Origin of the sequence: Micromonospora sp. NPDC047074, assembly GCF_040643815.1 — a bacterium.
GTDB lineage: Bacteria > Actinomycetota > Actinomycetes > Mycobacteriales > Micromonosporaceae > Micromonospora.
The window spans coordinates 1-57,671 of record NZ_JBEYVB010000019.1; the positions used below are offsets into that span (position 1 = coordinate 1).

Genomic DNA, 57,671 nt, shown 5'->3' on the forward strand with positions numbered 1-57,671 from the left:
TGAGCTGGCTGGTCATCTTCTTCGTCGCGGTGGTCGCCCCCGAGCTGGTCTCGCGGGACCTGCACAGCGGGGTTGGCCGGGGCCGCGCCCCACGGGGCGGGCTGGGCCGGCTGCGCCGGCGGTGTCCAGGCGGGTCGCGGCGTCGGGGCGGCCGGAGGCTGCCGGGGGACGCCCGGCGGCGGGTATGCGGCGGCGGCCGGCTCGATCCGGGGCGGTAGTGGCCCGGGACGCGCCGTCCCCGGCGGGAACCCACCGTCGCCCGGCGCCGCCGGGCCCGTGTCCGCCGACCCGTAGCCAGCAGTCATGATCGCCTTGCCCTCCCCGTAGAAGCCCCGCTCCGCTCCGGGCCCCGATGATGCCGCACCCGCGCAACGGCTCGATGGACCGTACCTGCGCCAACGGGGTTTGTCTTCCCCTATGTCCGGCCCCGCCGGAGACACCCGGCGGCCGGTGGGCCGACACACACCGGACGGGCTTCACCCACCACGTCGCGTCGCGCACTAGGGTTGTCAGGTGACCGACGAACCACCCCAGCGCCGTCGGGCCGCCGAAAGCCGTACGGGAATCGATGCGCCCCACCCGCCGTCGGCCCGGCCGGAGCCGGTGGCCGAGGGGGCCGAACCGACCGCCGACGGGCCCGTCCCGCTGACCGCCCCGCGCGAGGGCACACCCCAACCGGCGGCCACGTCCGGCGAGTTGGACGAGGTCGTGGCCCGCTTCGCCGCCGGCACCGGCCCGGTCGCCCTGGACGCCGAGCGCGCCTCGGGCTACCGCTACAGCCAGCGCGCCTATCTGGTGCAGCTGCGTCGGGCCGGCTCCGGCACAGCCCTGATCGACCCGCTGCCGCTGCCCGACCTGACCCCTCTCGACCTGGTGATCGGCGAGGCCGAGTGGGTGCTGCACGCCGCCAGCCAGGACCTGCCGTGCCTGGCCGAGCTGGGCCTGCGTCCGCGCCGGCTGTTCGACACCGAACTGGCCGCCCGGCTGGCGGGATTCGAACGGGTCGGCCTGGCCGCGCTGACCGAGCAGCTACTCGGCTTCAGCCTCGAGAAGCACCACTCGGCGGCCGACTGGTCGAGCCGCCCGCTGCCGGAGTCCTGGCTGACGTACGCCGCACTCGACGTGGAGATGCTTGTCGACCTGCGCGACGCGCTCGACGAGGAGCTGGCCCGGCAGGGCAAGTCCGGATGGGCGGCGGAGGAGTTCGCCGCGCTGGTGCGCACCGGCGCCCGGCCGCCGAAGGTCCGGGCCGAGCCGTGGCGCCGCACGTCCGGCATCCACCGGGTGCGCGGGGCGCGCGCCCAGGCCCGCGTCCGTTCCCTCTGGTACGCCAGGGACCAGATCGCGGCCCGGCGGGACGCCGCGCCGGGTCGGGTGCTGCCGGACTCGGCCATCGTCGCGGCGGCGGAGTTGGATCCGAAGGACGAGAAGACCCTGCTCACCCTGCCCGGCTTCGGCGGCCGCTCGGTGCGCCGGCTGGCCCGCACCTGGCTGGCCGCGCTGGACGACGCGCGGCAGTTGGCCGACGACGCGCTGCCGGTCGCGCCAACGGTCGAGGGACCCCCGCCGCCGCACCGGTGGGCCGAGCGGGATCCGGTGGCCGCGGCCCGCCTGGCCCGGTGCCGGGAGGTCGTGGTCCGGATCGCCGCCACGCACAACCTGCCGCCGGAGAACCTGATCGCCCCCGACTCGATCCGCCGGGTGGCCTGGGTCCCTCCGGAGGAGGTCACCGACGTGACCGTCGCGGAGACCCTCCGGGGCTTCAACGCCCGCGAGTGGCAGATCTCCCTGCTGCTGCCGGCCCTCACGGAGTCCCTAACCGACCCACCCCCAACCCCCTGACCCCCTGCGGCCCACGGCCGCCCACGGCCGCCCCGTTGATCATGGAGTTACTGTTGCCACGCCCGGCGTGTCGGCACGGCAACTCCATGATCAACGAGCCGAACGCCGGGCGGGTGGTGTGGGGTGGGCCACACGGGGGCGGGTGCCAGCCATGGTTACTGGCGAGTAGCATCCGGAGGAACACGCCCGTGCCGGCGACCTTCGGTCGGTCCGCGGCGCCGCCCCGTCGGCGCGGCGGCCGAACTGTGGTCGAAGAGGAGGCTCAAGTGCCCCGTGAAGTTCGGGATGTCGTCTTCGTCGACGGCGTCCGCACCCCGTTCGGCAAGGCGGGTGGCATGTACGCCAACACCCGCGCCGACGACCTGGTGATCCGCTGCATCCGCGAGCTGCTGCGGCGCAACCCGCAGTTGCCGCCGGAGCGGGTCGAGGAGGTCGCCATCGCCGCCACCACCCAGATCGGCGACCAGGGCCTCACCATCGGCCGGACCGCCGCCCTGTTGGCGGGCCTGCCCAAGACCGTCCCCGGCTTCTCGATCGACCGGATGTGCGCCGGTGCCATGACCGCGGTGACCACCGTCGCCAGCGGCATCGCCATGGGCGCGTACGACGTCGCGATCGCCGGTGGCGTCGAGCACATGGGCCGCCACCCGATGGGCGAGGGCGTCGACCCCAACCCGCGGATCATCGCCGAGAAGCTGGTCGACCCGTCCGCGCTGGTCATGGGCGCGACCGCGGAGAACCTGCACGACCGGGTCCCGCACATCACCAAGGCGCGCACCGACGCGTTCGCGCTCGCCTCGCAGCAGAAGACCGCCAAGGCGTACGCCAACGGCAAGCTCCAGGACGACCTGGTGCCGGTCGCGATCCGGGACGAGGAGAACGCCTGGGGCCTGGCCACTGTGGACGAGGCTCCCCGGGACACCTCGCTGGAGAAGCTCGCCACCCTGAAGACCCCGTTCCGGCCGCACGGCAAGGTCACCGCGGGCAACGCGGCCGGGCTGAACGACGGCGCGACCGCCAGCCTGCTCGCCTCCGAGGACGTCGCCCGCGAGCTGGGCCTGCCGGTCGCCATGCGGCTGGTGTCGTTCGGCTTCGTCGGCGTCGAGCCGGAGGTGATGGGCGTCGGGCCCATCCCGTCGACCGAGAAGGCGCTGCGCCTCGCCGGCCTGACCATCGACGACATCGGCCTGTTCGAGCTGAACGAGGCGTTCGCCGTGCAGGTGCTCGCCTTCCTCGACCACTTCGGCATCGCCGACGACGACCCGCGGGTCAACCCGTGGGGCGGCGCGATCGCCATCGGCCACCCGCTCGCCTCCTCGGGCGTCCGGCTGATGACCCAGCTGTCCCGGCAGTTCGCCGAGCACCCCGAGGTCCGCTACGGCCTCACCGCCATGTGCATCGGCATCGGCATGGGCGGCACCGTGATCTGGGAGAACCCCCACTGGGAGGGCAACAAGTGAGCGCGAGGAAAGAGCCGGGCCTGCGAGTCCCGCAGTCGCGAACGGAGATGGCACAGTGAGCGCGCTCGCCGCACCGAACGAGGTCGTCACCAAGGCGCTGCTGCGCCAGGTGAACGTACCGGGGCTGGACCGGCCGGCCGCCCTGATCACCCTGGACAACGGCTTCGACCACACCAAGCCGAACAGCTTCGGCCCGGGTGGGCTGACCAGCCTGGACGAGGCGATCACCGCGGCCCTGGCGGCGGACCCGGCGTTCATCGCGGTCACCGGCAAGCAGTACGTCTTCTGCGTGGGCGCGGACCTCACCAGCCTCCCGCAGCTCGCCGACCGCGAGCAGGCCCTGGAGATCGGGCGGCTCGGTCACCGGGTCTTCGCCCGGCTCAAGGACAGCCAGGTCCCGACCTTCGCCTTCGTCAACGGCGCGGCGATGGGTGGCGGCCTGGAGCTGGCGCTGCACTGCCACTACCGGACGCTCTCCGGCGGCGCGGCGGCGCTGGCCCTGCCCGAGGTCTTCCTCGGCCTGGTGCCGGGCTGGGGCGGCACCCAGTTGCTGCCGAACCTGATCGGCATCCCGGCGGCGACCCAGGTGATCATCCAGAACCCGCTCATGCAGAACAAGATGCTCAAGCCGAAGCAGGCCGCCGAGATGGGCATCGCGGACGTGCTGCTGGAGCCGGGCGACTTCCTGGAGCGGTCCCTGGAGTGGGCCGCCGGCGTCGTCCGGGGCGAGGTCACCGTGACCCGGCCCGAGGTCGACAAGGACATGTGGGCCGGCGTGCTCTACTTCGCGCGGCAGACCCTCGATGCGCGGCTGCACGGCGCGGTGCCGTCCGCGTACAAGGCGCTGGACCTGCTGGAGACGGCGAAGGACGCCGACTTCGCCACCGGCACCGCCGCGGAGGACGAGGCCCTCGCCGACCTGGTCTTCTCCGAGGAGCTGCGCAGCGGGCTCTACGCGTTCGACCTGGCGCAGCGGCGGGCCAAGCGGCCGGCCGGCGCCCCGGACAAGGGCCTGGCCCGGCCGGTCACCAAGGTGGGCATCGTCGGTGCCGGCCTGATGGCCAGCCAGCTCGCCCTGCTCTTCGCCCGCCGTCTCCAGGTACCGGTCGTGCTGACCGACCTCGACCAGGCCCGGGTCGACAAGGGCGTCGGCTACGTGCACACCCAGATCGAGAAGGCCGTCAGCAAGGGCCGGATGGACAAGGGCACCGCCGCCAAGCTGTACGGCCTGGTGAGCGGCTCTGTCGACAAGGGCGTCTTCGCGGATGCCGACTTCGTCATCGAGGCCGTCTTCGAGGACCTCGCCGTCAAGAAGCAGGTCTGGGCCGAGCTGGAGAAGATCGTCAAGCCGGAGGCGGTGCTGGCCACCAACACCTCCTCCCTGTCGATCACGGCGATGGCCGAAGGGCTGGAGCACCCCGAGCGGGTGGTGGGCTTCCACTTCTTCAACCCGGTCGCGGTGCTGCCGCTGCTGGAGATCGTCCGGGGCGAGCGGACGGACGACGCCACGCTCGCCACCGCGTTCGCGACCGGCAAGCAGCTGAAGAAGTCCTGCGTGCTGGTCACCGACGCCCCGGCGTTCGTGGTCAACCGGCTGCTCACCCGCTTCCTCGGCACCGTCTTCGCCGCCGTGGACGCGGGCACCCCGCTCGACGTGGCGAACTCCGCGCTGGACCCCCTGGGCCTGCCGATGCGCCCGCTCGCCCTGCTCCAGCTCGTCGGGCCGGCCGTCGCGTACCACGTGGGCGGCACCCTGCACGGCGCGTTCCCGGACCGCTTCGACGTCAGCGAGAACCTCAAGCGGATCGCCGACTCCGGTCAGCCGATCGTCGTCGACGACCAGGTCAACGACGAGGTGGCCAAGCTGCTCGTGGTCGGCGACCAGCCGCTCACCGCCGAGCAGGTGCGCCAGAACGCGCTCGACGCGCTGGCGCAGGAGATCCGGCTGATGCTCGACGAGGGCGTCGTCGCCGAGGCGCAGGACATCGACCTGTGCATGATCCTCGGCGCGGGTTGGCCGTTCCACCTGGGCGGCATCACGCCGTACCTGGACCGGACCGGCACCTCCGAGCGGGTCACCGGCCAGCGGTTCCTGCCCCAGGGCGCGGCCAGCCTGCCCGCCTGACACCCCGCCCCGCGTTCGCGGTGGTTGCCCCGTCCAGCTTGGATGGTGGTGGCCACCGCGATCGTCGTTACGGCCCGGTCCGGTCGGGACCGGGACAGCGGGACCTGCGGTGGCTGGCTACGATCACCCGTCCGCACCCTCGCCTGGAGCTGATCATGTCCTCACCGCCGGTCGATCCCTGGTCCGGGCAGCCGGAGCACGAGCCGCACTACGATTTCCCCCCGCCGCGGCCGGACAACTACCCGGCCCCGCCGCCCGCCGCGGGCTGGGCGGCTCCGCCGGCGAGCCCGCCCCCGTACGACGGCGGTTGGCCCGCCACGCCGCACCCCGGACCGCCGCCGGCCCAGCCGTATCCCACCCAGCCCTACTCCACCCCGCCGTACTCCACCCCGCCACCAAACTCCACCCCGCCGTACTCGCCGCCGCACTCCACCCCGCCGCACGGCGCGTATCCCGGCACGCCCCAGGCCGGCTTCCCTGCCGGTCAGTACGCCGGCTACCCGCCGCACCCTGCCGCCGGGGGCGGACAGGCGCGGTCACGCCAGCTGATCCTGGCCCTGGGCCTGGTCGGGCTGCTGGTGCTCTGCCTCGGCGGGGGCGGCCTGGCCTACGTCGCCCTCAACGACGACGGGTCCCCCGACCCGAGGCCCACCCCGACGGCGGGCCCGACCCAGGCGTCGAGCGCCACGCCGAGCGCCGCCACGTCGTCGCCGGCCACCCCGTCGCCGGACGCCAGCGAGGCTCCCCGGATCCGGGTCGTCGCCCCGGACACGCTCGCGGGTCGCGCGAAGAGCACCGAGCCGACCCTGAAGAAGGCGGCCGACGACATGGTCCGGGAGCTGAGGACCTCGGTGACCGGCGAAACCGGCGTCGCCGGCGCCTTCTACGGCAGCGCCGACGAGCGGAACATGGTCATGGTGATCGCCGCCTCCGCGTTCGTGCTCAACCCCGAACGGGAACTCGACGACACGGTGAAGGGGATGTCCAAGGGGCTGTCCGTCAAGAGGATGACCACCATCGCCCCGGGCCCCCAGGGCGGCCTGGCCAAGTGCGGCGACGGTGAGTCCGCCGGAGTGCCCCTCGGGGTCTGCGCGTGGGCCGACCACGGCAGCGTCGGCGTCATCGTGATGTTCTTCTCATCCGCGGCCGCCTCGGCGGCGGAGTTCGTCGCCATTCGCGGCGAGATCGAACAGAAGTACTGACCGCAGCCCTCCCGCTGGGCGCCGCCCGGCACGCCAGTTTGGGCAGACCGAGCAGAGGTCTGACGCGTACGGCAGCGTTGCAGGGGCCCGTCCACCGAGGTGGACAGGCCCCTTCGCGTCAGCCCGCCGTGGCGGCCCGCTCAGCCGCGCTGCGCAGCACGCAGAACTCGTTGCCCTCCGGGTCGGCCAGCACCACCCAGCCCGAGCCGTCCGGGCGGATGTTGTCGGAGACGTGGGTGGCCCCGATGCCCAACAGCCGCGTGACCTCCTCGTCCCGGGTCCGGTCCGTGGGCTCCACGTCGAGGTGCAGGCGGTTCTTCACCGTCTTGCCCTCGGGCACGGCCAGGAAGAGCACCTCCGGGCCACCCGGGGGCAGCAGCATGGCCTCCGGGTCGCCGGGGAAGTCGTCCGGCTGGCGCGGGCACTCGAAGACCTGCGCCCAGAAACCGGCCAGGGCGTACGTGTCGCGGCAGTCGATGCCGATGTTGTGGATCCGTGCGCTCACGGGTGTTCCTCCTCGTTGGCCCTGACTGCCCGCTCCGACGCGCCCCGCAGGACGCAGAACTCGTTGCCCTCCGGGTCGGCGAGCACCACCCAGCCCGTACCGTCGGCGTGCCGGCGGTCGTTCACCAGGACCGCGCCGAGGCCGAGCACCCGCTCGACCTCCTGGTCCCGGGTCCGGCCGGCCGGTTCGAGGCAGACGTGCACCCGGTTCTTGACCGTCCTGGCCTCGGGCACCCGCTGGAAGAACACGGCCGGGGCGGCACCGTCGGGCGGCAGCAGCACCGCCTCCGGGTCACCCGGGGCGTCGTCGGCGTGCCGGGCGTACCCGAGCACGGCCGACCAGAAGCCGGCGAGGGCGTAGGTGTCGTGGCAGTCGAAACTGATGTTCTGAATCCGTGGATACACGGGTTCCTCCGGGGGAGATGGAGACGCCCCGCGTGCGAGAAGGTCAGCCGGCGAGACGGGGCGCGGAGATCATGACGGTGGACATCGACGCACCCCCCTCCATTCGTCGGGCTGACGACACGATCCTCGCATCCGACGGAGGCTGATCCGGCGCCGGGGGTGGGTTCCCGTCACCGCCGGACGGCCGGCTCCCCCGCCGTGACGACCGGGGCGGCCTCCGCCGCCGGCAGGGTCACCGTCACCTCCAGCCCGCCACCGGGCTGGGCGATCACCTTGACGGTGCCGCCGTGCGCGTCACAGACCGCCCGGACGATGGAGAGTCCGAGACCCGAGCCGCGCGCGCCCGTACGCTCCCGGCCACCACGCCGGAACGGCTCGAACAGGCCGGGCACGTCCGCCTGGTCCACCTCGAACCCGGTGTTGCCGACCACCAGCCAGGACCGGCAGCCGTCCGAGCCCGTCCGCACCCAGAGCCGGCCGTGCAGGTGGTTGTAGCGGACCGCGTTCTCGATCAGGTTGCCCGCCAGCCGGTCGAGCAGCCCCGGATCACCGACCACCGGCGCGGACTCCAGCGAGGTCTGCACCCGCAGCCCGATCCGCTCCACCTCCCGGCGTACGGCCGACAGGGCGTTGGCGGTGCCGGCGGCGAGGTCGCACTCGGTGCGGCGGCCGAGCCGCCGACCCGCCTGCGCCTCGCTGCGGGCGAGCACCAGCAGGGCGTCGACCAGCCCGTTGGCCCGCTCGGAGGCGTCCCGGACCACGGTGGCCATCCGGCGGTACTCGGCGGCGTCCGCCTCGTCGTCGCTGAGCGTCACGTCGATCTCGGTACGCATCACCGCGAGCGGGGTACGCAACTCGTGGGAGGCGTTGGCGACGAAGCGCCGCTGTGCCTCGAACGCGGCGGTGATCCGGTCCAGCATCGCGTCGAAGGTCTCCGCCAGCTCGGCCACCTCGTCGTCGGCGCCCGAGTAGCCGATCCGCTGGTCCAGGGTGGTCTCGCCGAGCCGGCGGGCGGTGGCGGTGACCTGGTGCAGCGGGCGCAGCGCCCGGCCGGCGACAGCGTACGCGCCGGCCACCCCGACGACGCTGATCGCCAGGAGCGCCACCAGGCCCTTGATGAGCAGTTCCGAGCTGGCGGCGTCGACGAGTTGGTGCTGCCACTGCGCCGCGTCCAGCGACCGGCCGTCGGCCAGCACCACGGTGGTGCCGGGCAGCAGCTCGTCGGTCGGGCGCAACGCGTCGCGGACCAGCAGCCAGGCCAGCAGCACCAGGATCGCACCCGCGCCGACCAGCAGCACACCGTTGAGCAGGGTCAGCCGCAGCCGCAGGGTGGGCCGCAGCCGGGTCCGCCGACCAGCCTTCGGCTGCACCTGCGGCGCTCGCAGGACCGGGGCGCTCACCGTGCCACCTTCATTCGCGACTGCGGGGCTCGCAAAACCGGCTCACTCCTCGCGCTCACCGTGCCACCTTCATTCGCGACTGCGGGGCTCGCAAAACCGGCTCACTCCTCGCGCTCATGCTGACGCCTCCGCCGTGCGGTAGCCCGCCCCGACCACCGTCTCGATCAGCGGCGGGTCGCCGAGCTTCTTACGCAGCGTCATCACGGTCACCCGGACGATGGTGGTGAACGGGTCGGTGTTGGCGTCCCAGACCCGTTCCAGCAACTCCTCGCTGGAGACCACCGCGCCGCGGGCCTTGAGCAGCTCGCAGAGCACGCCGAACTCCTTGTTCGTCAGGTCGACCGGCTGGCCGCCCCTGGTGGCCACCCGGCGGGCCGGATCGAGCACCAGATCGGCGAGTTCGAACACCGGCGGCGCGGCCGGGGTGGCCCGCCGGCCGAGTGCCTGCACCCGGGCGACCAGCTCGTCGAAGGCGAAGGGCTTGGGGAGGTAGTCGTCCGCCCCGAGTTGCAGGCCCTCCACCCGGTCGGCCACGGTGCCGCTGGCGGTCAGCATCAGCACCCGGGTGAGCGTGCCGGAGGCGGCCAACTCGGCACAGATCTGGTCGCCGTGCACGCCGGGCAGGTCCCGGTCCAGCACCACCACGTCGTAGCGGGTGACGAACGCCATCTCGTGGCCGCTGTCGCCGTCGTAGGCGACGTCGACCGCCATCCCCCGCTTACGCAGCCCGCGCGCGATCGCGTCGGCGAGGTTGCGCTCGTCCTCGACCACCAGTACCCGCATCCCGGCCTCCTCGCCCTGACCACCCACAACCTAGTGCCGGCCGGCAAACCAGGGCGCACCCGCCGTCCCGGTCGGCCAGCGTTGCAAAAAACCTTCGCCGTACGCGATGCTTCTGGCACCAACCTGCGAGAACGGACGGGGAGACGCATGATCGACGCGGCGCCGACGGCCCGGCGGGACGTCGCCTACCGGGGCTTCCGGTTTCCCGGCGACGCCGGCCTGGGTGTGCTGGTCGGGCTGCGACCGGCCGGGCGGGGGCTGGAACTGGCCGACCCGGTCGACCGGCTCGACCACACCGACCCGGAGGGCGACACCCACCGGTACGCGGCCGGCAGCTGGACCTCCGCGCCGGTGCCGGCCGGCTTCGCCGTGCGCGACGTGGTGCCCTCGTGGAACGGGGACACCCCCGGCGGCTGCTGGCTGCGGGTGGAGCTGCGGGGCTGGCACGACGATGCCCCGGCCACCGGGTGGTACGTCCTCGCCGACTGGGCGGCCGACGACGACGCGGTCCGCCGGACGTCCGTGCCCGGGCAGCGCGACGCCGACGCCCGGGTGGACGTGGACACGCTGGTGGTGGCGGACGCCACGGTCACCGGCTGGCAGGTCCGGGTGACCCTGCTCCGGCCGGAGCACTCCGACGCGGCCCCGGTACTGCGCGCTGTCGGGGCGGTCGCCGCCGGCCCGCGCCCGCCGGCGGGGGTATCCGGGTCGCCGGGCGACGGCCCCTCGTCGGGGGTGTCCGGGTCGCCGGGCGACGGCCCCTCGGCGGGGGTGTCCGGCCGGGGCATCGTGCTGGACGTGCCGCGCTACTCGCAGCGGCTGCACGCCGACGCGCACCCGCAGTGGGGCGGCGGCGGGGACTCCTGGTGCAGCCCCACCTGCACGTCGATGGTGCTCGCCTTCTGGGGTGCCGCCCCGGCCCCGGCCCGGTACGCCTGGGTGGCCCCGGCCGGGCCCCGCCCGGTGGTGGTGCACGCGGCCCGGCACTGTTACGACCGCGCCTACGCCGGGGCCGGGAACTGGCCGTTCAACACCGCCTACGCCGGCCTGCACGGAGTGGACGCCTTCGTCACCCGGCTGCGCTCGCTGGCCGAGGCGGAGGCGTTCGTGGCCGCCGGCATCCCGCTGATCGTCTCCGCCGCGTTCCGGTCCGGCGACGTGCCCGGGCTGGACTACGACACCAAGGGACACCTGATGGTGCTGGTCGGCTTCACCGAGGCGGGCACGCCGGTGCTCAACGACCCGTACGCCCCCGACGACGACGCGGTGCGCCGGACCGTCGACCGGGACCGCTTCGAGGCCGCCTGGCAGGGCGGCAGCGGTGGGGTGGCGTACGTGCTGCGGCCGCCCGGCGTACCGCTGCCCCCGGCCCCGGAGCAGGCCAACTGGTGACCCGCCGGCGCGCCGGGGTCAGCCCGAGTAGCGCCAGACGCCGAACGCACCGCTGCGCTGCCGGCACACCAGCGCGTCCACGCCGCGCCGGCAGTCTCCCGTGGCGTCCCGCAGCACGTCGAGCACCCGGGCCCCGCCGCCGGCGGCGTCCAGCTCGGCGACCATCAGCCCGCCGCCGGCGCCCGCCGGCCGGACGGCGATGGACCGGTCGTCGTCGCGCCCCCAGATCAGCTGCCACCTGCCGAGTTCGGCGACCACCCCGCCGGTCGCCGCGTCGAGCAGGACGAACCGCTGACCGAGGGGCCCCGACTCGACCACGAGCAGCCGACCGCCCCGCTCGTGCAACACCCCCGCCCACCGGCTCTCGGTCCACCGGACGGCACCGGTGGCCGGGTCGAGGGCACGCAGCCCGCCGTTCTCCCCGTTGACGCAGAGCACCCCGCCGCAGTCCGTGATGTGGGCCGCCGTCGGCAGGCTGGTCTCCCACCGCTGCCGGAGGCCGTCCAGCCCGTACGCGGTCAGCACGTCTCTGTCCAACTGCACGACCAGCAACAGGCCGTTGGCCACCATCACCTGCATGGACCCGAACGACTCGCCCAGGCCCAGGTCCCGCGCGTGCAGCAGCTCGCCCGATCGGACGTCGCGCACCTCGGCCCGGCCCCGCGCGCCGAACAGCACGACCCGGTCCATCAGCCCGCCCCGGTCGTCGTACATCGCATGCATTGGCCCGGTCCGCGTCGACCAGATCGCCCGCCCGGAGGCCGGGTCCACCAGCCGCACCGTGCCGCCGTCCTCTCCCAAGGTGTGCAACAGCAGCGTCCCGGCCCGGTCCCACCGGGGGTAGCCGGGCTGCCGCCAGCGCTCGCGGCCGGTGGCGGCGTCGAGCGCGAGTGACTGCACGCCCTGGTCATCGGCAAGCGTGAACAGCACCACACCCGGCCAGGCCCGGCTCTCCGAGATCCGGCCGGACGTGCGGACCAGGGCACGCCACAGTGCAGCCGGTCGGCCGTCGACCGTCGACCGCTGCGGCAGGGCGTACGCGCGCACCTCGACGGTGCCCGCGCTCTCCCCCTCCGCCGGGCCGGCCACATAGAGCCGGTCACCGCTCAGGAACGCCTCCGACCCCGGGCTGGCCGGCACCACGGCCGGGTCCCGCTGCGGTGCCGGGGCGGCGCCGGCCATCGTCGCCACGACCAGCGCGAGCGCCAGCGCGACCCGCAGCGGCCGGCCGACGGCGCGGGGCGGGCGGGGCAGCGGCGCTTCCTCCCGGCCCGGCTCGTCGCGCAGCTCGCCGAGGTCGATCACCGTCACGTGCCGTCCTCCCCCCGGCGGCGGCCGTCCCGCGCCGACGTCATGGCCATCGGAGCCTATGTCCTGCTCGGGCCGGGGTCAGCGAGGAAACCGCCAGACGCCGAGCCCACCGGTACGCAGCCGGCACGCCACCGTGTCCCTGCCACGCCGGCAGTCCCCGGTGGCGTCCCGCAGCACGTCGAGCACCTGAGAACGGCCGGCGGCGGCGTCCAACTCGGCGACCACCAACCCGCCACCGGTGTCGGCCGGCCGGACGACGAAGTGCCGATCGTCGTCGTCGCCCAGCACCAGCTGCCACGTGCCGAGGTCGGCGATCGTCCGGCCGGTCGACGCGTCGAGCAGGACGAACCGCTCCCCGAGGGTCCCCGGCTCGATCGCGAGCAGCCGCCCGTCCCGCTCGTGCAACACCCCCGCCGACCGGCCCCCGGTCCACCGGACGGCACCGGTGGCCGGGTCGAGGGCTTTGAACTCACCGCTCTGCCCATTGACGCAGATCACCCCGCCGCAATTGCCGACATGGGCCGCCGTCGGCAGGCTGGTCTCCCACCGCTGGCGGAGCCCGTCCAGCCCGTACGCGGTCAGCACGCCCCTCTTCGCCTGCACGATCAGCAACAGGCCGTGAGCCACCGTCACCTGCGCGTGCCCGGACAACTCGCCCAGGCCCAGGTCCCGCACGTGCAGCAGCTCGCCCGAGCGGGCGTCGCGCACCTCGACCCGGCCCCGCGCGACGAACAGCACGACCCGGTCGATCAGCCCGTCCCGGGCGTCGTACATCGCGCCCGCGCGCGGTGTCCGGGCCGACCAGATCGCCCGCCCGGAGGCAGGGTCCACCAGCTGCACCGCGCCGCCGTCGTCCCCGCCGGACTGCAACAGCAGCATCCCGTTCGAGTCCCACCAGGGGTAGCCGGGCCGCCGCCAGCGCTCGCTCCCGGTGGCGGCGTCGAGCGCGAGCGTCCGGCTGCCCTGGTCCTGCTGGCCGGAGACCGCGAACACCACCACGCCCGGCCAGGTCCGGGCCTGCCAGAACCGGCCGGTCGACCGGACCACGGCCCGCCACAGTGGAACCGGCGGCCGGCCGGCGACCGGCGACCGCTGGGGCAGGGTGTACGCCCGCACCTCGGCGGTCCCCGTGACTTCCCCTTCCGCCTGTTCGACCACGTAGAGCCGGTCATCGTCGAGGAAGGCCTGCGCCCCCGCGCCCGCCGGGACCACGAACGTGTCCCGCTGCGGTGCCGGGGCGGCGCCGGCCATCGTCGCCACGACAAGCGCGAGCGCCAGCGCGACCCGCAGCGGCCGGCCGACGGCGCGGGGCGGGCGGGGCAGCGGCGCTTCCTCCCGGCCCGGCTCGTCACGCAGCTCGCCGAGGTCGATGACCGTCACGTGCCGTCCTCCCCGTCACACCGCGCCCCGAACGGACCGGCAAATCGGCCGGGGAGACACCGGCCCGGCAAAAGCGACGCCGTAGCGCCTGTACGATGGCCCGTCGTGGCTGTGCCGGTGGTAGACCCCTCGCTGAACTCCGTAGCCGAGCCCGTCTCGGCGGAGCCGACCCGACGGCCCCGGCGGCGGCCGTCCCGCGCCGACGTACTGGCCATCGGAGCCTATGTCCTGCTCGGCGTTTTCGTGTGCCTGAACTACTGGGTCGACGTGCAGAACCGGGTGTCGTCGCACCTGCCCACCGACCACAGTTGGTTCGAGTGGCTGTTCTCGCACGGCGCGTACTCGGTGCGGCACCTGGAGAACCCGCTGTTCACCGAGCGGCAGAACGCCCCGGACGGGGTGAACATGATGGCGAACACCTCGCTGCTCGGGGTGACGCTGCCGCTGGCCCCGCTGACCATGCTGCTCGGCCCACAGGTGATGTACGCCCTCTACCTGGGTGGCGCGCTGGCCGCGACCGCCGGCACGTCGTACTGGATGCTGTCGCGGCACCTGGTGCGGTCCCGCGCGGCGGCCTTCGTCGGTGGCGCGTTCCTCGGCTTCGCGCCGGGCATCGTGCACCACGCCAACGGCCAGCCCAACTTCGTCTCGAACTTCCTGCTGCCGCTGATCGTGGTGCGGGTGTTCCGGCTCGGCGAGCCCGGCCGGTGGCGGCGCAACGGCCTCGTGCTGGGCCTGCTGGTGGCGTACCAGATCTTCATCAACGAGGAGATGCTGCTGCTCACCGCGCTGGCCTGCCTGGTCGTCGTGGTCGCGTACGCGGTCATGCGGCCGGCCCGGACGCGGGCGGTGGCCGGCAGCTTCGCCGCCGCGCTCGGCCTGGGCGGCGGGTTGGCGCTGCTGCTCACGGCCTACCCGATCTGGTTCCAGTTCAACGGCCCGCAGTCCTACCGGGGGTTGCAGGGTGGGGTCTTCCACAGTTGGGGCGAGGACCTGGCCGCCTTCGTCACCTTCGCCCGGGACACCGTGGCCGGCGACGAGGCGGTGGAGAAGACCATCGGGCTGACCGAGCAGAACACCTGGTTCGGCTGGCCGTTGGTGCTGCTGTCGGTGGTGGCGCTGGTGCTGCTGGTCCGCCGCTCGTTCGTGGCCCGGATCCTCGCGGTGCTGGTGGTGCTCTTCACGGTGGGCTCGATCGGCCCGAAGGTGCGGATCAACGGCGTGGAGACGGAGACGGACGGCCCGTGGGCCTACATCTCCGACGACCTGCCGCTGGTCGAGATGATGATGCCGACCCGGCTGGCCCTCGTGGTGACGGCGGCGCTCGGCGTGCTGCTGGCCCTGGCCTGGGACGCGGTCGCCGGCGGCGGCCGGCCGCCGGTCCCGGCCCCCCGCGACGGCGACGATCCCGCCCCGGCCGCCGGGTCGCGGCACCGCTGGCTGCGGCCGGTCGGGTACGCGGCCATCGCGCTCGCCGTGCTGCCGCTCTTCCCGCGCCCGCTGCCCGCGCAGCCCGTCGACCTGCCGCCGCACTTCATCACGGCCGGCGGCTGGCGCCCGTACGTGCCGCAGGGCCGGACCCTGGTGCCGCTGCCGATCCCGAGCAACGTGCACGGCCTGCCCACGCTGCGCTGGAGCGCGCTGACGCAGCACGCGTTCCCCATCCCCGGCGGCTACTTCATCGGGCCGAACGAGCTGGGCGAGGGCGTCTTCGGCGCCCCGAACCGGCCGACCAGCACCCTGGTCTACTCCACGATGGACAAGAACTCGGTGCCCGCCCTCACCGAGGAGAACCGCCGCCAGGCGGTCGAGGACCTGCGCTTCTGGAAGGCGTCCGTGGTCGTGCTCGGCGCGCATCCCCGGGAGGCGGTCCTGCGTGAGCTGGTGACCGCGCTGATCGGCCCGCCCCAGCGCGTCGACGACGTCTGGCTCTGGGACGTCCGGCCCCTCGTCGGCTGAGCCGTCATCCATCGGAGGCGGGCTGAGCCGTCAGCCCACCAGGGGCCGGACGTCCCAGATGCGGGCCCCGGCCACCTCGCGGCCGGGGCCGAGCAGCGCCTCGACCGTACGCCGCACCGGGTCGCCGTGGTGCAGTCCTCCCTGGACCAGCACGGCGGCGCGCCAGTGGCGCAGGTCCTCGACCGCCTGCCGGCGGTGCTCGTCGGTGACCACCGGCACCTCGCCGGTCTCGGCCACCCGGCGCAGCAGCGCCGCCGTGGGGCGGTCCGGAGCACCCCACCGGGCGGCCGGGTCGTCGGCCGACCGGGGGCCGATGAAGTAGCCGCCGGGGGTGGGGAAGGCCATCCCGGTGCGGGCCGACCAGAGCATCGCCGGGCTGACCCCGGCGCCGGTCACCGGCGGCACCGGCACCAGGGTCCGGCCCGGCGGGACGTGTTCCCGCCAGCCGCCCTCGGCCACGTAGGCCGGCACCGGCCAGGCCGGCACGGTCCGGATCGGGGTGGGGGTCAGCGGCAGCAGCGCGGCGGCCACCGCCCCGCCCCAGAGCAGCCGCACCGGCACCCCGCCGACCACACCCGGCTGGCTGGTCGCCCCTGACGAGCCGGCCGCGTTCCGAGCCCGGACGGCGGGGCGGAGCCGGTCGAGGGAGAGCGCGAGCAGGACGCCCAGCACCGGCACGCAGACCAGCGGGAAACGCGCCGGCACCGCGTGGTCGAGCAGCGGCAGCTCGGCGACCAGCCGGTACGGCCCGGGGATGCCGGTGGGGGTGCCGTCCAGGCGGACCTGCCCGCCGAGCGCGAGCAGCGCGAAGAACAGCCCGCAGACGGCCAGCGCACGGACCAGCGGCCGGCGCCACAGCCAGATCGCGATCACCACGGCGAGCACCAGCAGCCCCGGCCCGAAGAACGAGTTCTCCTCGGTGGGGTTCGGCGCGAGCAGGCCGGGCAGGTGGTCGTCGCCGAGCACCGTCTGCCGGGCCGAGGCGGTGAACGACGCGGCGTCGAGCTGGTAGCCGTACGCGTGGAAGGGCATCCCCCGGTAGTGGCCCGGGCCGAAGAACTGGAACCACAGCGGGTACGCCAGCAGGGGCAGCGAGACCAGCACCCCGACCCCGATCCGGCCGAGCAGCGCGGGCCCCAGCCGGCGGGCCGCCGACCGGTCCGCCGCCGCGTACGCCAGCGCGAACGTCCCGGCGGCGAGCACCAGGAAGACGAGCACCTCCTCGCCGAGGAAGATCTGGTACGCCACCAGCAGCCCGAGCAGCGCCCCGCGCCGCCACACCCGGCCCGGCTCCGGGTGGAACACCAGCGCCAGGATCGCCGGCACCAGGAACTGCGCCGCCATGTGCAGGTGCGCCCCGGCCTGCGCGACCATGCCGGGGGCGAAGCCGCAGACCAGGCCGCCGACGGCCGCCGCCGGCCGGGAGTCGACCAGCCGGCGGAGCAGCAGCGCGTACCAGGCGGTCGCGGTGCCGGCGAGGCAGCAGACCACCGCGACCAGGAACGCGGCCTGCGAGCCGAACAGCAGGGTGACCGGGGTCAACGGCACCCCCAGGCCGAGCACCGAGGTGTTGGCCATCAGGTTCACCCCGTCCGGGGCGTTGAGCGCCGAGCTGTACAGCGGGTTCTCCAGGCCCGTCACCGCGCGGGCGGCGTGAGCCAGCATCCACTCGAACAGGATCTGGTCCCCCGCCTGGTGGAACAGCCGCTCCGGGCGACCCCACTGGCCGACCGTCAGCAGCGCCGCCAGGGCGAAATAGCCGGCGACCACCAGCGCGTCGGGCGCCCGTACCGGCAGCCGACGGGGGCGCCGGGGGGCTGCCGCCTCGACGGTGCCGGTGCCGGTCGTCGCCGGGGCGGCCATCAGGCCGGTCGGTCGGTCAGCGCCCGGACGTCCCAGACCCAGACGTCCAGCTCCCGGCGGCCCGGGCCGACCAGTTGCTCGACGGTACGCCGCAGCGGCTCGGCGTGGTGCTGGCCGACCGGGAGCACCAGGATGGCCGCCCGCCAGTGCCGCAGCTCGTCCAGCGCGCGGCGGCGCTGCCGGTCGTCCAGCTTGGGGGTACGGCCGGTCGAGGCGACCTCCTCCAGCAACTGCCCTACCCCGCTGGGCCGGCCACCGAAGCGGCCGGGGTCCCCGGTGTTGCCGTTGCGCGGTGCCAGGAAGTAACCGCCCGGGATCTTGAAGTCGAGGTTGGTGGAGGCGGCCCAGCGCATCCCGTGGGTGTGGCCCATGTTCGGCACCGGGATCGGCACCAGGGTCTGCTCCGGCCCGACGTAGCCACGCCACCGGTCGGCGGTGATGAAGTCCGGCACCGGCGGGCGGGAGGTCACCTTCAGCGGCATCGGCGCGATCGGCAGCAGCGCGAGGACGAGCCCGGCCGCGGTGAGCGTGCGCAACGTCCGCCGTTCGACCGGCAGCGTCCGGGTGCGCTCGACGGCGAGCGCCAACAGGATGCCGATCACCACGCTGGTGATCAGGCCGAACCGGGTCGGCACCACGGCATCGAGCAGCGGCAGCCGGACCAGCCACTCCCAGGGCCCGGTGATCAGCGCGCGGTCCCACCAGGACACCCGCTCGCCGAGGGAGAGCACGGCGAAGAACACGCCCGTCACCGCCAGCGCCCGGACGATCAACTCCCGCCGCAGCCAGGCCACGATGCCGACGGCGATCAGGGAGAGGCTCCAGCCGAAGAAGGCGTTCTCCTCCGAGTAGTTCGGGGCGAGGTTGACGTTCGCGCGCTCGTTGCCGCCGATCGTCGGCGAGCCGGGCGCGAAGAAGGCCGCGATGTCGTTGCCGTAGTCGCGGACCGCGTCGCTCAGGCCGTGGTACGCCATCGGGCCGGCGAACTGGATGTAGAGCGGGTACGCCAGCAGCGACCCGGCGACCACGGTGCAGATCGCGAGCGCCTTGGCCAGCGGCCGCCACGCCGCCGACCAGAACGCCGGCCGCTGGGCGAGCACGGCGAGCAGGAACACGCCACAGGCGAGGGCGGTGAAGAGCAGGATCTCCTCGTTGATGAACGCCTGGGCGGTGACCATCAGGGCGAGCAGCACGCCGTCCCGCCACGGCCGCCGGGACCGGGTGATGACCAGCACCCGCCAGACGATGAACGGCAGCAGGAACTGGGAGATGATGTTGGGGTGCCAGTTGGCGTGCGACAGCATCGCCGGCGAGAACCCGCAGAACCAGCCGCCGACCGCCGCCGCCAGCGGGCTGCGCACGACGTGCCGGGAGAGCACGAAGTACCAGGCCGACGCCGTGCCGGCGAGCGCGAGCGTGACCAGCACCACGAAGGTCACGGCCGGGCCGAAGAGCAGCGTCACCGGCACCATCGGGATGCCCAGCGCGAGGATGGCCGTGTTGGCCATCAGGTTGACCCCGTCGGGATAGTTGAACTGCTCGGTGAAGAACGGGAACTCCCCGTGCAGCACCACCCGTACCGAGTGGGCGAGGAAGAACTGCACCTGGGCCGGGTCGCTGCTGTAGAGCGAGGCCACCCGGCCGGCCGGGTTCACCCAGATCTGGCTGGTCACCCACAACGCGGCGAGCAGGAAGAAGCCGAGGACCGGGAGGTCCTGCCGCCGCCGGGTCCACCGCCGGGGCCGCGCCTCGGAGTCCGCCCCACCGGGCTTCTCGGCCCTGGTGGCGGCCCCGCCCGGCCCGCTGGCGGCACCGGCCGGCTCGGCCCCGGACCGCCCGGTGCCGGCCCGCTCGGCGACGGCCGGCTCGGTGGTGGCGGCCGCCTCGGTGGCGGCAGTTGCATCCGTGGTGGCGGTCGAATCCGTGGCGGCGGCCGGTCCGGGGGCGACGCTTGTCGATTCGGTGGGGACGGTCACACCGGGGGCGCCGGCCCCGTCGGCGGGGGCGGTCCCGTCCGGCGTACGGTCACCGGTGCCGCCACCCGCGGGCGGCGCCACGGGTTCGGACGCGGAGGCCGCGGCGGCGTCGGATTCCGACCAGGATTCGGCGCGGGTCTCGGCAGGCGTCACAGTCGGCGGAGTCTACCCGAGCGGGACATTCGCCCTGAAACCGCGTCAGTGTCCTCTGTGGCCTCCGCCGGTCACGGCCCGCGACCTGCGCACGGACGGTGGGCGAGGTGCCGCGTCCGGGTGATCCGACATCTCGTACTATGGCGCTTTCCACAAGACGACGGCTGAGGCGATCGAGGGGGCGTACAGGTGGCTCCAGTCCGCCGGCGCGGCATCACGGCCACCGCACTGCTGACCCTGCTGCTCACCGCGACCGCGTGCGGTCCGGTGGCCGACCGGCAGCCCGGTGACCTGCGGGTCGGATACGACAGCAGGGACGGCGACCTGGAAGTCTGGCCGCCCCGCGGCACCCTGGCGGGTGACGCCGCCGTCAGGTCGACGGTCACCAGGGCGGTACGCGACTGGCGGTCGCCGGCCGACGACCGGGTGCATCTACCCACGTCCGGGATCCTCTGGTCGGGTGAGGTCGGCGGGGCGCCGCTGACCCTGGTCGCCGCGGACGTGCCCGGTGAGAGCGCCTCCTGGCTGCTCCAGGTCACCGCCGAGGGTGGCCGGTACGCGGTCACCCGCGCCGTCGAGTACACCGATCCCGGCTACCTCGTCTACTCCGACGTGCTCCCCGTGCACACCGCCGACGGGCGCCGCTACCTGACGTCGAGCCGGGTGGAACGGCTGCTCGGGCCGGACGGCCGCGCGCTGCGCGACACCGACGGTCTCACCGAGCCGGTGGACGTGCCGGCCTGCCGGGCCGTGCCGGTGACGGCCACCCTGAAGGCCACCGAGGCGCTGCCCCGGGGAAGGGCCGCCGACCGGCTGCTGGATCTCGGTACGGGCACCACGGACCCGCGCTACCCCCTCGTGCGGGACGAGAGCGGCTCCGGCAAGCGCGCCCTCACGGGCCTGGACACCTGCGCGCTCGCCGGCGAGGAGGGACCGTTCGGCAGCGTCCCCCGCCGGATCGGCGACCGGGACGCGCCGCGCTCGGTGCCCGCGTCCTGGCCGCTGACGAAGCTGGCCGTACGCACCCTGGGCGAGGTCGCCCTCGGCGGCGGCGAGCCGGCGGAGTTGGAGCAGCTCAGCTGGGAGACGGCCGACGGGACGATGACCGCCGTGGTCTACCGCCCCGCCGACGGAGGCGCACCGGTGCTCTCCCCCGCCGACCGGTCCAACCCGCTACAGACGTACGCGCTGCCGGTACCCGGGCAGCCGCTGGCCGTGCTGACCTGGCGGTCCACCCGCGACAGCTCGCTGTCGACGCCGCCGAACACCCCGCGCCTGGTGGAGCAGCCGGGGCTGGTCGTGGTGCCGATGCCGAGCCGTACGGAGACGTTCAGCCTGGCCGAGGCGGAAAAGACCCACTACCGCTCGATCACGCCCCGCTAGTTCCTCGTCATGCAGCCTTGACCGGGTGATCCGCGCTGCATGGCGGATCCGGATTCCGGCCGGAAACTCCGGTCGCGTCAGCGGACACGCTCCCCGGCCGAGCGTACGCCGGGCCCGGAGGGGTTGGATGGACCGGTGCGTTCACTGTTGCACGACGTTGATGCCCCTGCGGTCGACGCGCTGCTGACCGCGGTCGACCAGGTGATGAACAGCAACACCCTGCTGCTCAGAGCACGCGCCGACGAACTGATCACCTCCGGCAACCGGCTGGCGACACTGGAGGCGTTCGTCAACGGCCCGCTGTTCCCGGACATGATGCGCGCCGCCGACCACGCCCGCCACTGGGACAATCTCCAGTCCGGGCCACTGGTCCCCCGCGTGACCAACCTCCGGCTGACCGGTCTGGACGGGGCAGGATTCCATGCCCGCCTGTCGTGGATGCTGTGCACCGCCTTCAGCCCCTACCAGCGGCACCTCGACGTGGCAGACGCCGATGTGATCATCGACGATTTCCTCGCCTGGCTGGACCACGACAGGCCGGCCACTGACGACGAGGGCTGGTCCTGCTGGTCCGTGCATCCGGACTTCCTGTACCTCACCGGCTACTACACCGACCAGCCGCCGCAATCAGACGCCGCCTACTTCGACGCCGGCCCGAACGACACCGCCACCTACCTGCACCGCGGGAACACCCTGATGCTCCTGCTGACAAACGGCTCCCCCTGACCCACCCGCCCCCGCCCGCCCCGCGCTCCCGCCCGCGCCCCGCGCCCCGCGCCCGCGCCCGCGCCCGCGCCCGCGCGATCTTGCAGTTTCCGCCCAGACATAAGGGATTGAAGCGACAAACAGGGGGCCGAAACTGCAAGATCGCGGGCGGACAGAGGGCGCGCGGGCGGACGCGGGCGGCGGCGGGTGTCCCGCGGTTCGCGGCACCCGCCGCTGGCGTCGACGCGTCAGTTCTGGGCCGTGGCGTCGTCGATGGTGACGACCGGCTCGGCCGTCTCCACGTCCAGCCGGGAGATCCAGCCGGTGACGTCACGGGCCACGTCCTGCGCGGTCAGGCCGAGGTCGGCGAGGATCTGCGCGCGGGTGCCGTGCGGGTGCCAGTCGGCCGGCACCCCCAGGTCCTTCAGCGGCACCCGGACGTCGGCGTCGCGCAGCGCCTGGGCGAGGGCGTCACCGACGCCGCCGACCCGTACGCCGTCCTCGACGGTGACCACGAGGCGGTGCCCGGCGGCCAGCTCGACGAGCTCGGCCGGAACCGGCCGGACCCAGCGCGGGTCGACCACGGTGACGCCGTAGCCCTGCTCGGCGACCCGGGTCGCCACCTCCATGCCGAGGTGGCCGAAGGAGCCGACCGCGACCAGCAGCACGTCCTTGCGGGCCGACTCGGCCAGCACGTCGACGGTCCCGACCCGGCGCACGGCCGGCAGGTCGGCGGCCACGGTGCCGGTCGGGAAGCGGACGATCGTCGGGCCGTCGTCGACGCCCACCGCCTCGCGCAGCTCCTCGCGCAGGGAGGCGGCGTCGCGGGGCGCGGCGATCCGCAGGCCCGGCACGACCCCGAAGACCGACATGTCCCACATGCCGTAGTGGCTGGGCCCGTCGGGGCCGGTGATCCCGGCCCGGTCCAGCACGAAGGTCACCGGCAGCTTGTGCATCGCCACATCCAGCAGGACCTGGTCGAAGGCGCGGTTGAGGAAGGTCGCGTAGACCGCCACCACGGGGTGCAGCCCGCCGAGGGCCAGGCCGGCGGCCGAGGTGGCCGCGTGCTGCTCGGCGATGCCCACGTCGTAGACGCGGTTCGGGTACTTCCGGGCCAGCTTGGCGATGCCGGTCGGCTCGGCCATGGCGGCGGTGATGCCCACCACGTCGGGCCGCTCGTCGGCGATCGCGACCAGCTCGTCGGCGAAGACGTGGGTCCACTTCACCGAGGGGGCGGCGACCAGCTTGCCGGTCTCGATGTCGAAGGCGCTGCCCGGGCCGTGCAGGCAGTCGGCCTCGTCCTCCTCGGCCGGGCGGTAGCCGTAGCCCTTGCGGGTGACCGCGTGCACGATCACCGGGCCGCCGAAGTTCTTCGCCGCCCGCAGCGCCGACTCGACCGCCTCGCGGTCGTGGCCGTCGACCGGGCCGACGTACTTGATGCCGAGGTCCTCGAACATCGCCTGCGGGGCGACCGCGTCCTTGATGCCCCGCTTGACCGCGTGCAGCACCTCGTACATGGGCCGGCCGACCAGCGGCGTCGAGCCGAGCGCCTCCTTGACGGTGTCGAGCACCTTCTCGTAGCCGGGGTTGAGCCGCAGCGAGGAGAGGTGGTCGGCGAGCCCGCCGATGGTCGGCGCGTAGGACCGGCCGTTGTCGTTGACCACGATCACCAGCGGGTTGCCGGCGGTGGCGATGTTGTTCAGCGCCTCCCAGCACATGCCGCCGGTGAGCGCGCCGTCGCCGACCACGGCGACCACGCTGCGCGGCTCGCCCCGCAGCTTGTACGCCTTGGCCAGCCCGTCGGCGTAGGACAGGGCGGTGGAGGCGTGCGAGTTCTCGATCAGGTCGTGCTCGCTCTCGGCCTGGCTCGGGTAGCCGGAGAGGCCGCCCCGCTGGCGCAGCCGGTCGAAGCCGGCCTGCCGCCCGGTCACGATCTTGTGCACGTACGCCTGGTGGCCGGTGTCGAACAGGAACCGGTCGCGGGGCGAGTCGAAGACCCGGTGCATGGCCAGGGTCAGCTCGACCACGCCCAGGTTGGGGCCGACGTGCCCGCCGGTGCGCGACACCTTGGCGATCAGGAAGTCACGGATCTCGGCGGCGAGGACGTCCAGTTCCTCGGCGGACATCCGCTTGACGTCCTGCGGGCCCCGGACGGTGGCCAGCAGCCCGGTGTGGTGGACCGTGCCCTCTTCAACGCTCATGACGCAAGAGTCTATCGGCCGTAGGACACTCCGCAGCCTGGCCCGGACACCCGTCGACCGGTCGCGCGCGCTGAGCCCCTGGTCAGCCCCGGATCCGCGAACCTGCGACGGGCGGCCCCCGCAGGGCCCGGAACGGTCAGGCGGCGATCCGCAGCCGCCGGGGCGGCGCGCCGGCCGGAACGCCCCGGTACGCCGGCCCGGAGGGCGTCCAGGAGCCCAGCACGACCGCCCGGGCGGCGCCGGTGACCGAGGGCAGTGCGCCGGGCAATCCGTGCCAGGAGAGCCAGCCCAGCAGCGCGAACGCGTACGCCTCCTTGGCCTGCGCGGGCACGCCCAGCTCGTCGGTCGTGCGCAGCCGCCACCGACCCGCGCCGAGGGCGGCCAGCCGGGCGGTCAGGGTGGGATTGCGCACCCCGCCGCCGGCCGCCACCACCTCCGTCACACCGTGCCGGTCGCACTCGGCGGCCACCACCCGGGCGGTCAGCTCGGTCAGGGTGGCGAGCACGTCGTCGGCCGGCACCGGCTCGCCCAGTGCGGCCAGCCGCGCGTCCAGGTAGCCGGCGTGGAACAGCTCCTTGCCTGTCGACTTGGGCGGCGGGGCCGCGTAGTACGGCTCGGCCAGCAGCGCGTCGAGCAGTCCGGGGTGCACCCGGCCCGCCGCCGCGCGGGCGCCGTCGAGGTCGCAGGGCCGGCCCAGGAAGCGGCGGGCCGCGGCGTCGAGCAGCGCGTTGGCGGGCCCGGCGTCGTACCCGAGCACCGGCGCCCCGGGCGCGACCACCGTGAGGTTGGCGATGCCGCCCAGGTTGAGCGCGGCGCGCGGGGCCGCGCCGTCGGCCGGGTCGAGCAGGAGCGCGTCGAACGCGGGGACCAGGGGCGCCCCCTGCCCGCCGGCCGCGACGTCCGCCGAGCGGAGGTCGCTCAGCACGGGTACGCCGACCCGGGCGGCCACCCGGGCCACCGCGCCCAGTTGCAGGGTGCCCCGGACGTGCCCGTCGGCGACCCAGTGGAAGACCGTCTGCCCGGGCGAGACCACCGCGTCGGCCGCCCCGCCGGCCAGCTCGACGCCGACCGCCGCCGCCTCGGCGAAGACCTCGCCGAGCCGGTTGTCCAGCCGGCAGACCGCCTCGATCGTGGTGCTCTCCGGCGGCAGCAGCCCGCCGATCGCGGCCCGCAGCTCGTCGTCGTAGTCCAGGCCACGGTGCCCCAGCGGGCGCAGCCAGAGCGTGTCCCCGTCGAGGGTGAACTCGGCGGCGGCGACGTCCACCCCGTCGTACGACGTCCCCGACATCAACCCGACGATCTTCATGTAAGGAAGGGCCCCTTCTTATCGGATCCGGTAGGGGAAGGGTCCCTTCCTAACACCTCGGCGGGCAGGAGCAGCCCCACCAGCTCGACGTGCTGGGTCATCGGGAACAGGTCGAAGCCGCGCAGCCCGGCCAGCCGCCAGCCCAGCCCGGCGAAGGTGCGCACGTCCCGGGCGAAGGCCGCCGGGTCGCAGGCCACGTACGCCACCGCGCGCGGACCGGCGGCCACCACGTCCCGCACCACCCGGGCACCCGCCCCGGAGCGTGGCGGGTCGAGCACGACCACGTCGACCGGGCCGGTGATCCGGCGGCGGGCCAGCGCGGTCTCCACCCGGGCCGGCACGATCTCCACCCGGGGCAGGTCGCGCAGGTTCTCCCGGGCCGCGGCGACGCCCTGCCCGGCCGACTCGACCAGGGTGACCCGGCCCGCCTCGCCGACCCGCCCGGCGAGCGCGGCGGCGAAGAGGCCCGCCCCGCCGTAGAGGTCCCAGGCACGCTCCCCCGGTCGCGGGTCGGCCAGGGCCAGCACGGCGGCCACGAGAGTGTCCGCGGCGGCCGGGTGGACCTGCCAGAACGACGACGCCGGCAGGGTCCACCGCCGGCCGGCGGCCACCTCGCCGACCCGGTCCGCGCCGCTGACCGTACGGGGCACCCCGTCCGCGACGGCGGTCACGGCCACGTCCCCGCCGGTGGAGGCGACCGTCTCGACCGCGTCGGCGTCCGGCCAGCGTGTGCCGGTGGCGGCCAGCACGGGCAGCTCCTGGATCGCCGGGTGGGCGATCAGGCACCGGTCCACCGGCACCACCTCGTGCGAGCGGTGCTTGAGCAGCCCGGCCCGGCCGGCGCCGTCGACGGCGTAGCGGACCCGGGAGCGCCAACCGAGCGACCCGCCGGGCAGCGCCTCGACCCGGACGCCGAGCGCGTCCAGCTCGGCGTCGGTGAGCCCGCCCAGGCGGGTGAGCTGCTCGCGCACCACCGCCGCCTTCCAGGCGAGCTGGGCGGTCGGCGCGACGTGCTGGAGGTCGCAACCGCCGCACCGGCCCGGTCTCGCGTACGGGCAGGGCTGCTCGACCCGGTCCGGGGCGGCCTGGAGCACGGTCACCGCGTCGGCCCGGACGAACCCCCGGTGCACCTCGGTGACCTCGGCGACCACCCGTTCCCCGGGCAGCGCGTGCCGGACGAAGACCACCTGCCCGTCGACCCGGGCGACGCAGTGCCCGCCGGGCGCGACCGCCCCGACGGTCAGCTCGACCCGCTCGGCCTCCTCGAGCCCTCGGCCGTGCTCCTGCGCGGTCACCGCTCACCCCCACCACTCGGGCCGCCTTCGCCGGGCGGCGCGGACCCGACCGGCGGGGCGCTCTCGCCAGGCGGGGCGGACACGACGGGCGGGACGCTCGGCGGCAGGGTGCCGCGCGGCAGGACCCGGGGGCCGCGCGCGGGGCCACGGGTCAGCGTGGCGTCCAGTCGGGACAGGTCCTTCCCGGCGGTCGAGGCGAGCTGCCACGGCACGCTGGTCACCATCACCCCCGGTTCGAACAGCAGCCGGCCCTTCAGGCGCAGTGCGCTCTGGTTGTGCAGCAGGTTCTCCCACCAGCGCCCCACCACGTACTCCGGGATGAAGACGGTGACCACGTCGCGCGGCGACTCCCGGCGGACGCCGGCCACGAAGTCCAGGATCGGCCGGGTGATCTCCCGGTACGGGGAGTCGACCACGGTGAGCGGGACGGGCAGGTCCCGCTGCTCCCACTCCGCCTGCAACTCCCGGGTGTCCTTCTCGTCGACGTTGACGGTCACCGCGGTCAGCGTGTCCGGCCGGGTGGCCCGGGCATACGCGATCGCCCGCAGCGTCGGCTTGTGCAGCTTGCTGACCAGCACGACGGCGTGGTTGCGGGCGGGCAGCACGGCGCGGCCCTCGTCCGGCGGGGTCAGCTCCGCCGCGACCCGGTCGTAGTGCCGGCGGATGGCCAGCATCAACACGTAGATCATCGCCATCGCGGCGATGGCGATCCACGCCCCGAGCAGGAACTTCGTGACGAGCACGATGATCAGCACCGTACCGGTCATCGCCATGCCGAAGGCGTTGATCGCCCGGGACCGCAGCATCCGCCGGCGCGCCTGCGGATCCCGCGCGGTCTTCAGGTGCCGGTTCCAGTGCCGGATCATGCCGGCCTGGGACAGCGTGAACGAGACGAAGACGCCCACGATGTAGAGCTGGATGAGCCGGGTCACCTCGGCCTGGAAGCCGACGATCAGCACGATCGCGGCGACGGCCAGGAAGACGATGCCGTTGGAGAAGGCCAGCCGGTCGCCGCGGGTGTGCAGTTGCCGGGGCAGGTAGCGGTCCTGCGCGAGGATCGAGCCGAGCACCGGGAAGCCGTTGAAGGCGGTGTTCGCGGCCAGGAAGAGGATCAGGGCGGTGACCCCGGCGACCACGAAGAGCAGCACCGAGCCGGAGCCGAAGACCGTCTCCCCGAGCTGGGTGGTGACGGTCTTCTGCACGTACCCTTCGGGGCCGGAGATGATCTGGAGCCTCGGGTCCTCGACGAACTGCAGGCCGGTGAGCCGGGACAGCCAGATGATGCCGACGAGCATGGCCACCGAGATGGTGCCGAGCAGCAGCAGCGTGGTGGCCGCGTTGCGGCTCTTCGGCGCCTTGAACGCCGGCACCCCGTTGGAGATCGCCTCCACGCCGGTCAGCGCCGCGCAGCCCGAGGAGAAGGTGCGCAGCAGCAGGAAGACCAGGGCGAAGCCGGTCACGCTGTGCTCGGCCTGGATCTCCAGGCCGGCGCTGGGCGCGCGCAGGTCGTGGCCGAGGACGAAGACCCGGACCAGCCCGGTGAGCAGCATCCCGACCATCACGATGATGAAGCCGTACGTGGGGATCGCGAAGGCGGTCCCGGACTCGCGCAGGCCGCGCAGGTTCACCGCCGTGAGCAGCACCACCGCGGTGACCGCGATCAGCACCTTGTGGGTGGCCACGAACGGCACCACCGAGCCCAGGTTGGCCACCCCGGAGGAGACCGACACCGCGACCGTGAGCACGTAGTCGACCAGCAGCGCGCTGGCCACCGCGACCCCCGCCCGGGGCCCGAGGTTGACCGTGGCCACCTCGTAGTCGCCGCCGCCGGAGGGGTAGGCGTGCACGTTCTGCCGGTAGCTGGCCACGACGGTGAGCATCACCACCACGACCGCCAACGCGATCCACGGCGAGAAGAAGTACGCCGAGGCGCCCGCGATGGAGAGGGTCAGCAGGATCTCGTCGGGCGCGTACGCGACGCTGGAGAGCGCGTCGGAGGCGAACACGGGCAGCGCGATGCGCTTGGGCAGGAGCGTGTGTTTCAGCCGGTCGGACCGGAACGGTCGACCGAGGAGCAGCCGCTTCAGCAGCGAGGTGGGTCTGGCCACAACCGCCAAGCGTACGACCCTCCCCGCCCGCGCCGCCGGGTGGCCGAGCACAGCGGGGGGAACGGGCGGAGTACCGTCGGTCCGCGCCCCCGCCGGGAACGTGGCAGGCTCGCAGACGACACGCCCACCGGTCGGGCGGATGCGCACCTTGAGGAGGACGCGGTGCATGTCGTGATCATGGGTTGTGGCCGGGTCGGCTCGACCCTCGCCCAGAGCCTGGAGTCCCGGGGGCACTCGGTCGCGGTCATCGACCACGACGCGGACGCGTTCCGTCGGCTCGGCCCCGACTTCGCCGGGATCACCGTCACCGGCGCCGGCTTCGACGGCGAGGTGCTCCGGCAGGCCGGCATCGAGCGGGCGGACGCCTTCGCGGCCGTCTCCAGCGGCGACAACTCCAACATCATCTCGGCCCGGCTCGCCCGCGAGACGTTCGGCGTGTCCCGGGTCGCGGCCCGCATCTACGACCAGCGCCGGGCGCAGGTCTACGAGCGGCTCGGCATCCCCACCGTGGCGACCGTCCGGTGGACCGCCGAACGGATGCTGCGGCACCTGGTGCCCGAGGGGAACGTGGAGATCTTCCGGGATCCGACGAGCACGGTGTCGATCGTCGAGGTGCCCGTCCACAAGGACTGGGTCAGCCAGCCGGTACGCGTCCTGGAGGAGGCGACGGGGGCCCGGGTGGCGTACCTGATCCGTTTCGGCATCGGCACGCTGCCCACCCGGTCCAGCGTCGTCCAGGAGGGTGACCAGGTCTTCATGCTGGTCACCGATGACATCGTGGCGACGGTCACGTCGGTGGCGGCGGCGCCGCCGGAAGGAGGGCTGTGAGCATGCGCATCGCCATCGCCGGCGCGGGCAACGTGGGTCGCTCGATCGCCCAAGAGCTGATCGACAACGGCCACCAGGTGATGCTCATCGAGCGCCAGCCCCGGATGCTGCGGCCCGACCGGGTCCCGGCCGCCGACTGGGTGCTGGCCGACGCGTGCGAGCTGGCCAGCCTGGAGGAGGCCGACCTGGCCGGCTGCGACGTGGTGGTCGCGGCCACCGGGGACGACAAGGTCAACCTGGTGGTCTCGCTGCTGGCCAAGACCGAGTTCGCGGTGCCCCGGGTGGTGGCCCGGGTCAACCGGGCCGAGAACGAGTGGCTCTTCACCGAGCAGTGGGGCGTCGACGTCGCGGTGAGCAAGCCGCGGGTGATGGCGGCCCTGGTCGAGGAGGCGGTCACCGTCGGCGACCTGGTCCGGCTGATGACCTTCCGGCAGGGCGAGGCGAACCTCGTGGAGATCACCCTGCCGCCGACGGCGCCGTACGTCGGCGAGCCGCTGCGCGCGATCCCGCTGCCCCGCGACGCCGCGCTGGTGGCGATCCTGCGCGGCAAGCGGGTCCTGGTGCCCACGCCGGACGACCCGATCGAGGCCGGCGACGAGTTGATCTTCGTGTGCACCGCGGAGGTCGAGGACGCGGTCCGCGCGGTGGTGCTCGGGGCCGACAGCGTGGAGCGCACCCGCGAGCAGCGCTGAGCCGGGTCCCGGCGGCGGGCCGGCCGGGTGCGGCGGGAGCCCGGCTCAGTCGCCGGGCAGCGCCTCGGGCTGCGGCTCCCGGGTCACCCGCCGGACCGTCCACACCGTGATCAGCAGTAGCAGCACGTACGGCGGGTAGCCCAGCACCAGCCGCGCCACGCCGAGCGCCGTGTCCTGGTGGGCGAGGTAGAGACCGGCCTGCACGCCGACCTTGGCCAGCCACACGACGCCCCAGAGCACGGTCAGCCCGGTGAACGTGCGCACCAGGCGCGGGTCGGAGCGCCACTCGGAGCGCCCCTTGGCCACCAGCACCGACCAGATCCACCCCACCAGGGGCTGCCGGATGGCGGCCGAGAGCAGCAGGGCCAGGCCGTAGCCGATGCCGTAGAGGATGCCGGGGAGATAGAAGTCGCGCTCGTCGCCGGTGCGCCAGGCGATCGCGGCGCCGACGGCCACCCCGAAGAGCCCGTTGACCGCGTGCCGGACCGGTCGGCGCTGCGCCAGCCGGAGACCGGCGATCAGCAGCGCCACCGTCACCGAGGCGATCACGGCGGGCCGCAGCTCGCCGATGATGTTGGCCACCACGAAGACGACCACCGGGATGCTGGACTCCACCAGGCCCCGCCAACCGCCGAGCTGGTCGGCCATCTGCTCGGCGAGGGTGGGTAGCTGCTCCTCGTCCTGCGGACCGCTCTCCGGCTGTGCCGCCCGGTGCTGTCCCGTCGTCATCGCACGCCTTCCGTCCGCCGCGGCCACCGGGTCACCTCGGCGGTTCCAACTCGTAGTACGGGTTGTAGATCACCTTACGGTCGTCCCGCAGGGCCACCCGCCCGCGCGCGGTCAGGTGCCGGCCGGGCTCGATCCCGGCGATGTGCCGGCGCCCCAGCCAGACCAGGGTGACCACGTCGCTGCCGTCGTAGAGGTCCGCCTCCAGCGTCGGAAGGTTGGTCCGCGGGGTGTAGACCACGGTACGCAGCCGACCGGCCACCGAGACCAGTTGGCCCCGCATGCACTGCCTGGCGGGGACACCGCCGTGCTCGGCGCTCTCCCGGCGCAGCTCCTGCGCCTCGATCTCCGCCTCGCTCGCGGTGAGCCGTCGCAGCATGCGGCGCAGCGAACCCCGGCCCTCGTCGGTCGACATGACCTCCGCGTCACCCTCTCCACGCTGGCCGACGCGCTGCCGGCACCCGGGCCGGCCCCGGCGGCGCCGGAACCGTCCCGCCAGCGTACGCCGACTGGACCGGTCCCGGCGCGGCGGAGACGCCGGCGGTCAGGCCTCGCGGGGCGCGGGCGCCGGGTTGCCGTCGGCCGGTGCGGCGCCCGCCTGGTCGGCCACGTCGCGGGGCAGCCGCAGCGGCAGCGGCTCGCGCACCGGCTTGGCCTCCTGGCCCCGGTCGACCACCAGCCCGTCGAGGCACTCGGCGAGCGGGCCGGCGGCGGCCGGGTCGGTGGCCGCCTCGCCCTGGAAGACGCCGCGGACCATCCAGCGCGGCCCGTCGATGCCGACGAAGCGCAGGTCGGTCAGCCCGTCCTGGGTACGCACCCGGGCGCGCAGCTCGGTGCCGTACTCGCCCTGGGCCTCCTGGGCCGCCGCGCCGTCGTTGAACAGCGACTGGCGGATCTCCTCGCGCACCTCGTCCCAGATGCCCTCGGAGCGCGGCGCGGCGAAGACGCCGAGCTGGAGGGCGTTCGCGCCATACACGAGCACGACCTGCTGGATCACGCCCTCGGGGTCGGCCTGCACCCGCACCTCGACGTCCCGCACGGCCGGGATGTGCAGGCTGCCCAGGTCGAGCCGCTGCACCCCCTGCGGGGCTTCGGAGATGTCGTACGGGCCACGGGCCGGGGTCGACTCGTCGTGCGAGTCGAGGACCTCGGTCGTCCGCTCGTCGCGGGCGTGCCGTCCGGCATCGGCCCGCTTCCGGGAGAAGATCACTGCGCCAACCCTCCGCTGTTCGTGCTCACCCTGCCACCTCTTCCGTCCGGCCGCCTGCCCGGTCCCGGTCTTCCCGTCGCGCGTCCGGCGCCCGCCGGCTGTCCGGGGCCGCGCCCCCGGCAGTCGCGGGAGACGGCACCAGGCCCGCGTGGCCGCCGGTGGAGCCGTGCCCACCGGTCCCGCGCCGGGACGCGGGCAGCTCGGCCACCGGCTGGAAGTCCGCCCGCGCCACCCGCTGCACGACGAGCTGAGCGATCCGGTCACCACGGGAGATCTTCGCCGATGTCTCCCGATCATGATTGATCAGGTTGACCAGGATCTCACCCCGGTAGCCGGCGTCGACCGTACCGGGCGCGTTGAGCACCGTCACGCCGAGTCTGGCCGCGAGCCCGGAGCGGGGGTGGACCAGGCCCACGTACCCCACGGGCAACGCGATCGCCACGCCGGTCGGGACCAGGGCCCGGCCGCCGGGTGGCAGCTCGACGTCCGCCGCGGCCACCAGGTCGGCCCCGGCATCGCCGGGATGGGCGTACGCCGGCAGCGGCAGCTCGGGATCGAGCTGCCGTACGGGCACGGGTACGACGTCGGTCACGGTTCCCCTCTTCCGTCCGATTCCTGGGGTGACCCTGCCATCCTGCCGGTTCCGGCGGCTGTCGTGCGCCGTACCCTCGGAGGAGTGAGCATGTCGCCATCCTCGACGTCCTCGGCGCCGCCGGCCGCCGCGCCCCCGCAGCACACCGAGCGGCTCGGTCTGCCCTGGTGGCTGTGGCTGGGCGGGCTGGCCACGGCCGCGCTGCTCGCCGTGGAGGTCTGGTTGGGCGCGCCCGGCGTACGCGCCTGGCTGCCGTTCGTGGTGCTGCTGCCGGCGGCCGTCGCCGGCCTGGCCTGGCTCGGCCGGATCCGGATCGCGGTACGTGACGGCGAACTGCGGGTGGACGACGCCCGGCTGCCGGTGGAGTTCGTCGCCGACGTGATCCCGCTGGACGCCGCCGGCCGGCGCGAGGTGCTCGGTGTCGGCGCCGACCCGCTGGCGTTCGTGGTGCAGCGGCCGTGGATCCCCGGTGCCGTCCAGGTGGTCCTCGACGACCCGGCCGACCCCACCCCGTTCTGGGTGGTCAGCACCCGCCGCCCGGTCGAGCTGGCCGAGGCGGTCCTCGCCGCCCGGGACGCCGCGCGGCCCTGAACCGTCCAGAGCGCCGCCCGACCCTCGAGCCGGCCCGACCCCGAGCCGCCCGCGTGTCCGCTCAGCCGGCGCTGGGCAGGGCCGGCGGTGTGCCGCCGGGCAGGGCCCTGGCCTGGCGGCGCAGGTCGCCCCGGAGCTGGTCGGCCATCGTCCGGGTGGCCCGCCGGTTGAGGTAGCTCGCCACCGCCGCCCCGGTGAGGAAGGGGCCGAGGGTGGTCAGGTTACGCCCGAAACGCTTGAGCAGCGTGTCGCGCAGCTCCTTGCGGGCGGCGGTGCCCAGCACCGCGCCCACCCCGACGCCCGGCATCATCGGGTTGATCCCCCGCTGCCCCGCCCAGGACTGCACCAGGGCCAGCGCCCGGGGCGTGCCGCCGGTGGGCAGCGGGATCCCGTACACCTCGTGCAGCTCGCCGATCAGCTTCAGCTCGACGGCCACCACGGCGACCGTCTCGGCGGCCAGCAGGACCGGCGCGGAGAGCAGGGTCGGGGCGACCGTCCACTCGACCGCGGCAACTCCCCCGCCCGCGGCGCCGATCCCGGCCGTCGTCCGCGCGGCGTTGCGCACCAGCCGGTCGGCCAGCGCCTCGCCGTCGAGGCCGTCGAAGTGCCGGCGCAGGGTGGCCAGGTCGCGTACGGGCACGTGCGGGGCGACCTCGGCGACCGTGTCGACCATCCACCGCACGGCGCTCTTCGGCTTGAACAGGTCGGTGAGCCCTCGCGCCCGCGCCTGCCCGACGAGCCGGCCGAGCAGTTGCCGCCGGCGGGCCGGCTCGACGTCGTCGGCGGTCAGCGCCGCGACGGTGGCGCCCAGCTCGTCCTCCGTGCCGTGTGCGGGCACGATGTCGCCGCGGTCCGCCCGCGGGTCGGGGCCGCCCACGTCGGCGCGGCTCGTGTCCGCGCCACGCGTACCGCCGGGCTCGCTCCGCTCACTCATGGGTCCGACCTCCCGAATGGACCGACGCAGACATGACGGTCACCCGTCAACGAGTGAAGCAGGTCCATCGTCGTACCGCACGGTGACTCGGTCAGCGGCGGCTCCGTGCGGGAGCCGCCGCTGGTGACAGGCGAGCGGAGTCAGACGCACTCGCGACAGATGAGCTCGCCGTTCCGCTCGACCGCCAACTGGCTGCGGTGGTGCACCAGGAAGCAGCGGGCGCACCGGAACTCGTCCTGCTGCATCGGCAGCACCTTGACCGTGAGTTCCTCGTCGGCCAGGTCGGCACCGGGCAGCTCGAAGCTCTCGGCCACCTCGGCCTCGTCGACGTCCACGGCGCCCGACTGTGAGTCGACACGTCGGGCCTTGAGCTCTTCCAGGCTGTCCTCGCCGAGGTCGACCTCGTCGCGACGCGGGGCGTCGTAGTCGGTGGCCATCGGTTTCACTCTCCCATATCGATGTTGTCGCTTCCGGGTGTAACGCCGGACGACGCTGTTTCGGTTCCGCTGGCCCGCCACCACTTGTGTCGGTCACCCGACCCGAAGTCAGCACGGACGGAGGCGTCCGAACGAACACCCCCGGCGAGCGCGGAACCTTACCCCCCCATTGGGCGAGGCATGTATACCGCCCTCGTGGCTGAGATGTACGCCCCCGCACGCGAAGTTGTTCCCAATGTGACTCAGGCGACACGAAGATAGGGGTAGTAGTACCCGGTTCCCGGTTGGCGCGCCGGCATGTCCGGCTGTTTCCACGCGACGGCCGGACAACCGTTAACCTCAGCGGCGTACTCGACGGCCGGCGGGGCGGCCCGACCACCGACGGCCGCGCCACCCACGACTGTCCGGGGAGCCCCCTGATGAGTTTTGCGCGAGTGCGAGCACTCGTTGTCGTCGGTCTGCTGGCGGTGCTGGCCCTGGTCTTCGTGGTCGTCGCCATGGTCCGCGACACCCAGGGCAACGCCGGCCTCGCCGGAGGATGCCCGGAGGGCTGGCCGATGGCCGACGTGACCCTCCGGGAGAACAAGGACGTCAAGATCAACGTGCTGAACGGCACGGACCGAATCGGCCTGGCCAAGGAGATCGCCGACGACTTCGCCAACCGGAAGTTCCAGGTGAAGAAGACCGGCGACGAGAAGAAGAAGATCGACGACATCGCGGTGCTGCGCTACGGCCCCAAGGGCGTGGGCTCGGCGCACCTGCTGCGGGCGTACTTCCTGGACAACGCCGAGTACGAGTACGACGCCAAGCGCACCGACGACGTCGTCGACGTGGTGCTCGGCGGCGGCTTCCAGCAGCTCGCCACCACCACCGAGGTCAACCAGTCCCTGGGCGACCTCGGCGCGCCGGTCGCGCCCGAGGAATCCTGCCCGATGCGCGAGGACGACTGACCGCCCCGGGCCCCCGGCGCGACCGGGGGCCCGGCACCACACCCCGCACCGTGCGGCCCGCCGAGCGGCCAGGCCGGCTCAGGGACCACCGGGGCGTCCGGTCGGCTCAGGAAGCACTCAAGGCGTCCGGGCCGGCTCAGGGGCTGCCGGAGGCGTCCGGGCCGGCTCAGGGGCCGCCGGTGGCGTAACGGGCCGGCTCAGGGGCCGCCGGAGGCGTCCAGGTCGGCGAGGCGGTCGTGCAGCGGCTTGAACAGGGCCGCCGGGGCGGCGATCACCAGGTCCGGGCCGGCCGGCAACCCGCCCAGCCCCGCGACCAGCAGCCCGGCCTCGGTGGCCACCAGGGCTCCGGCGGCCTGGTCCCAGGCGGCGAGTCCCTTCTCGTAGTACGCGTCCACCCGGCCCTCCGCCGCCAGGCACAGGTCCAGCGCGGCGGCGCCGAACCGGCGGATGTCACGGATGTGCGGGATCAACTCGGCGACCACCCGGGCCTGGTGTGCCCGGCGACGCGGGTCGTAGCCGAACCCCGTGGCGACCAGCGCCTGGCCCAGGTCGGTCTCGACCGAGCAGCGCAGCCGCTCGCCGTCGCGCCAGGCGCCCCCGCCGACGGTGGCCGTCCACTCCTCGCCGGTGCTGACGTTGCGCACCACCCCGGCGACGACCTCGCCGTCGACCTCGGCGGCGAGCGACACCGCGCAGTGCGGGATCCCGTACAGATAGTTGACGGTGCCGTCGATCGGGTCGACGATCCAGCGGACGCCGCCGGGCGTCACGGGCCCGGTCTCCCCCGCGCCGTACTCCTCGCCGAGGACGGCGTCGCCCGGGCGCAGCCGGCGCAGCGCGTCGATCACCTGCCGCTCGACCGCCCGGTCGGCGGCGGTCACCACGTCGGTGACGGTGCTCTTGGTGGCCGCCACCGAGACGCCCTCGACCCGCATCCGGTGCGCGGTGTCCGCCGCGTTCCGGGCCACGTCGACGGCGATCTCCAGCAGTTCCGCCGGTGTCGAGCGATCCATCGTTCGTCCCCTTCCCGCACGGCCGGGGCGTTCCGGGTCGCGCGCGGTACCATCCTTTCAAAGTCCACATCCGCGTCGAATCGGCGGCCCCGGCCGCCTGTCCACCGTGCGGCGGCGGTCGATCGCCGCAGACGGCGTTACAATTCACCCCTGCCCACGCTGCGACGGACCGCCAACGACCGGCCGGCCCGGGACACGGGGGTTCCTCAACCACATCGCCCGGCCAGCGCACCACTCTGTGCCGGACGACCCGGCCGTGCTCGCTCTTCGCCTCCGGAAGGTCATTCGTGACAGAACCCCGCCAGACCGGCGCCGACGTTCGCTCGCTCACCGACACCCTGATCGCCCACGCGCAGAGCGCCGGCGGCCAGCTCACGTCGGCCCAGCTCGCGCGCACCGTCGAGTCCGCCGAGGTGACGCCGGCCCAGGCCAAGAAGATCCTGCGGGCGCTCTCCGAGGCGGGAGTGACCGTGGTGGTCGACGGCTCGGCGAGCACCCGCCGCCGCGTCGCCGCCGCCCGCTCGGCCACCCCGGCGTCCCGGGCCACCACCGCCAAGACCACCAAGAAGGCCGTCGCGCCCGCCCCGAAGCAGGCGCCCGCCGTCGACGAGGCACCGGCACCCGCCCCGCGTAAGGCGGCCGCCCCGCGTAAGGCCGCGGGCACCACCGCCGGGGTGGCCGCCAAGGCCGCCGTGCCCGCGAAGGCGGCCAAGGCGACCCGGGCCACCAAGGCGACGGTCGCCGCGGCCACCGCCAAGCCGGCCAAGGCCGGCGGGAAGGCCAAGGCCGACGGCGCCGAGGGCGACATCGACCCGGAGGAGCTCGCCGCCGAGATCGAGGACGTGGTCGTCGAGGAGCCGGCGGAGCTGACCCAGGCCGCCGAGACCGACGCCGCCAACTCGGCCAGCGACAACGACTTCGAGTGGGACGACGAGGAGTCCGAGGCGCTCAAGCAGGCGCGCCGGGACGCGGAGCTGACCGCGTCCGCCGACTCGGTGCGGGCCTATCTCAAGCAGATCGGCAAGGTCCCGCTGCTCAACGCCGAGCAGGAGGTGGAGCTGGCCAAGCGGATCGAGGCCGGGCTCTACGCCGCGGAGCGGCTGCGCGCGGCCGAGGAGGGCGAGGAGAAGCTCACCCGCGAGATGCAGCGCGACCTGGGCTGGATCTCGCGGGACGGCGAGCGGGCCAAGAACCACCTCCTGGAGGCCAACCTCCGGCTGGTCGTCTCGCTGGCCAAGCGCTACACCGGTCGCGGCATGGCCTTCCTCGACCTGATCCAGGAGGGCAACCTCGGCCTGATCCGCGCGGTCGAGAAGTTCGACTACACCAAGGGCTACAAGTTCTCCACCTACGCCACCTGGTGGATCCGGCAGGCGATCACCCGGGCGATGGCCGACCAGGCCCGCACCATCCGCATCCCGGTGCACATGGTCGAGGTGATCAACAAGCTCGGCCGCATCCAGCGCGAGCTGCTCCAGGACCTGGGCCGCGAGCCCACGCCGGAGGAGCTGGCCAAGGAGATGGACATCACACCGGAGAAGGTGCTGGAGATCCAGCAGTACGCCCGGGAGCCCATCTCGCTGGACCAGACCATCGGCGACGAGGGCGACAGCCAGCTCGGCGACTTCATCGAGGACTCCGAGGCCGTGGTCGCGGTCGACGCGGTCTCGTTCTCGCTCCTGCAGGATCAGCTCCAGCAGGTGTTGCAGACGTTGTCCGAGCGTGAGGCGGGGGTGGTACGCCTGCGCTTCGGCCTGACGGACGGCCAGCCGCGCACGCTGGACGAGATCGGCCAGGTCTACGGGGTCACCCGGGAGCGGATCCGGCAGATCGAGTCCAAGACGATGTCCAAACTGCGCCACCCGTCACGTTCGCAGGTGCTCCGCGACTACCTGGACTGACCGCAAACGTCAACCGAACGTGTCGTTTTGAACACCTGGCGTGCAACGTCGGAAGGTGGTCGTTCGGTTGCACGATTGTGATCGTTGACGTGGCACCCTTGGTGCACGGCACACTGTCCCTGCCATGTGTGACCTCGGTCCCCCGCGGGCACACAGGGAACGCAGCGCCGGGACAGGGTGTTGCACGATAGGTGAGCAACGACCGAAGAGAGTGTTCATCGGTGACGACCAGAGGAGGAAGGCGATGACCCCGACCCTCACGCCGCCGCCCGAGACGGTGGCTCCCCCAGCCGCCGATGAACGGTGCGACCGCTGCAATGCTGCCGGCAAGCTCCGGATCACTCTGGCGGGTGGGAGCGAGTTGGTGTTCTGTGGGCACCACGCGAACAAGTACGCGGAAGATCTCGTGAAGATCACCGTGCGGTACGCGACGGACCCGGAGTTCAGCTGGCGTGGCGCCGATCTGATGGCGAACTAGAAAGTCCCGCAACCCACGACATAGCCGGCCGGAGGCCCCTCAAGGGGCCTCCGGCCGGCTTTCTGCACCCCACCCCACCCCCGCCGCCCGCCCCGCCCCGCCCCGCCCCGCCGATCTTGCACTTGCGGCCCTCGATGCGGGGCGTATGCGCCCTTTGTCGGGGCCGAAAGTGCATGATCGCCGCCATCGGGGCGGGCGGAGTGCGGCGGGAGGCCCTCAGAGGGTCTGGACGGTGGCGATGCGTTCCTCGAGCTGCTCGATCGTGGCCTGGGCGCTGGGCGGTCCGCCGCAGAGGCGGCGCAGCTCCGCGTGGATCTTCCCGTGCGGCTGCCCCGTGCGGTGGTGTCGGGCGGCCACCAGGGCGTTCAGCTGGCGACGGAGGGCCACCCGACGCTGGGCGGCACTCATTGGTACCGGGGGTGCCGTGGATGTCTCAGCGGCCGGCTCAGCCGGCCTGGCCGCCCGTCGGCGCTGGGCCGCCAGCTGCTCCTGCTGCCGCTTGGTCAGCAGCAGGGCGACCTGGTCGGCGGTGAGCAGCCCCGGCAGGCCCAGGTACTCCTCCTCCTCGGGGGTGCCGGCCTGGGCGGCGGTGCCGAACGAGGCGCCGTCGAAAATCACCTGATCCAGCTCGGCCGTGGCGGAGAGCGCGGCGAACCGCTTCTCCAACTCGCCGCTGGCCTGGTCGTCCCGCTGGGCACGCTCCAGCAGGTCGTCGTCGAAGCCCTCCCGATCCTTGGGCTTGCCGAGCACGTGGTCCCGCTCGGCCTCCATCTCGCTGGCCAGCCCGAGCAGATGCGGCACGCTGGGCAGGAACACCGAGGCGGTCTCGCCAGGGCGGCGGGCGCGGACGAACCGGCCGATCGCCTGGGCGAAGTAGAGCGGCGTGCTGGCGCTGGTCGCGTACACGCCGACCGCCAGCCGGGGGATGTCGACACCCTCGGAGACCATCCGGACCGCCACCAGCCAGCGCTGCTCGGACGCCGCGAACGTCGCGATCCGCGCGGACGCCCCCACGTCGTCGGAGAGCACCACCGCCGCCCGCTCGCCGGTGACCTGCTCGATGAGCTTGGCGTACGAACGGGCCGTCTGCTGGTCGCTGGCGATGATCAGTCCACCCGCGTCGGGCATCCCCGCGTTGCGCAACACGGTCAGCCGGGCGTCGGCGGCCCGCAGCACCTGCGGCATCCAGTCACCCGCCGGGTCCAACGCGGTACGCCACGCCTGCGCGACGAGATCCTGGGTCATCGGCTCGCCGAGCCGCGCCGCCAGCTCCTCCCCCGCGTTGGTGCGCCACCGGGTCTCCCCCGAGTACGCCAGGAAGAGCACCGGCCGGACCACGCCGTCGCGCAGCGCGTCCGAGTAGCCGTACACCGAGTCGGCCCGGGAGCGGAGGAAGCCGTCGCCGCCCCGCTCGTAGCTGACGAACGGGATCGGGTTGTCGTCCGAGCGGAACGGGGTCCCGGTGAGCATCAGCCGGCGCTCGGCACCCTCGAAGGCGGCCTTCACCCCGTCACCCCACGACCGGCTGTCCCCCGCGTGGTGGATCTCGTCGAGGATGACCAGGGTGCGCCGCGTCAGGGTACGCCGCTTGTGCACCTGCGGTGCCATACCGACCTGGGCGTACGTCACGACGGCGCCGTGGAAGTCGGCGGAGGAGTGCAGGTCGGCGTTGCGGAACGCGGCGTCGAGCTGGATACCGACCCGGGCCGCCGCCTGCGCCCACTGGGTCTTCAGGTGCTCGGTCGGAGCCACCACGGTGACCGCCTCGACCGTGCCGTCGGCGAGCAACTCGGCGGCGATCCGCAGGGCGAAGGTGGTCTTCCCGGCCCCGGGGGTGGCGACCGCGGTGAAGTCGGGGTCCCGCCGACGCAGGTACTCCACGAGCGCCTTGCGCTGCCACGCACGCAGTGCCGGAAACGTCTCGATCACCGGCATCCGGGCCGCCACGGGAAGCTCCTCTCCGACCGCCTGACGGCGGACCCCGGGCGAGGGCCACGGGTACCGCCGCCCATGAAAACGCCTCCGCGCAGATGGTGCCGCGAAGGCCGACTCAGCATAACCAGCGCCCGCCGCCCACCCCAGCCGACACCACGCCCCCACCCACCCACCTTTCCCACTTGCCCCCCCGCGCCCCTCTCGCCCTGCCCCTCTCCGCCCACCCTGCCTCTCCGGCCCGACCACCCCGACCTCACCTCGCCCCCGTGCCCCCGGCCTCGGCCTCGGCCTCGGCCCCGGCCCCGGCCCCGGCCCCGGCCCCGGCCCCGGCCCCGGCCCCGGCCCCGGCCCCGGCGATCATGCACTTGTGGCCCTTGTTTTGGGCGGGATGTGGCCTTTCTCCGGGCAGAAACTGCAAGATCGACGAATTCAGGGCGGGCCGGGACGGGCAGGGCCGGGACGGGCAGGGCCGGGGGTTGGGGGCAGGTGAGGGCGGGAGCGGGAGGGAAGGGCGGGTCAGGGGCGTGGGGGGTGCAGGGTGGCTACCGGGGCCGACCAGCGGCGCCGGAGCGCGACCAGGCGGAACAGGAAGACGAACACGGCCGCCACGGTCAGCCAGATGGCGTTGGCGTGCCCGGCCGCGTCCAGCAACGCCACGAGGATCGAGCCCGCGAGCGCGGCGACGGCGTAGATCTCCCGTCGCAGCACCACCGGGATCTCGGCGGTGAGCAGGTCCCGCCCCAGGCCGCCGCCGATCGCCGTGAGCATGCCGATCACGCAGGCGCCCACCGGCGGCACCTGGGCGTCGAGCGCCTTGACCGTGCCGGTGACGGTGAACAGCCCCAGGCCGGCCGCGTCCAGCACCAGCACGGTGGTACGCAGCCGGGCGAACTGCGGATGCAGCCAGAAGACGGCGGCGGCGGTGACGGCGGCCGTGGCGGCGTACCGCCAGTCGGCGAAGGCCAACGGCGGCACCTCGTCGATCGCCAGGTCCCGGAAGATCCCGCCGCCGAGCGCGGCCACGAAACCGACGAAGACGACGCCGAAGAGGTCGAGTCGTTTGGCCACCGCCGCGGAGGCCCCGGACGCGGCGAAGACCGCCACTCCGGTGAGGTCGGCGAGGAGCAGGGCGGTGGAGGTGTTCACCGCCGAAGGCTACGTGCGGGGCCGGCGGGGCCGGCCCGGATCACTCGGCCCGGGAGGCCCGCATCACTCCGCCCAGGAGTCGTAGATCTCCTTGCACTTGGGGCAGACCGGCGAGCCGGGCTTGGCGGCCTTGGTCACCGGGAAGGTCTCTCCGCAGAGCGCCACGACGAAGGTGCCCATGACGGCACTCTCGGCGATCTTCTCTTTCCGGACGTAGTGGAACATCTCGGGACCGGTGTCGGCGTCCTTCAGCTCCGGACGCTCGAGAACCTCTGTACTCACTTTTACACCTCCGACCGACAAGTCTGGCAGGTCACCGTGGCCCGGTCCACTTCAGGCCGCCCCGACAGGGGCCGTACGGTGGTTACGTGACTGACTTTCACATCCGCTACGGCACCGAGGTGGCCGACGCCCTGCGTGACGGACATCCCGTCGTCGCACTGGAGAGCACCATCGTCTCGCACGGCCTCCCCCGCCCGGACAACCTCCGGGTGGCCCGGCAGATCGAACAGGCCGTCCGGGACGCGGGCGCGGTCCCGGCGACCATCGGCATGGTGGGCGGTCAACTCGTGGTGGGCCTGGACGACGCGGAGCTGACCCGGCTCGCCACCGTCGACGGGGTCGCCAAGCTCTCCGTACGCGATCTCGCCCTCGCTGCCGCGACCGGCGCGGACGGTGCCACGACCGTGGCCGCGACCAGCGCGGTGGCCGCCGCCGCCGGGATCGGGGTGTTCGCCACCGGCGGCCTCGGCGGGGTGCACCGGGAGGCCGCGCAGACCTTCGACGAGTCGGCCGACCTGGTCACCCTCGCCCGGACGCCGATCGCGGTGGTCTGCGCCGGGGTCAAGTCGATCCTCGACGTGGGCGCCACCCTGGAGCGGCTGGAGACCCTCGGCGTCGGCGTGGTCGGCTACCGGACGCGGCGGTTCCCCGGCTTCTTCATCACCGACGGCGGCTTCGACCTGGACTGGTCGCTGGACTCCCCGGAGCAGGTCGCCGACGTGCTGGCGGCCCGGGAGCAGCACCGCGTGCACCACGGCGGGCTGATCGTGGCCAACCCGCTGCCGACCGACGAGCAGCTCGACCCGGAGCTGCACGACCGCACCCTCGCCGACGGGCTGGCGCTGCTGGAACGCGACGGGGTGACCGGCAAGGCCGTGACGCCCTACCTGCTCGCACACTTCCACTCGGCCACCGAGGGAGCGAGCCTGGCGGTGAACGTCCGGATCATCCTGCGCAACGCCGACCTCGCCGCGCGGATCGCCGTCGCCGCGGCCGCCCGCCGCGCCGGGGCATGACCGCCGGTCGCGTCCTCGTCGTCGGCGACCTGATCACCGACGTGGTGGCGGTGCTGGCCGGGCCGCTGGCCACGGGGTCCGACACCGCGGCGGCCATCCGGTTCGGCGGCGGCGGTCAGGCCGCCAACACGGCCGCCTGGCTCGCCGCCCAGGACGTACCGGTCACGCTGGTCGGCGCCGTCGGCGACGACGACGCCGGGCGAGCCCGGGTGGCCGAGCTGGAGCGCGCGGGGGTCGACTGCGCGGTGACCGTGTACCCCGATCGGGCCACCGGCACGGTCATCGTGCTGGCCACCGCCGGGGAGCGGACGATGGTCACCGAGCGGGGCGCGAACCTGCTGCTGGCCCCGCGGGACGTCGACGCGGCGCTGGCCGCCGCGCCGGACGCGCGACACCTGCACCTGTCCGGGTACACCCTGCTGGACACGGAGTCCCGACCGGCGGGGCTGCGCGCGCTGGCCGCCGCCCGCGAACGCGGGCTCACGACCAGCGTCGACGCGGCCTCCGCGGCTCCGCTGCGGCGGGTCGGCGCGGCGGCCTTCCTGTCCTGGGTACGCGGGGTCGACCTGTTGCTGGTCAACGCCGACGAGGCGACGGTGCTGGCCGGCGGGATGGACCCGGCGGCGCAGGGGCGGGCGTTGTCAGCCGCCGCCCGGCGGACCGTCGTCAAGCAGGGCGCGGCCGGGGCGATCTGGGTGGACCGGGCCGCCCCGGCCGTCATGGCGCCGGCCCGCCGCGTGGCGGTGGTCGACGTCACCGGGGCCGGGGACGCCTTCGCGGCCGGGCTGCTGGCCGCCTGGCTGGACGGCGCGGAGCCGACTGTCGCCCTGCGCCGGGCCGGCGACCTCGGCGCCCTGGCGGTCTCCCAGATCGGCGCCCGCCCCACCCCCTGACCCCACCCACCCCCGCCCCCGCACCCTCTCGCCCGACGAGAGGGCGCCCGCGATCTTGCACTTTCCGCCCGGCACCTGTCCCTTTGGTGGCTTTCGTCGGGGCACAAAGTGCAAGATCGCCGCGCAAGGGGACGGAGGGGCGGGCGGGAGGGGGCGGGAGGGGCGGGCGGGAGGGGGCGGGAGGGAGGGGGCGGGTCAGGGTTCGGCGTCGATGATTTTGTGGGGGCGTTCCTCGGCGGGCAGGCTCATCGGCGGGGTGTCGTCCCGGTGGCGGGGCTGGAAGCGGGTCGCCAGCCGGTGTTGCTCCTTGGGCGGCCGGTCGTTGGCCAGCAGCACCGCCAGCCACGGGATGAGCACCATGCCCAGGGCCACCATCGGCAGCCACAGCCAGAGCAGCGGGGCCTGTACGCCGACCAGGACGGCACCGACGATCACGCACACCACCCGGATGCCCATCATCAGGACGTAGCGCCGCTGGCGGCTGTTGAGCTGGTCGTCCTGGCTGCGCGGGGCGTCGGTGATCAGGATCGGCTGGTACGCCTGACGCTTCACCACGGACCTCCTCGGAGGGGATTACGCCTCATCCTGTCACCTACGGCGCGTGATCAGCGAAATTCGCTTCATCCGGACGCGTACCACGTCCGTGGTACGCTCGCGCCGTGGGCAGCAGGTTCAGCTTCACCGACGAGGCGTTGGCCAACCTGAGGGTCTACGACGTCACGCCCGGGGAAGTCTGGGAGGCGCTGCACAGCACCCGTCGGGTGATCCGCCACCTCGGCGACGACGTGATGGTGGTCTACGCCGCCGCCAGCCGGGGGCGTCGACTGGCGGTGCTGCTCGCCGAGGCCGACGGCACGGACAACGACTGGGACATCCTCTCCGCCCGCGAGCTCAGCGACGTCGAGGCGAAGCGCTACGACGAGGCCGTGCGGAGATCTCGCCGATGAGGAGGCGGTGACGATGAACCGTAACGACGCGACGAAGCAGTTCCACAGCGGCGACGACCGGCTCGCGGAGCTGATCGACGGGAGCCGGCCGGTGGAACTGCCCACCCCCGACACCGACACCCCCATGGTCAGCCGCTCGGTGCGGCTGCCCCTGGAGACCTACGAGCGGGTGCGCGCCGCCGCCGACGCGCGCGGCATCGGGGTCACCACCCTGATGCGGCAGTGGATCGAGGCCGGCCTGGCCGACCTGGACGACTCGGCCACGGTCTCCCTCGCCGACGTACGACGCGCGCTGGCTGCCCTCTCCCGGCCGACCGCCGCCTGAACGCCGGTCCAAACCGCCCGGGCGTCACGCCTCGGCGGACTTCGCCTTCGCCGCCGCCTTCATCTGCTGCTTGTACTCGCGCACGCGCCGCAGCGACTCGGCGTCGATGACGTCGGCCACCGAGCGGTGGGCGTCCGGGTCGCCGTAGCCACCGGCCGCCTCCCGCCAGCCCGCCGGCGTGACCCCGAACCGCTTGCCGAGCAGCGCGAGGAATATCTGCGCCTTCTGCTTGCCGAAGCCGGGCAGGTCGGCGATGCGGCTCAGCAGCTCCCGGCCGTCGGCCGCGTCCGACCAGAGTCGGGCGGCATCGCCGTCGTACCGGTCGACGAGGGACCGGCACACCTCCTGCACCCGGGCCGCCATCGCCTTCGGGAACCGGTGCAGCGCCGGCGGTTGGGCGAAGAGGGCGACGAGCGCCTCCGGGTCGTACCCGGCGAGCTCCCGGGCGTCGGGCGCGTGCCCGAGGCGCTGCGCCAGCACGTACGGGGAGGAGAACGCCTTCTCCATCGGCACCTGCTGGTCGAGGACCATCCCGATCAGCAGGGCCAGCGGGTCCCGGTTGATGAGTTCGTTGGCTTCGGGGCCGATGGGCAGCGACAACGTCATGGCACCATCCTGCCGGTAGCGCCGCGACCGCGTACGCGCCGCGCCGCGGCCTGGCGCGGCGGCTGCCCGAGGGACCCGCCGGGCTGACCGGCCGCGGAGGTCCGGATCCCGTGGGTGGCCGCATCCCGGCGCGGGGCAGGAGGCAGGATGACGACGTGGACGGACACGACATGTTGCTCTCCCCCGCCGGCGTCGAGGCGTTGCGGACCGCGCTGACCCGGGCCGGGTTCACCTCGAACGGCATCGCCACCCGGCTCGGCGCGCAGGCCACCGGCGGGGTGGCCCGCAACGACTTCCGGGCCGCGCTGCGCGCCACCGAGGACCGTGACCCGCTCGACACCCTGATCCGGGTGTTCGTCTGCGAGCAGACCGAGCCGGAGGCGGCCGTGGCAGCCGCGCTGGCGCCCCTGTCGCTGGACGAGGCGCTCGCCGGGGGCCTGGTCGAGCGGCACGGCGACGGCCTGCGGATGGGGGTGGACCTGGAGCCGTACGGCGACGACTGGTGGGTCCTCGCCGACGTGCCGGCCAGCGCCCGGCCCGGCCGCCCGCTGCACTCCGAGCACGTCCTCGGCATCGGCGGGGCGACCCAGACGCTGATCGGCGCGACCGTCCGCCGGCCCGTCGAGGCCGCGCTGGACCTGGGCACCGGCTCCGGCGTGCAGGCCCTGCACCTGGCCACCCACGCGCGCCGGGTCACCGCCACCGACGTCTCGGCGCGGGCGCTGCGCTTCGCCGCCACCACCGCCGCGCTCAACGGCCAGGACTGGGAGCTGCTCCGCGGCGACATGGTCGGCCCCGTCGCCGGGCGGCGCTTCGACCTGGTGGTGAGCAACCCGCCGTTCGTGGTCGGCCCCGGCACCACCACGCACGTCTACCGCGACTCGGGGCGGGTCGGCGACGCGATCGGCGCGGAACTGGCCGCCGCCGCGCCCGGCCTGCTGACCGAGGGCGGCACCATGCAGTACCTGGCCAACTGGGTGCACGTCACCGGGGAGGACTGGGCCGAGCGGGTGACCGGCTGGTTCGACGGCACCGGGCTGGACGCCTGGGTCGTCCAGCGGGAGGTGGCCGACCCGATGGCGTACGTCAACCTGTGGCTCACCGACGTCGGCGAGGCCGCCGACCCGCGGCGGGCGGCGGCCTGGTTGGACTGGTTCGACGCGCACAAGGTGGAGGCGGTCGGCTTCGGCATCGTCTCGTTGCGCCGCGCCGGCCACGACACGCCGGTCGTCCGGGTGGAGGACCTGCGCCAGCGGGTGGAGCCGCCGCTCGGTGACCGGGTCGACGCGTGGTTCGACCGGCAGGACTGGCTCCGCGCACGCGACACCGACGGGCTGCTCGCCGCCCGCTTCCGGGCGGCCGACGACCTCCAGCTGCGCCAGGAGGCCACCATGGGCGACGAGGGCTGGGCGGTGGACCGGCAGGTGCTGGCCATGCCGCACGGCCTGCGCTGGACCGAGGAGATCGATCCTCTCGTGCTGGCCCTGGTCGGCGGGGCCGACGGGCGGCTGCCGCTGCGCGACCAGCTCGCCCTGCTGGCCGCCGCGCACGACGTCACCCCCGGGGAACTGGCCGAGGCCGCCGGGCCGATCGTCGCGCACCTCGTCGAGCGCGGCTTCATCGAGCCGGTGGCCGGCTGATGCGGGCGGTGGTGCAGACCGTCGGCCGGGCCGGCGTGACGGTCGACGGCGAGGTGGTCGGCGCGATCGACGACGGGCTGCTGGTGCTGCTCGGCGTGACCCACACCGACACCGTGGACACGGCCCGCACGATGGCCCGCAAGGTGCACGAGCTGCGGATCCTCGACGAGGAACGGTCGGCGGCCGACACCGGTGCGCCGATCCTGGTGGTCAGCCAGTTCACGCTCTACGGCGACGCCCGCAAGGGCCGGCGTCCGAGTTGGACGGCGGCGGCCCCGGCCGAGGTGGCGGAGCCCCTGGTGACGGCGGTGGTCGAGGTGCTGCGGGGCCGCGGCGCGAAGGTGGAGACCGGCCGCTTCCGCGCCCACATGCTGGTCGAGAGCGTCAATGTCGGCCCGCGCACGGTGCTGCTCGAACTCTGACCGGCACGGCGTCCGGCACCGGAGCCGGTGGCGGAGTCGCGCCGTGGCACAACCCCGCCACCGGCAACTGTTCACGCAGCTGGAGCGGCGACGGTAGAACCGTCGCATGCCATCCCCCTCACAGCCCTTCACCTGGGTCTACGCGAGACGGCGGCTGACCGCCGCCGCCGCGTCGGCCGGTCTGGTCGCGGCCGGCCTCGCCGCGATCCAGGACCCCGCGACGGCGGCCAGCCCGCCCCCGGCCGGCCTGGCCGCCCAGGGCACCCACACGGTCACCCTGATCACCGGCGACGTGGTCACGGTCACCACCTTCGCGGACGGCAAGGCCACCGCCGAGGTCGACCGGCCCGACAACGCCACCGGCGGCGTACGCGTCCGGCAGAGCGGCGACGACCTGTACGTGCTGCCCGACGAGGCCCTGCCGCTCCTGGACGGCGGCAAGCTCGACCGGCGCCTGTTCAACGTCACCGACCTCATCGAGATGGGGTACGACGACGCGAAGACCAAGACGTTGCCGCTGATCGCGGCGTACACCCCGGCGAAGGCACGCACGGCGAAGCCGGCGCCGCCGCGCGGCGCGAAGCTGGTCCGCGACCTGCCCAGCGTCGGTGGCGCGGCGCTGACCACCGAGAAGAAGCAGGCCCGCGCCTTCTGGTCCACCGTCGCGCCCGCCACGGCGACGGCGCCGGCCCGGGCCCTCGGCGACGGCGTGACGAAGCTCTGGCTCGACGGCCGGGTCAAGGCGGCACTGAAGGAGAGCGTGCCCCAGGTCGGCGCGCCCGCGGCGTGGGCCGCCGGGTACGACGGCAGCGGGGTGAGGGTCGCGGTGCTCGACACGGGGGTCGACCCCGGCCACCCCGACCTGGTCGACCAGGTCGACGACAAGGTCAGCTTCGTGCCCGGCGAGGACACCTCCGACGTCAACGGGCACGGCACCCACGTCGCCTCGACGATCGCCGGCACCGGCGCGGCCTCCGGCGGCGACCACCGGGGCGTCGCCCCGGGCGCGGACCTGATCGTCGGGAAGGTCCTCGACAACGGCGGGTACGGCCTCAACTCCTGGATCATCGCCGGCATGCAGTGGGCGGCCGAGTCCCGGGCCGACGTGGTCAACATGAGCCTCGGCGACGGCTCGCTGACCGACGGCACCGACCCGATGGTCGCCGCCGTGGACGCGCTCTCCGCGCGGCACGGCACGCTCTTCGTCGTCGCCTCCGGCAACTCCGGCCCGCAGACCATCGGCTCGCCCGGCACCGCGCCGAGCGCGCTGACGGTCGGCGCGGTCGACAAGCAGGACGCGCTGGCCGGCTTCTCCAGCACCGGCCCGCTGGCCCGCACCGGCGCGCTCAAGCCGGACCTCGCCGCGCCCGGCGTCGGCATCGTCGCGGCCCGCTCGCAGCAGGCCGCCGGCGAGGGCCCGTACCAGGGCATGGACGGCACCTCGATGGCCACGCCGCACGTCGCCGGGGCCGCCGCGATCCTCGCCCAGCGGCACCCCGACTGGACCGGTCAGCAGCTCAAGGACGCGCTGATGAGCAGCGCGAAGGGCCTGGCCGACGAGTACCGGCCGTACCAGGTCGGCACCGGCCGGCTCGACGTGGCGGCGGCGGTGCGTGGCACCGTACGCGCCACCGGCTCGGCGTTCTTCGGCACCTTCGACTGGCCGCACGAGCCGACCGACGCCCCGGTCACCCGGTCGGTCACCTTTACGAACTCCGGCACCGCCCCCGTGACCCTCGACCTCGCCCTGACCGGCGGCGGCCCGTTCGCGCTGGGCGCCTCCTCGGTGACCGTGCCGGCGGGCGGCAGCGCCGACGTCGCGGTCACCGGCGACCCGCGCGGCGACGCGCACGGCGAGCTGACCGGCTACCTGGTGGGCACCGACGCCGCCACCGGCGCGGCGGTCACCCGTACCGCGCTGGGGCTGCTCAAGGAGAACGAGCGGTACGACCTGAAGGTCAAGCTGATCGGCCGCGACGGCAAGCCGGCCGACGCGACGGTCCTGGTGAACCGGGCCGGCGAGCCCAACCCCGGGCAGTACCCGGTCGCCGGCGAGCGGACGCTGCGGCTGCCGAAGGGGACCTACACGGTCGAGGCCGTGCTGGACGTCCCCGGCGAGCGGGGCGACCGGCTCGGCTTCGCCCTGCTGCTGGACCCGGAGACCGTGCTCGACCGGGGCACCGAGGTGGTGCTGGACGCGCGCCGGGCCCGGCTGCTCGACACCACCGCGCCGGAGCGGACCGAGGACCGGCAGCGCAAGCTGGACTACACCGTCGGGTACGCCGACGGCAGCGACTTCCGGGCGGCGTACCAGCTGCCGATCCGCTACGACGACCTGTACGTCCTGCCGACCGAGCGGGTCAGCACGGTCTCGTTCACCATGGCGGCGCGGTGGCGCAAGGGGGAGCCGATGCTGAGCCTGCGCATCCCCGGCCGGTCCCCGATCGACGCCACGGTCCAGCCGGGCAGCACCGTCACCGCCGGCACCGAGACGCTGCGGCCGGTCTACGCGGGCACCGGTGCCCCGGAGGCGTACGCCGGTCTCGACGTCAAGGGCCGGGCCGTGGTGGTGACCCGCAGCGACGCGGTCGACCCGACCGTCCGGGCCGCCGCCGCGGCGGCCGCCGGCGCGAAGCTGCTGCTGGTCGTCAACGACGGCGCCGGCATCCTCAACGAGTACGTCGGCGAGTCCGCCATCCCCGTCGCCACCGTGCACCGCGACGCCGGCAAGCAGTTGATCGCCGCGACCCGGGGCGGGCCGCGGAAGCTGACCGTCACCCGGACCCCGTACGCCGGCTACGTCTACGACCTGGCCCGGGTCTGGCCCGGACAGGTGCCGAACCAGCCGCTCGTCTACCACCCCCGGCAGCGGGACCTGGGCCGGATCGACGCCCGCTACCACGCGGCCGTGGACTCCCCCGGCTCCGGCTACCGGTACGACATGGTCTTCAGCCCCTCGTTCGGCTTCGCGGAGTCCGAGTCGCACCCGGACACGCGCACCGAGTGGGTCACGCCCGACGTAATCTGGCACGAGGTGCACGACCAGGGCGGCTGGACCGACACGGCCTACCTCAACACGTACGCCAAGGGCACCACGACCAGGTTGGACTGGTTCGCGCCGGCCGTCCGGCCGGCCTTCAACCGGGCGTTCGGGGTGCGCAACAGCCGCTACCAGGACTACATGACCCTCAACGTGCAGGCCTGGAGCCCGTCGGACGACGTGCTGGAGCACGGCGGCAACATGGAGTGGGGCTCGGTGCCGACGCACCTCAAGCTCTACCAGGGCGACAAGCTGGTGGGCGAGAACGAGTGGAACGCCGACCTGCAGTGGAATCCGGTGCCCGCCGGCACGCTGCCGTACCGGCTGGTGCTGGACGCCTCGCGGCCGGCCGAACGGTGGCGGCTGTCCACCCGTACGCACACCGAGTGGGACTTCGTCTCCGGCTCGAACGACGCCGACACCTTCGTCCCGTTCGCGCTGCTCCAGCTCGACTACGCGCTGGAGACCGACCTGCGCGGCGACGTGAAGGCGGGCACCAGCCAGCGGATCAGCGTCAAGGCCGGACCGCAGCCGGGCGGCACCGGCACCGGCACCGTCACGTCGGTCACGCTGGACGTCTCGTACGACGACGGCGCCACCTGGCGGAAGGTGACCCTGAGCAAGGGCGCGGGTGACCGCTGGACCGGTTCGCTCGACCTGCCGAGGAAGCCGGGCGGCTTCGTGTCGGTGCGGGCCAGCGCCGAGACGGACGCCGGCTTCGGCATCCGGCAGGAACTCATCCGGGCGTACGGCCTGCGGTGAGATGGCTGGCGGGGCCCCGGGACGCGGAGCGTTCCGGGGCCCTTCCCGACGACCGGTCCGCACTCCCGGGCTGGTCAGGACCGGTGACCGTGTCCCATACTCTGCCTGCCGCAGCGGGCAGAGGGAGGCAGCCACCGATGCTGGGCGCGTTGGGTCTGAGCCCCGGGGACGAGGCGGTCTACGGCCTGCTGGTCCGGCGGGGTCAGTCCGGCCCGGCCGAGCTTGGCGACGCCCTGCGGATGCCCGCCGTGGCGGTCGAGGCGGCGCTCTCGCAACTGACGGCGTACGGCCTGGTGAAGCGCGGCCCGGACGAGCAGTTCTCCGTGGCGCCGCCCGCCGTCGCGCTCGGGGCGCTGATCAGCGAGCAGCGGGGCGCCCTGCACAACGCGGAACTCGCGCTGGTCAGGCTGGCCGAGGAGTACCGCTCGTCGATCGCGGGGCGCTCGATCGACGAGCTGATCGAGGTGGTCAGCGGGGTCGACGCCGTCCGGCACCGGTTCGCGCAGGTGCAGCACGCCGCCCGCACGCAGGTGCGCAGCTTCGTCACCACGCCGTTCATCGCCGTGCCACCGGGCGCCAACGGGGTGGAGTCGACGGCGGTCGGCCAGGGGGTGCGGTTCCGGGTCGTGATCGACCGGCCGACGCTTGCCATACCGGGAGTGGTCGCCGAGACGCTGGAGTCGCTGCGCGACGGCGTCGAGGTACGGGTGGTCGACCACCTGCCGATCAAGCTGATCCTGGCCGACACGGAGCTGGCCCTGGTGCCGTTGACCGCCACGCCCGGCGGCGAGCCCGGAGCGGTGCTGCTGCACCGCACCGGGCTGCTCGCCGCGATGGACGCGCTGTTCGAGATCGTCTGGCGGCACGCGCACCCGCTCGACTCGTCGGCGCTGGCCGCCCCCGCCGACGACAGCGACGCGGGCCCCACGGCCGACGGCCCGACCGAGCTGGACCGGAGGATCCTGGCGCTGCTGCTGGCCGGGCTCACCGACCCGGTCGTCGCCGCCCAGCTCGACCTGTCGTTGCGGACGCTCCAGCGACGCCTGCGCCACCTGATGGACCTCGCGGGGGTGGAGACCCGGATGCAGCTCGGCTGGCACGCCGCACGCCACGGCTGGGCGTGACGGCCGGCGGGCAACGGGTGGCTCTCCCGTGCCTGCCGCTGCCGGCCGCATCCGTCGGGGCCGGCCCGCCCACCGTCAGGAGAAGAGGCCGCGCCGCTGGAGCGACTGGCGGATCCAGCCGTCGAGCTGGCCGGTGAAGTCGGTGCGCTCGGCGGTGGCGTGGTCGACGGTGAAGCGGCCGAAGGCGTCCCGGCCCTCGGTGAACAGGCCGCCGCGCTTGTCGAGCTCCAGCACCACCTGGATCTGCTGCGGGTCCGTGACGAAGGTGACCTCCAGCTGGTTGATCGCGCCGGCGTACTGGGGCGCCGGGTAGAACTCGATCTCCTGGTAGAAGGGCAGGCTCTGCCGCACGCCGTAGATGTGACCCCGCTCCACGTCGGCCCGGGCGAACCGGAAGCCCAGCCGCAGGAACGCCTCCAGGAGCCGCTGCTGGGACGGCAGCGGGTGCACCGCCACGGCGTCCAGGTCACCCTTGTCCACTGCCCGGGCCACCTCCAGCTCCGTACGCAGCCCCATCGTCATCCCGTGCAGGTGCTGCCCGTACAGGTCGGTGAGCGGGGTCTCCCACGGCACGGGGAAGCGGAACGGGATGTCGTGGCGCTGCCCCGCCTCCAACCGGAAGGCGCCGGTCGCGGCCTGCCGGTGGAACTCCTGCGTGGTCTCGTAGTCGTTGTCGCCGCTCTCCACCTCGACCCGGGTGACCAGGCCCAGGGCCACGTACTCGACGTCGACCGAGTGGTCGCCGCCGGCCACGTGGATGACGCCCTCCAGCTGGCCGCCGGGGCGGCAGTTCGGATTCGCCAGCACGGTTTCCACCGACGGGCCACCCACACCCATCGCCTGCATGAGCCGCTTGAAGACCACGACACCCTCCATAACCTGTTCCGGTGCGCCGACGTCGCCGCCGGTCGCCGGCCCTACTGGCCGACCGCTGGCACGGTAACCGCCTGCGGCAACAAGCGCCCGGCGACGAGCCGCCCACGCTGAGCAGGTGTCCGACGAGAATTCGTGTCGGGTCCCCGATCGCCTCACTCCCGTTTCACGCCCCGCCCGCCAAGCTAAGTGTCACACCGGCACCACCGCGCCGGATCCAACGGCACAGACGTGGACACGGGGAGAACTGAGATGGCCCAGCACATGATGGAGCACCGGACGCGCCCGGCCGGCACCACCGAGGCCGCGAGCGCCACCGAAACCCTGACCGACCTCGACGCCACCGACGAGCGTGGCGTCTCCACGGACCTGGTCCGGGCATACCTGAACGGAATCGGCCGGACGAAGCTGCTGACCGCCGCGCAGGAGGTCGACCTGGCCAAGCGGATCGAGGCCGGGCTGTTCGCCGAGGAGAAACTGGCGACCTGCACCCCCGTCTCGACGGAGCTGCGGGCCGACCTGGAGCTGGTCGTCACGCAGGGCCGGGCCGCGAAGGACCACCTGCTGGAGGCGAACCTGCGCCTGGTGGTCAGCATCGCCAAGCGCTACACGGGTCGCGGCATGGCCTTCCTCGACCTGATCCAGGAGGGCAACCTCGGCCTGATCCGCGCGGTCGAGAAGTTCGACTACGCCAAGGGCTACAAGTTCTCCACCTACGCCACCTGGTGGATCCGGCAGGCGATCACCCGGGCGATGGCCGACCAGGCCCGCACCATCCGCATCCCGGTGCACATGGTCGAGCAGGTCAACCGCATGGTCCGGGCCCGCCGCGAGCTGGCCGTCTCGCTGGGCCGCGAGCCCACCGTCGCCGAGGTCGCCCGGGCGATGGACATCCCGGAGTTCCAGGTGATCGAGCTGATCTCGTACGACCGGGAGCCGGTGAGCCTCGACCAGGCGGTCGGCGAGGACGGCGAGAGCGCACTCGGTGACTTCGTGGCGGCGGTCGACCCGAGCGCCGAGCCGGGTGACGCCGCAGCGCAGGGCGAACTGCGCAACGAGGTGAGTATCGTGCTGTCCACCCTGTCCCAGCGGGAGCAGGCCGTGATCCGGCTCCGGTTCGGCCTCGACGACGGCCGGCAGCGCACCCTCGACGAGGTGGGGCGGGAGTTCGGCCTGTCCCGGGAGCGGATCCGGCAGATCGAGAAGGTGACCCTCCTGAAGCTGCGCGCGCCGGAGCGGGCGCAGCGTCTGGAGGCGTACGCCTGCTGACGTCCCCCGCACCACGCGAGGCCCCGGCGGTTCGCCGGGGCCTCGCGTTCGTCCGGCCGGGCTCCTTGACCCGGGTCGCCCGGCGGGCTACCAACGGGTGTGAACTGGACTCTGGAAGTGGTGATCGTGCCGGTCTCCGACGTGGACCGGGCCAAGTCGTTCTACGCCGACCAGCTCGGCTTCGTCGTGGACCACGACACGGTGGTCGGCGACGACGCGCGGATCGTGCAGCTGACCCCGCCCGGTTCCGGGTGCTCGATCGTGATCGGCAGGGGGATGGTGCCCGACATGCCGGCGGGCTCGCTCAGGGGACTCCAACTGGTCGTGCCCGACCTGCGTCGGGCACGCGCGGAGTTGGTCGGGCGCGGCGTCGAGGTCAGCGAGATCCAGGTGATCGGCGAGAACCCGCGCCCGGTGCCCGACCCGCTGGACAACGTCGGCTTCCTCTTCTTCACCGACCCCGACGGCAACGCCTGGGCCGTGCAGCAGATCTCCAGCCGGGCGGCCTGACCGGTTCGCAGCCGCGCCGCGAAGTGTCAGGAAGGGCACCTTCCTCTACCGCAGGCGTGAGGAAGGTGCCCTTCCTCACAGGCGGCGGGGGCCGGTGTCGGGGCGGGGCACGGCGGAGCCGATCCGGACGGTGGCGTGCAGCACCGAGATGCCGTCGGGGCGGGCGAGCACCGGGTTGAGGGTCAACGCGCGGACCCGCGGCTGCTCGTCGGCGAGCCGCCCCACCCGCAGCAGCAGGTCCGCCAGGGCCGCCCGGTCCACCGGCGCCGCGCCCCGGTGGCCGCGCAGCAACGGCGCCGCCCGGGGCTCGTCGACCAGCTCGGCAGCGTCCAGGTCGGTGAGCGGCACCGCCCGCCAGGCCCGGTCGCCGAGCAGCTCGGTGGCGACACCGCCGAGCCCGAAGCCGACCACCGGGCCGAACGCCGGATCCTCGACCAGCTCGACCACGCAGGCCACGCCCGGCGGGACCATCGGCTGCACCAGGACGTCCGCGCCGAAGACCGCCGCCATCTCCGCGTACGCCCGACCCACCGTGGCCGCGTCGGGCAGGTCGAGCCGGACCGCACCGAGGTCGAGCCGGTGCCGCAGCCCGGGGGCCGCCGCCTTGAGCGCCACCGGGAAGCCGAGCAGGGTCGCCGCGTCGACGGCCTGCGCGGCGGACCGCACGGGCACCGACTCCACCACGTCGATGCCGTACGCGGAGAGCAGTCCCCCCGGATCGAGGGCCTCCGGGCGCAGGGCGGCGTGCGCCGCCGCCCCGTCCACCCGGGGCAGTTCCGGCAGCACGCCCGCCGGCCGGCGCAGCCAGTCGGCGTACGCCGTGACCCGGGCGAGGGCCCGGACGGCCTCCTCCACGCTCGGGTACGCGGGCACCCCGGCGGGCGCCCGGCCGACCAGGAACGTCGCGACGGCCGGCTTGCCGGCGGCGAAGGCGCTGGGCAGCGCGGCGGTGAAGTCCGCCTCGCTGTCGGCGAGCTGGCCGGGCAGCGGCGGGGCGAACACCACCACCAGCGCGTCCACCCCGTCGTCGGCGCCCGCCTCGGCGAGCGCGGCGGCGAACTCGGCCGCGCCGGCACGCGGGCCGACGTCGCGCGGATAGCCGTGGGCGACGGTGAGCCCCTGCGCGGCGCAGGCGGTGGCCGCCAGCCCGGTCAGCGCCGAGGAGTTGCCGACCACGCCGACCCGGCTGCCGGCCGGCAGCGGCTGGTGGGCCAGCAGCACCCCGACGTCGAGCAGCTCGGCGACGGTGTCCACCCGGATCACGCCGGAGTGGGCGAACAGCGCCCCCACGGCCACCTCGTCCGGCCCGGCGGAGTCGCCCACGCCGGGCGGGCGGGCCGGCGAGGCGAGCGCCACGACCGGCTTCTCCCGGCCGATCCGGCGGGCCAGCCGGGCGAACTTGCGCGGGTTGCCGAAGGTCTCCAGGTACAACATGATCACGTCGGTGCCGGGGTCGTCCTGCCAGTACTGGAGCAGGTCGTTGCCGGAGACGTCGGCCCGGTTGCCGGCCGAGACGAAGCTCGACAGCCCCAGCCCGCGCCGGTCGGCCTCGGCCAGCAACGCCACCCCGAACGCGCCCGACTGGCTGAAGATGCCCACCCGCCCGGGCACCGGCAGCCGGGGCGCGAGCGTGGCGTTGAGGCGTACCGCCGGGTCGGTGTTCGCCACCCCCAGGCAGTTCGGGCCGACCACGCGCATGCCCGCCGCGTGCGCCGCGCGGACCAGGGCGCGTTGCGCGGCCGCGCCGTCGGCGCCGGCCTCGGCGAAGCCGGCGGA

51 protein-coding genes (1 of these 51 running past the window's edge) are annotated in these 57,671 nt (G+C 74.0%); 25 read left to right on the forward strand and 26 right to left on the reverse strand.

The annotated features are described in order from the left end of the window. From ABZ809_RS21720 to ABZ809_RS21740, 5 genes are all read left to right on the forward strand, one after another. On the forward strand, positions 1-218 hold a 218-nt coding region (locus ABZ809_RS21720), incomplete at its 5' end, for a hypothetical protein (RefSeq protein ID WP_357564484.1). Positions 219-513: 295 nt separating this feature from the next. Beyond that, positions 514-1,842 carry an HRDC domain-containing protein gene (locus tag ABZ809_RS21725; RefSeq protein WP_357564388.1) on the forward strand — a complete coding sequence of 443 codons (1,329 nt, stop codon included), beginning with the start codon at positions 514-516 and terminating at the stop codon, positions 1,840-1,842. Between the two features lie 266 nt (positions 1,843-2,108). Continuing rightward, complete coding sequence (locus ABZ809_RS21730; protein WP_357564389.1) at positions 2,109-3,302, forward strand: acetyl-CoA C-acyltransferase; 1,194 nt, start codon at positions 2,109-2,111, stop codon at positions 3,300-3,302. Between the two features lie 55 nt (positions 3,303-3,357). Then, on the forward strand, positions 3,358-5,427 hold the full coding sequence (locus ABZ809_RS21735; RefSeq protein WP_357564390.1) for a 3-hydroxyacyl-CoA dehydrogenase NAD-binding domain-containing protein: 2,070 nt from the start codon (positions 3,358-3,360) through the stop codon (positions 5,425-5,427). Positions 5,428-5,582: 155 nt separating this feature from the next. Beyond that, positions 5,583-6,629 carry a hypothetical protein gene (locus ABZ809_RS21740; RefSeq protein ID WP_357564391.1) on the forward strand — a complete coding sequence of 349 codons (1,047 nt, stop codon included), beginning with the start codon at positions 5,583-5,585 and terminating at the stop codon, positions 6,627-6,629. Between the two features lie 118 nt (positions 6,630-6,747). Here ABZ809_RS21740 and ABZ809_RS21745 read toward each other — a convergent pair whose 3' ends face one another. The 4 genes from ABZ809_RS21745 to ABZ809_RS21760 all read right to left on the reverse strand — a co-directional run bounded on the left by ABZ809_RS21745 (position 6,748) and on the right by ABZ809_RS21760 (position 9,721). Continuing rightward, the gene (locus ABZ809_RS21745) at positions 6,748-7,134 is read right to left on the reverse strand and encodes a VOC family protein (protein ID WP_357564392.1); all 387 of its coding nucleotides are present in this window, start codon (positions 7,132-7,134) and stop codon (positions 6,748-6,750) included. Continuing rightward, positions 7,131-7,538, reverse strand: a complete 408-nt coding sequence (locus tag ABZ809_RS21750; RefSeq protein ID WP_357564393.1) for a VOC family protein — start codon at positions 7,536-7,538, stop codon at positions 7,131-7,133. Before ABZ809_RS21750 ends, ABZ809_RS21745 begins: the two co-directional genes overlap by 4 nt. A gap of 170 nt (positions 7,539-7,708) precedes the next feature. Beyond that, the gene (locus ABZ809_RS21755; RefSeq protein ID WP_357564476.1) at positions 7,709-8,908 is read right to left on the reverse strand and encodes a HAMP domain-containing sensor histidine kinase; all 1,200 of its coding nucleotides are present in this window, start codon (positions 8,906-8,908) and stop codon (positions 7,709-7,711) included. A gap of 144 nt (positions 8,909-9,052) precedes the next feature. Then, positions 9,053-9,721 (reverse strand): response regulator transcription factor, encoded by a 669-nt coding sequence (locus tag ABZ809_RS21760; protein WP_357564394.1) that lies wholly within the window; start codon positions 9,719-9,721, stop codon positions 9,053-9,055. Positions 9,722-9,868: 147 nt separating this feature from the next. On the opposite strand from ABZ809_RS21760, the gene ABZ809_RS21765 reads away from it, so the two are divergent. Continuing rightward, positions 9,869-11,113 carry a peptidase C39 family protein gene (locus ABZ809_RS21765; protein WP_357564395.1) on the forward strand — a complete coding sequence of 415 codons (1,245 nt, stop codon included), beginning with the start codon at positions 9,869-9,871 and terminating at the stop codon, positions 11,111-11,113. Positions 11,114-11,131: 18 nt separating this feature from the next. Here ABZ809_RS21765 and ABZ809_RS21770 read toward each other — a convergent pair whose 3' ends face one another. Both ABZ809_RS21770 and ABZ809_RS21775 read right to left on the reverse strand, forming a co-directional pair. Beyond that, positions 11,132-12,424, reverse strand: coding sequence for a PQQ-binding-like beta-propeller repeat protein (locus ABZ809_RS21770; RefSeq protein WP_357564396.1), 1,293 nt, complete (start codon positions 12,422-12,424; stop codon positions 11,132-11,134). Positions 12,425-12,502: 78 nt separating this feature from the next. After that, a complete protein-coding gene (locus tag ABZ809_RS21775) occupies positions 12,503-13,804 on the reverse strand; it encodes a PQQ-binding-like beta-propeller repeat protein (protein WP_357564397.1) in 1,302 nt (433 codons plus the stop codon). Between the two features lie 105 nt (positions 13,805-13,909). On the opposite strand from ABZ809_RS21775, the gene ABZ809_RS21780 reads away from it, so the two are divergent. Continuing rightward, entirely contained in the window at positions 13,910-15,763 is a 1,854-nt protein-coding gene (locus ABZ809_RS21780; RefSeq protein ID WP_357564398.1) for a hypothetical protein, read from the forward strand. 30 nt (positions 15,764-15,793) lie between these two features. Here ABZ809_RS21780 and ABZ809_RS21785 read toward each other — a convergent pair whose 3' ends face one another. After that, entirely contained in the window at positions 15,794-17,626 is a 1,833-nt protein-coding gene (locus tag ABZ809_RS21785) for a hypothetical protein (RefSeq protein ID WP_357564399.1), read from the reverse strand. Beyond that, on the reverse strand, positions 17,626-19,755 hold the full coding sequence (locus tag ABZ809_RS21790; protein WP_357564400.1) for a hypothetical protein: 2,130 nt from the start codon (positions 19,753-19,755) through the stop codon (positions 17,626-17,628). The genes ABZ809_RS21785 and ABZ809_RS21790 overlap by 1 nt, the downstream gene beginning before the upstream one ends. 189 nt (positions 19,756-19,944) lie before the next feature. Here ABZ809_RS21790 and ABZ809_RS21795 point away from each other — a divergent pair, with 189 nt between their 5' ends. Then, positions 19,945-21,138: a hypothetical protein gene (locus tag ABZ809_RS21795; protein ID WP_357564401.1), complete on the forward strand. Its 1,194-nt coding sequence runs from the start codon at positions 19,945-19,947 to the stop codon at positions 21,136-21,138. Positions 21,139-21,273: 135 nt separating this feature from the next. Further along, a complete protein-coding gene (locus tag ABZ809_RS21800; protein WP_357564402.1) occupies positions 21,274-21,864 on the forward strand; it encodes a hypothetical protein in 591 nt (196 codons plus the stop codon). A 227-nt stretch (positions 21,865-22,091) separates the two neighbouring features. Here the strand turns inward: ABZ809_RS21800 and dxs are convergent, their stop codons facing one another. The 4 genes from dxs to ABZ809_RS21820 form a co-directional block, all read right to left on the reverse strand. Further along, positions 22,092-24,044 (reverse strand): 1-deoxy-D-xylulose-5-phosphate synthase, encoded by a 1,953-nt coding sequence (dxs, locus tag ABZ809_RS21805; RefSeq protein ID WP_357564403.1) that lies wholly within the window; start codon positions 24,042-24,044, stop codon positions 22,092-22,094. A gap of 136 nt (positions 24,045-24,180) precedes the next feature. After that, positions 24,181-25,350: an anhydro-N-acetylmuramic acid kinase gene (locus ABZ809_RS21810; protein ID WP_357564404.1), complete on the reverse strand. Its 1,170-nt coding sequence runs from the start codon at positions 25,348-25,350 to the stop codon at positions 24,181-24,183. Beyond that, positions 25,347-26,645 (reverse strand): TRAM domain-containing protein, encoded by a 1,299-nt coding sequence (locus ABZ809_RS21815; protein WP_357564405.1) that lies wholly within the window; start codon positions 26,643-26,645, stop codon positions 25,347-25,349. Before ABZ809_RS21815 ends, ABZ809_RS21810 begins: the two co-directional genes overlap by 4 nt. Then, complete coding sequence (locus tag ABZ809_RS21820; RefSeq protein WP_357564406.1) at positions 26,642-28,753, reverse strand: APC family permease; 2,112 nt, start codon at positions 28,751-28,753, stop codon at positions 26,642-26,644. The genes ABZ809_RS21815 and ABZ809_RS21820 overlap by 4 nt, the downstream gene beginning before the upstream one ends. A gap of 162 nt (positions 28,754-28,915) precedes the next feature. Here ABZ809_RS21820 and ABZ809_RS21825 point away from each other — a divergent pair, with 162 nt between their 5' ends. Both ABZ809_RS21825 and ABZ809_RS21830 read left to right on the forward strand, forming a co-directional pair. After that, positions 28,916-29,581 (forward strand): TrkA family potassium uptake protein, encoded by a 666-nt coding sequence (locus ABZ809_RS21825; protein WP_357564407.1) that lies wholly within the window; start codon positions 28,916-28,918, stop codon positions 29,579-29,581. 2 nt (positions 29,582-29,583) lie between these two features. Continuing rightward, positions 29,584-30,273 carry a TrkA family potassium uptake protein gene (locus tag ABZ809_RS21830; RefSeq protein ID WP_357564477.1) on the forward strand — a complete coding sequence of 230 codons (690 nt, stop codon included), beginning with the start codon at positions 29,584-29,586 and terminating at the stop codon, positions 30,271-30,273. Positions 30,274-30,318: 45 nt separating this feature from the next. Here ABZ809_RS21830 and ABZ809_RS21835 read toward each other — a convergent pair whose 3' ends face one another. The 4 genes from ABZ809_RS21835 to dut all read right to left on the reverse strand — a co-directional run bounded on the left by ABZ809_RS21835 (position 30,319) and on the right by dut (position 32,801). Next, a complete protein-coding gene (locus ABZ809_RS21835; protein ID WP_357564408.1) occupies positions 30,319-31,002 on the reverse strand; it encodes a DUF3159 domain-containing protein in 684 nt (227 codons plus the stop codon). A gap of 31 nt (positions 31,003-31,033) precedes the next feature. After that, entirely contained in the window at positions 31,034-31,414 is a 381-nt protein-coding gene (locus ABZ809_RS21840; protein WP_357564409.1) for an OB-fold nucleic acid binding domain-containing protein, read from the reverse strand. 129 nt (positions 31,415-31,543) lie between these two features. Beyond that, positions 31,544-32,209, reverse strand: coding sequence for a DUF3710 domain-containing protein (locus ABZ809_RS21845; RefSeq protein ID WP_357564410.1), 666 nt, complete (start codon positions 32,207-32,209; stop codon positions 31,544-31,546). 25 nt (positions 32,210-32,234) lie between these two features. After that, on the reverse strand, positions 32,235-32,801 hold the full coding sequence (gene dut / locus ABZ809_RS21850) for a dUTP diphosphatase (RefSeq protein WP_357564411.1): 567 nt from the start codon (positions 32,799-32,801) through the stop codon (positions 32,235-32,237). A 90-nt stretch (positions 32,802-32,891) separates the two neighbouring features. Between dut and ABZ809_RS21855 the strand changes: the two genes are divergently transcribed. Next, the gene (locus tag ABZ809_RS21855) at positions 32,892-33,392 is read left to right on the forward strand and encodes a DUF3093 domain-containing protein (protein ID WP_357564412.1); all 501 of its coding nucleotides are present in this window, start codon (positions 32,892-32,894) and stop codon (positions 33,390-33,392) included. A gap of 61 nt (positions 33,393-33,453) precedes the next feature. Here the strand turns inward: ABZ809_RS21855 and ABZ809_RS21860 are convergent, their stop codons facing one another. Both ABZ809_RS21860 and ABZ809_RS21865 read right to left on the reverse strand, forming a co-directional pair. Continuing rightward, a complete protein-coding gene (locus tag ABZ809_RS21860) occupies positions 33,454-34,326 on the reverse strand; it encodes a hypothetical protein (RefSeq protein ID WP_357564413.1) in 873 nt (290 codons plus the stop codon). 140 nt (positions 34,327-34,466) lie between these two features. Beyond that, positions 34,467-34,763, reverse strand: a complete 297-nt coding sequence (locus ABZ809_RS21865) for a DUF4193 domain-containing protein (protein ID WP_007075406.1) — start codon at positions 34,761-34,763, stop codon at positions 34,467-34,469. Positions 34,764-35,197: 434 nt separating this feature from the next. On the opposite strand from ABZ809_RS21865, the gene ABZ809_RS21870 reads away from it, so the two are divergent. Continuing rightward, positions 35,198-35,713, forward strand: a complete 516-nt coding sequence (locus tag ABZ809_RS21870; RefSeq protein ID WP_357564478.1) for a LytR C-terminal domain-containing protein — start codon at positions 35,198-35,200, stop codon at positions 35,711-35,713. A 197-nt stretch (positions 35,714-35,910) separates the two neighbouring features. Here the strand turns inward: ABZ809_RS21870 and ABZ809_RS21875 are convergent, their stop codons facing one another. Continuing rightward, positions 35,911-36,726, reverse strand: a complete 816-nt coding sequence (locus ABZ809_RS21875) for an inositol monophosphatase family protein (protein ID WP_357564414.1) — start codon at positions 36,724-36,726, stop codon at positions 35,911-35,913. A gap of 287 nt (positions 36,727-37,013) precedes the next feature. Between ABZ809_RS21875 and ABZ809_RS21880 the strand changes: the two genes are divergently transcribed. After that, positions 37,014-38,627 carry an RNA polymerase sigma factor gene (locus tag ABZ809_RS21880; RefSeq protein ID WP_357564415.1) on the forward strand — a complete coding sequence of 538 codons (1,614 nt, stop codon included), beginning with the start codon at positions 37,014-37,016 and terminating at the stop codon, positions 38,625-38,627. A 244-nt stretch (positions 38,628-38,871) separates the two neighbouring features. After that, positions 38,872-39,105 carry a hypothetical protein gene (locus ABZ809_RS21885; RefSeq protein ID WP_036374862.1) on the forward strand — a complete coding sequence of 78 codons (234 nt, stop codon included), beginning with the start codon at positions 38,872-38,874 and terminating at the stop codon, positions 39,103-39,105. Positions 39,106-39,321: 216 nt separating this feature from the next. On the opposite strand, the gene ABZ809_RS21890 is transcribed toward ABZ809_RS21885, so the two are convergent. The 3 genes from ABZ809_RS21890 to ABZ809_RS21900 form a co-directional block, all read right to left on the reverse strand. Beyond that, positions 39,322-41,052, reverse strand: coding sequence for a DEAD/DEAH box helicase (locus tag ABZ809_RS21890; protein WP_357564416.1), 1,731 nt, complete (start codon positions 41,050-41,052; stop codon positions 39,322-39,324). A 504-nt stretch (positions 41,053-41,556) separates the two neighbouring features. After that, complete coding sequence (locus ABZ809_RS21895; protein WP_357564417.1) at positions 41,557-42,186, reverse strand: trimeric intracellular cation channel family protein; 630 nt, start codon at positions 42,184-42,186, stop codon at positions 41,557-41,559. Between the two features lie 63 nt (positions 42,187-42,249). Continuing rightward, entirely contained in the window at positions 42,250-42,468 is a 219-nt protein-coding gene (locus ABZ809_RS21900) for a DUF3039 domain-containing protein (RefSeq protein ID WP_357564418.1), read from the reverse strand. An 86-nt stretch (positions 42,469-42,554) separates the two neighbouring features. Here ABZ809_RS21900 and ABZ809_RS21905 point away from each other — a divergent pair, with 86 nt between their 5' ends. Then, on the forward strand, positions 42,555-43,484 hold the full coding sequence (locus tag ABZ809_RS21905) for a pseudouridine-5'-phosphate glycosidase (protein WP_357564419.1): 930 nt from the start codon (positions 42,555-42,557) through the stop codon (positions 43,482-43,484). After that, positions 43,481-44,377: a PfkB family carbohydrate kinase gene (locus ABZ809_RS21910; RefSeq protein WP_357564420.1), complete on the forward strand. Its 897-nt coding sequence runs from the start codon at positions 43,481-43,483 to the stop codon at positions 44,375-44,377. The genes ABZ809_RS21905 and ABZ809_RS21910 overlap by 4 nt, the downstream gene beginning before the upstream one ends. A gap of 195 nt (positions 44,378-44,572) precedes the next feature. On the opposite strand, the gene ABZ809_RS21915 is transcribed toward ABZ809_RS21910, so the two are convergent. Then, complete coding sequence (locus ABZ809_RS21915) at positions 44,573-44,929, reverse strand: DUF3099 domain-containing protein (RefSeq protein ID WP_357564479.1); 357 nt, start codon at positions 44,927-44,929, stop codon at positions 44,573-44,575. Between the two features lie 107 nt (positions 44,930-45,036). Between ABZ809_RS21915 and ABZ809_RS21920 the strand changes: the two genes are divergently transcribed. Together ABZ809_RS21920 and ABZ809_RS21925 are read left to right on the forward strand one after the other, a co-directional pair. After that, positions 45,037-45,324 carry a hypothetical protein gene (locus ABZ809_RS21920; RefSeq protein ID WP_357564421.1) on the forward strand — a complete coding sequence of 96 codons (288 nt, stop codon included), beginning with the start codon at positions 45,037-45,039 and terminating at the stop codon, positions 45,322-45,324. Between the two features lie 13 nt (positions 45,325-45,337). Beyond that, on the forward strand, positions 45,338-45,649 hold the full coding sequence (locus tag ABZ809_RS21925; RefSeq protein ID WP_357564422.1) for a hypothetical protein: 312 nt from the start codon (positions 45,338-45,340) through the stop codon (positions 45,647-45,649). Between the two features lie 24 nt (positions 45,650-45,673). On the opposite strand, the gene ABZ809_RS21930 is transcribed toward ABZ809_RS21925, so the two are convergent. Continuing rightward, entirely contained in the window at positions 45,674-46,255 is a 582-nt protein-coding gene (locus tag ABZ809_RS21930; RefSeq protein ID WP_357564423.1) for an HhH-GPD-type base excision DNA repair protein, read from the reverse strand. Positions 46,256-46,410: 155 nt separating this feature from the next. Between ABZ809_RS21930 and ABZ809_RS21935 the strand changes: the two genes are divergently transcribed. The 4 genes from ABZ809_RS21935 (at position 46,411) to ABZ809_RS21950 (ending at position 53,243) form a co-directional block, all read left to right on the forward strand. Then, a complete protein-coding gene (locus ABZ809_RS21935) occupies positions 46,411-47,895 on the forward strand; it encodes a methyltransferase (RefSeq protein WP_357564424.1) in 1,485 nt (494 codons plus the stop codon). Next, positions 47,895-48,317: a D-aminoacyl-tRNA deacylase gene (gene dtd, locus ABZ809_RS21940; RefSeq protein ID WP_357564425.1), complete on the forward strand. Its 423-nt coding sequence runs from the start codon at positions 47,895-47,897 to the stop codon at positions 48,315-48,317. The genes ABZ809_RS21935 and dtd overlap by 1 nt, the downstream gene beginning before the upstream one ends. A 106-nt stretch (positions 48,318-48,423) precedes the next feature. Continuing rightward, positions 48,424-52,119 carry a S8 family serine peptidase gene (locus tag ABZ809_RS21945; RefSeq protein WP_357564426.1) on the forward strand — a complete coding sequence of 1,232 codons (3,696 nt, stop codon included), beginning with the start codon at positions 48,424-48,426 and terminating at the stop codon, positions 52,117-52,119. A 137-nt stretch (positions 52,120-52,256) separates the two neighbouring features. Then, complete coding sequence (locus ABZ809_RS21950; RefSeq protein WP_357564427.1) at positions 52,257-53,243, forward strand: transcriptional regulator TrmB; 987 nt, start codon at positions 52,257-52,259, stop codon at positions 53,241-53,243. Between the two features lie 75 nt (positions 53,244-53,318). Here ABZ809_RS21950 and ABZ809_RS21955 read toward each other — a convergent pair whose 3' ends face one another. After that, a complete protein-coding gene (locus tag ABZ809_RS21955; protein WP_357564428.1) occupies positions 53,319-54,107 on the reverse strand; it encodes a sporulation protein in 789 nt (262 codons plus the stop codon). A 273-nt stretch (positions 54,108-54,380) separates the two neighbouring features. On the opposite strand from ABZ809_RS21955, the gene sigB reads away from it, so the two are divergent. Together sigB and ABZ809_RS21965 are read left to right on the forward strand one after the other, a co-directional pair. After that, positions 54,381-55,385: an RNA polymerase sigma factor SigB gene (sigB, locus tag ABZ809_RS21960; RefSeq protein WP_357564480.1), complete on the forward strand. Its 1,005-nt coding sequence runs from the start codon at positions 54,381-54,383 to the stop codon at positions 55,383-55,385. Positions 55,386-55,484: 99 nt separating this feature from the next. Continuing rightward, positions 55,485-55,895, forward strand: coding sequence for a VOC family protein (locus tag ABZ809_RS21965; protein WP_357564429.1), 411 nt, complete (start codon positions 55,485-55,487; stop codon positions 55,893-55,895). A 75-nt stretch (positions 55,896-55,970) separates the two neighbouring features. On the opposite strand, the gene ABZ809_RS21970 is transcribed toward ABZ809_RS21965, so the two are convergent. Continuing rightward, positions 55,971-57,671, reverse strand: the 3' portion of a protein-coding gene (locus ABZ809_RS21970; protein WP_357564430.1) for a GNAT family N-acetyltransferase. Its footprint extends 855 nt past the window's final position; the window shows 1,701 of its 2,556 coding nt (coding positions 856-2,556); its start codon lies beyond the right edge, outside the window; it ends in the stop codon at positions 55,971-55,973.

Excerpts from the sequence above, each read along its gene's own strand:
- ABZ809_RS21810 (WP_357564404.1), bottom strand. The coding sequence starts at position 25,350 with ATGAAGATCGTCGGGTTGATGTCGGGGACGTCGTACGACGGGGTGGAC.
- dtd (WP_357564425.1), top strand. The coding sequence starts at position 47,895 with ATGCGGGCGGTGGTGCAGACCGTCGGCCGGGCCGGCGTGACGGTCGAC.
- ABZ809_RS21855 (WP_357564412.1), top strand. The coding sequence starts at position 32,892 with ATGTCGCCATCCTCGACGTCCTCGGCGCCGCCGGCCGCCGCGCCCCCG.
- ABZ809_RS21840 (WP_357564409.1), bottom strand. The coding sequence starts at position 31,414 with ATGTCGACCGACGAGGGCCGGGGTTCGCTGCGCCGCATGCTGCGACGG.
- ABZ809_RS21875 (WP_357564414.1), bottom strand. The coding sequence starts at position 36,726 with ATGGATCGCTCGACACCGGCGGAACTGCTGGAGATCGCCGTCGACGTG.
- ABZ809_RS21910 (WP_357564420.1), top strand. The coding sequence starts at position 43,481 with ATGACCGCCGGTCGCGTCCTCGTCGTCGGCGACCTGATCACCGACGTG.
- ABZ809_RS21760 (WP_357564394.1), bottom strand. The coding sequence starts at position 9,721 with ATGCGGGTACTGGTGGTCGAGGACGAGCGCAACCTCGCCGACGCGATC.
- dxs (WP_357564403.1), bottom strand. The coding sequence starts at position 24,044 with ATGAGCGTTGAAGAGGGCACGGTCCACCACACCGGGCTGCTGGCCACC.
- ABZ809_RS21950 (WP_357564427.1), top strand. The coding sequence starts at position 52,257 with ATGCTGGGCGCGTTGGGTCTGAGCCCCGGGGACGAGGCGGTCTACGGC.
- ABZ809_RS21865 (WP_007075406.1), bottom strand. The coding sequence starts at position 34,763 with ATGGCCACCGACTACGACGCCCCGCGTCGCGACGAGGTCGACCTCGGC.
- ABZ809_RS21885 (WP_036374862.1), top strand. The coding sequence starts at position 38,872 with ATGACCCCGACCCTCACGCCGCCGCCCGAGACGGTGGCTCCCCCAGCC.
- ABZ809_RS21830 (WP_357564477.1), top strand. The coding sequence starts at position 29,584 with ATGCGCATCGCCATCGCCGGCGCGGGCAACGTGGGTCGCTCGATCGCC.
- ABZ809_RS21740 (WP_357564391.1), top strand. The coding sequence starts at position 5,583 with ATGTCCTCACCGCCGGTCGATCCCTGGTCCGGGCAGCCGGAGCACGAG.
- ABZ809_RS21860 (WP_357564413.1), bottom strand. The coding sequence starts at position 34,326 with ATGAGTGAGCGGAGCGAGCCCGGCGGTACGCGTGGCGCGGACACGAGC.
- ABZ809_RS21785 (WP_357564399.1), bottom strand. The coding sequence starts at position 17,626 with ATGGCCGCCCCGGCGACGACCGGCACCGGCACCGTCGAGGCGGCAGCC.
- ABZ809_RS21765 (WP_357564395.1), top strand. The coding sequence starts at position 9,869 with ATGATCGACGCGGCGCCGACGGCCCGGCGGGACGTCGCCTACCGGGGC.
- ABZ809_RS21945 (WP_357564426.1), top strand. The coding sequence starts at position 48,424 with ATGCCATCCCCCTCACAGCCCTTCACCTGGGTCTACGCGAGACGGCGG.
- ABZ809_RS21930 (WP_357564423.1), bottom strand. The coding sequence starts at position 46,255 with ATGACGTTGTCGCTGCCCATCGGCCCCGAAGCCAACGAACTCATCAAC.
- sigB (WP_357564480.1), top strand. The coding sequence starts at position 54,381 with ATGATGGAGCACCGGACGCGCCCGGCCGGCACCACCGAGGCCGCGAGC.
- ABZ809_RS21835 (WP_357564408.1), bottom strand. The coding sequence starts at position 31,002 with ATGACGACGGGACAGCACCGGGCGGCACAGCCGGAGAGCGGTCCGCAG.
- ABZ809_RS21925 (WP_357564422.1), top strand. The coding sequence starts at position 45,338 with ATGAACCGTAACGACGCGACGAAGCAGTTCCACAGCGGCGACGACCGG.